Below are 57,671 nucleotides of genomic sequence, written 5' to 3' on the forward strand. Positions count from 1 at the left end.
CTTCTTTTTAGTCGCTTTGGGCAGCTCCAGCAGAACGGACGGATCATGGATCGTAATTCCCTCCCGAATAAGAAAATGAAAAAAGGAGCGAATGGAGGCGACGCTACGTGATATCGTCGCCGCAGCTTTTCCCTGTTCCTTCAAACGGCCCAAATACAGTACCAGATGTGACCGTTGGACGTTATCCGGCTGCTCAATACCACAGCTTTCTGCGAACTCGGTAAACTGCTGTACGTCCCGTTGATACGCTTCCAATGTGCTGCGCGACAAGCCCTTTTCCTCTTCCATATATTGAATGAAAGGTTGAATGTACATTTTCATGAGTTCCAAAAGTCTCCTTGTTCTGCATACAGCGGTTCAGTCTCAGCCTCTGCTTCTTCGTGTGCTGCGTTCATATCATAAGCTCATCAAGACCGATTACTTAGACTATTCACCATACCAGTAAAAGAAACGTAAACGTTCCAACACTGCTATTCGATGCTCGGACCCTTCATTTACTTTTTGCCCGCCAAATACCTTAACTGCATGTCCTTCCGGTATTCGGTAATGATCTACAGGTGTTATCCAATCTGTAAACAGCCTGAGGCTATAAAAGAACATACATGCCAGCACCCCGAACAATATTACCAAACGCAGCCATTTTAGTCCTCTCCGCAACGATAGTACCATGTGAATCAGCCGCCTTTTCCCCAGAATATAGTCCCTATTAGGACTCTCTATGGAAGGGTATGACAAGCTATTCCTTTTTATACCGCTTAATCCCGAACAACAGATTCCGAACCAAAAAAGCTCTCCCGAACGCATCTTCGTCGGTGAGAGCTTGGGTAGTCAGCTTTTAGTCCTGAGATTTGTGTTTTCTGGATTTGCCCAAAGATTTCTGAGCCGTCGTATCGTTCTTCGCCTTACAACGATAACAAATACCGTGGAAGTCCAAACGATGATCCACTACGGTAAAATTATATTCCCGTTCCAGACGCTCCTCCAATGGTCCAAGCCAATCTTCCAGTATTTCATCTACACTGCCACACTGCACACATATCAAATGGTGATGGTGATGTTTGGTTGTATCGCCGCGCAAATCATAACGCGCAACGCCATCACCAAAATTAATTTTCTCCACGACATGCAGTTCACTTAGCAGTTCTAGGGTACGGTATACGGTTGCCAGACCGATTTCGGGAGCTTTCTCTTTGACGAGCATAAATACATCTTCCGCACTCAGATGATCATCTTCGTTCTCAAGTAAAACTCTGACGGTGGCTTCCCGCTGAGGCGTTAGTTTGTAGCCCTGGGATTGCAGCTGCTGCTTAATTTTTTCGATCCGTGCTTCCATGTGTCTCCCTCCCCCTGCAAAGCTACTGCCTACTGCACTTTTTTCACTCCTATTATTATAGGGGGTCTATACAAATAAAGTCAAACATTTTGAAACGAATCAAGATGATACGGAAGCTGTCAGCATAGGAGTGACCCATTGCATCATAACCGGGGTGATCCAAGTTTCAAAGGACGCGCTACCGATAAGAAGCACCATCATCACAGCAGTCAATCCTGCATAAGACAGCAACGGACGCAGCATCCCGTCTGACGGCCGGGTAGCGAGTATTTTGGTTTTGATCATATGGATAGAAAAAGTCATCGCAGCCACGCTGCAGACGAGCAGTACCGGAATGACGAGCAGGTTATGAGGAGCAACTGAAACCAAAGAAAATAGCAGTCCTTTCCACGAATATTGCCCCACCATATAACCTACTGAAAATCCGATTAGCACACCCTTGAGGAAATTCAATACAAGAATGCCCGGCAGACCGATAACCGAAAGGCCACACACCCAAATTAGGCCGACCCATTTTAGATGTAAAGATACGCTATCCCAAAAGGTCGAAGCCGCCTGCGAATCAGCGAAGCCCTGTTCGTTTTGATTGACCGTTACAAAAAAATCCTTCAGGTAACGGGACAAATCCTGTAACTGCTCCAGCGAGAGTGCGTTAACCATAAGTGCGCCAAAGACGACTCCCACCAGAAACAGCACAGCCAAGAAAACATAATACGGCGTCTGATCTTTTAACGTATGACGAAACCATTGCATCGGCGTCCTGCCCCTTTCATCTGCTTGTTTGTCCAAAAAACAACCGTAATCCGACGGCTGATGGCTAGAAATGGGGCAGCTTTCACTGCAGATCAAGCATCACGAATGATGTGCCAAGCCAGCGGCATAGATAATTTATGGTTATGAACAAGCAGACGCTGATATGCCTTTAGAGGGACAAGACTTTACTAGGACTTAGCTATTTTGCCGTATGTTCCACCACCACCGGATACAAGCGACAGTCGCCCCTCGCGTGAAAGCACAATTTGCTCTGCTAGCACTTTTCCGACGACTGCTGCTAACTCCTCCTGCGTAACCTCATGTAAAATATTCATTTCTGTTCCAAATGCAACCAATAGCTGGTTCAGCTTGGCTTTGCCCAGACCTGGAATAAACTCCAGGGGAATCTGGTAAATGTACGGCGGACGATGGGAAGGAATCATGGACTGTTCACGGTCGGCAATGCTCCATATTCGATCCAGCACACCTCGCACCAGCTTGGTATGACCACAGTCAGGACAACGTTCATCCGCCATCTGTTGCTCGTCAATAATCGTACCGCAGCTTTGACAGTAAGAACGATGGTATTTGCCCAGTTTCGGATTTAATCCGTAGTTGGCACGCACCCGTCGTCCTTCCCGCCGCTCCAAAGCCATTCTGAATTCATCAAAACACGGCTTTGCCAGTGATAATTTGTTGTATTCTCGTCCGATTTTCCCAAGTGAATGGGCATCTGAATTCGTGAGAAAGCTGAAGCGATCCAGTTCCGAAATCAAACCGGCCATAGATGAATCTGCGCTCAGCCCCAGCTCCACCCCGCTAACGAGCTCCATATCCAGCAATTCCTCCATACGGGCCGCTGAGCTGCCGTATATGCCCTTATGAGGAGTAAACACGTGCGCAGGCACCATAATGCCTCCACGTCCGTAAATTTGCTGCTGCAACTCGCGTGGCGGCGCATAGATTCGTTGTGAGCTAAGATTAACATTTTTCATATGCCGGGCCAGCCATTGGGTAAAATCCTTCATCGCCGCCAGATCTGGAAAATAGGCCAGTACGTGCGCCTCAGGGCGACCTTCAGCACGTATTTCTAGCTCCGTGCCAAGGAGAATAACCGTATCCCGGTAAGCGATACCGCCGCCGCTGATTTCTTTCATTTCACCCGTATGTAAATAGGTACGAATATCCTCCTGTACATTAGGTGCATGGCAGTCAATGATACCGATCAGCCCAATTCCTTTACGACCGGAGGCTTCCTTAGCTATGTTGGCAAAGGTCAGATCGCGGCTGCCACTAATTTTGACCGGATTTCCCTTCTCTGTTCTGCCAATATGAATATGCAAGTCTGCAAAGTAGTCGATAAGTTCTACTATATTTTCATCCATCCGCTTAGAAGCTCCCTGTATGTTGGCGGTGTTGCCACGCATAGACGGCCAGAATCGTTTTGGCATCACTAATCCGTCCTTCACGAATGAGCGTCTGTGCTTCTTCCAGCGTCACCTCAAACAACTCCAGAAATTCATCCTCATCCGGTTCCATCTCACCTAACTCCAGTTCTTCGGCCACATACAGATGGATGATTTCATCCGCAAAGCCAGGAGAGGTATAAAAGGAGTGTAGCAGCTTCAACGACTTGGCAGTATAACCTGTCTCTTCTCTCAGCTCACGCCCCGCCGCTTCCATCGGATCTTCACCCCGCTCTAGCTTACCTGCAGGAATTTCTACCTCACAGCGCCCCATCGCCTGTCTGTACTGGTCCACGACCAGCATTTTCCCTTCATGTAGAGCCAAAACAGCCACCGCACCTGGATGCTTTACGATCTCACGCTTTCCAGTGGAGCCGTCGGGAAGCTCTACCGTGTCTACCTGTAATGTAATGACCTTTCCCTCAAAAATAGGCTGTGTGGACACGGTCTTTTCCTCCAGCGCAGGATTGGAATAAGGCTTGCAATGTGCATCGTTTGTTGGATTGTTCAATTGTCCGTTCGTTTGCTCGTTCATCGGTAAGTTTCCTCCTTCATATCTATCTTTCTTTATTAATTATCACCAAAGTTAGTCTAACTTGTCCACTTTGTACATATGCTGGTGGTAGGATAACAAACTTCCTGTCATGAGGAGATGCAGAAATGAAAAGCTACCGTACTGAAAGCACCCTCCATATCGTTGGTAAAGCCTGGCAGATTCAAGCACTCTTGCGTCAGTGGCAAAAGGAACACGGACCTACCGCCACCATCGCTTCGCTAGCTGTTCCAAAAAAGGTTCAGGTCTAAAGACGAAGGAACGCTGTTCCTGTCTTTAACCTGAACCTTTTTTCAGTATGTTGCAAGTGTATGATACAAGTTTATTTTGTGGTTTCTTGAATCAGAGCTATGACAACTTCAGCAACCTTCACCAGGTCATCGGCCTTGATTTTTTCCTCTGTTGTATGGATGTTCTGGTAGCCCACAGCCAAATTCACCGTTGGAATTCCAAGCCCGTTGAATACATTAGCATCTGAGCCACCACCGGAATGGAAGGTCGACGTTGCCAGTCCCAGTCCTTGAATTGCACGCTGCGCAACCTGTACAACTTCGTCATGCTCCGTAAAGCTGAATGCTGGATAGATGACTTCACTGCGGAACTCTCCCTGTGCACCAAATTCGCGTGTGGTGGTTTCCAGCGCTTCACGCATATGCTGGATTTGATGATTAACCTTTTCCTGCACAATACTACGTGCCTCTGCACGGATCAATACAAAATCGCATACCACATTCGTCGCGCCGCCGCCCTCGAAACTGCCGATGTTAGCGGTCGTTTCCTTATCAATCCGTCCTAGTTTCATTTTAGAAATGGCTTTAGAAGCGACCTGAATGGCACTAATGCCATCTTCGGGATTTACCCCCGCATGAGCGGACTTCCCAGTTATCTTCATTTCAATACGTGCCTGCGTTGGGGCAGCTATACAAATAGAGCCAACTTCACCATTCGAATCCAAAGCATATCCGAAATCAGAATCTAGCACTTCTGGCTTCATCGCCCGTGCACCCATCAAACCAGATTCCTCGCCAGCCGTAATCACGAACTGGATTTGACCATGGGGAATATTCTGCTCGCGCACGACACGAATCGCCTCGAACAAAGCAGCAATTCCCGCCTTGTCGTCAGAACCCAGAATCGTTGAACCGTCACTACGAATCCAGCCATCCTCACCCAACTGTGGCTTTATGCCTTTACCCGGAGTAACGGTATCCATATGGCAGGTAAAAAATAATTTGGGTGCTTGCTCCACACCTTCCGCTTTCCAGGTGACGATCAGATTGCCTGAACCATGTCCGGTTCTTTCACGAGAATCGTCTTCCATTACTTCCAGCCCGAGTGCATTAAACTTTTCTTTTAGAACACGTGATATTTCCTGCTCATTTTTCGTTTCACTATCCACCTGTACGAGTTCCATAAATTCCTGTACGATTCGGTCTTTTACTACTTTTACTGTCATTAAACTTTCCTCTCTTTCCCGATTACGCTACAATACGGATAGATGTTCTTATCTATGACTTAAACCTATCCTAAAGGAGTTACACATGTCGAACAAAAAATGGGTTCGTTTTTTCGTCTACATTATGCTCGCAGCTATGATTGGTTCTACGCTGTTCATGGTAATTGAGCCGTTTATTATGCCACTATAATAACTATACCGCTCAAGGTATCCGGCTGCTCTAAGGCACTATTGAAGCCTTGAGTGGACGAGCTGTTACGTAAAGCAAACAGGCGGGCTTTCGTGTACATACACAATAGCCCGCCTTACCTTTATTGGAAAGAATGCGTTTGCCATTGCGCAGCAAATGAAAATTGCTGTTCAAAGAACGGTACAATTTCCTTCGCAATCTGCTCCACCGACATAGGCTTCTGTATGCAGTCCTCCAATGATGTCACACCGTATTCCTGAATTCCGCACGGGACAATGCCCTCAAAGCCCTCATGCTGTATCCCTGATTTGATGTTAAAGGCAAAGCCATGGCTGGTTACGAAGCCCCGACGGTGCTTACACTTGTTGAATTTGACGCCAATGGCCGCAATTTTTAGATTCCCGATCCATACCCCCGTATATTCAGGCTTCCGGCTTCCCTCAACCCCATAAGATGCCAACAACTGGATGATCACTTCTTCCAGACTTCGAAGGTATCCGTGCAGATTCAGCGCCTCCCGGTTGCCGAGCATAAGTAGAGGATATCCGACAAGCTGCCCCGGCCCATGATATGTAATGTCTCCCCCACGGTCAATCTGAAAGACGCTGATTCCCTGCTCCTTCAGTTGCTCTGGTGTGAGGAGCAAATGTTCAGGATGCCGCTGAGATCCAATCGTATAGGTCGGCGGATGCTGGAGAAGCATAAGCGTTTCTCTTGCCTCTCCCGCATCCAGCTTTCCCACAATCTCCTTCTGGACATCCCATGCATGGGCATATTCCATCCTATTCGTATAGGTTACATCAAGCGGTCGTCTGTTCACGGCCTGTCACTTCCTCTCCGTACATTTCCCCCACTGTTCGGATGATTAGTACAGCTTCGTATCCAAAGTGTAGCCTTCTAGATTTTCTTTAACCCGTTGCAGGAATCGTCCGCAAATCACTCCGTCCAAAATGCGATGATCCAGCGACAAGCACAGATTAGCCATCGAGCGAACCGCAATCATATCATCAATAACCACTGGTCTTTTGACAATGGATTCAAAGGTAAGAATTGCAGCCTGCGGATAGTTAATCACCGGATAAGATAAAATCGAACCAAAGGAGCCTGTGTTGTTTACAGTGAACGTTCCGCCTTGCATGTCGTCCAGTTTGAGCGTGCCTTCTCGGGTTTTACGTGCCAAATCGTCAATTTCACGAGCTAATCCAGCAATATTTTTCTGGTCCGCTTTTTTAATAACAGGAGTAAGAACGGAGTCCTCTGTACCCACGGCTAGCGAAATATTGATATCTCTTTTGACGATAATTTTGTCCACAGCCCACACCGAATTCATGATCGGATATTCCTTGATTGCATTCACGACTGCTTTCATGAGGAAAGCCAGATACGTAATATTGATGCCTTCTTTTTGCTTGAACTCGTTTTTGATCTTGTTGCGGAGCATTACCAGGTTGGTCACATCCACCTCAATCGTCGTCCATGCATGTGGAATTTCGGAAACGCTTTGTCGCATATTGCGAGCAATTGCACTGCGAATGGGTGTAACATCAATAAAATACTCGGATCTGTTATTGTTGCCACCCTCAACTTCGATCACAGGAGCCTTTGGAGCCTCCGTCAAATGAATCCCACTGTTACGAACCGGAATAGCAGGGTCCATATTTTGAATCGGTGTGCTGTGCTGAGTGGCAGACTGCTGTCTTCCTGCAAAAGGAGAGCCTTGTCCTGATGTTGTCGCAGTCGGCTGTCCAGATACTCCAGTGGGAGCAGAACCGCCCTGCTGCACATAATTCAGCACGTCTTTGCGGGTAATTCTTCCCCCCATGCCCGTGCCTGGTACTTGGCTTAAGTCGACATTATGCTCAGCAGCCAGGGTTTGCACCGCTGGGGAAAAACGTCCTCTCATGGACTGGTCCGATCCAGCACTCTGCTGAGATTGTGTTTGTACGGTACTTTGAGATGCTGGTGCAACAGGTGTCGCTCCTGATGCCGCCGCAGGTGCAGCCGACTTCGTCTGGATACGGCAAATTAACTCGCCTACCGCTACTGTCTGACCTTCCTCTGCCAACAGATCACCCATAATGCCGTCCAATGTGGATGGGATTTCTGCATTCACTTTATCTGTAATAACCTCGCAAATCGGCTCGAATTGCTCTACCGTTTCACCAGGTTGTTTGAGCCATTTGGCAATTGTCGCCGATACGAGCGATTCTGCCAATTGTGGCATGGTCACGTCGTTCCATTGTGTTTGGTCTGACATTTTTTCAACTCCTTAACATCATAGGAGGGCGCGTTTTACCGCTGCCCCCGCTATACTTTTGGAATGCTTTCGTCCAATCTAGCTTTTATTAATACATTGCAAGACGGCGCATGGCTTCCTTAACTTTATCCTTGTTTAACATATAAAACTTCTCCATCGGTGGACTGATCGGCATGGCTGGTACATCAGGAGCACATAGACGCTCAATCGGCGCATCCAGCTCGAACAGACACTCCTCATTAATAATTGCCGATACCTCGGCACCGATGCCGCCCGTTTTGTTGTCCTCATGCACGATTAATACCTTACCTGTATGTCGTGCAGCCTCAATAATGGCTTCGCGGTCCAGCGGTTGGAGTGTGCGCAAATCCACAACATGTGCGGTAATGCCCTCTTCCTTCTCCAATTCCTCAGCAGCCTGCATGACAAAATGCAAAGGCTGGCTATATCCGATGACCGTAATATCGTCACCCTCACGTAATAGATTAGCCTTGCCAATCGGAACGATATAATCATCCTCAGGCACTTCACCCTTGATCAGCTTGTAGGATTTTTTATTTTCAAAAAACAGCACTGGATCAGGGTCACGAATGGCTGCTTTCAACAATCCTTTTGCGTCATAAGGTGTAAATGGAGCAACAATTTTCAAACCCGGCGTACCAAAAAAGATAGATTCTGGACACTGAGAGTGATACAAACCACCAAAGATACCACCACCGATTGGCGCGCGGATTACCACAGGACAGTTCCAATCGTTGTTAGAGCGGTAACGGATTTTAGCTGCTTCACTAATAATCTGATTCGTCGCCGGAAGCATGAAGTCCGAATATTGCATTTCGGCAATCGGCTTCATTCCGTACATGGCTGCACCAATCGCAACCCCGGCAATAGCCGACTCAGCTAATGGTGTATCCATGACACGTTGCTCACCGAATTGGTCCATAAGCCCCTTTGTCGTTGTAAAGACGCCACCCTTCACCCCGACATCCTCACCTAATACAAAAACCGTTTCATCCTGCTCCATCTCTTCTTTCATGGCAAGACGAATCGCATCAATATATTCCATAATCGCCATCGTTACCGGCCCTCCCCATCGCTATCTGCATACACATGCAGCAGCGTATCTTCGGGCTTTGGAAAAGGCGCATTATCTGCATATTCAATCGCTTCCTTGACTTCGAGCAGCAGCTCAGCCGACAGATCCGCATCCTTGGCCTCATCCCAAATGCCGCATTCAATCAAGTAGTTTTTCATACGGGCTACGCCATCCTTGGCCCAGTTCTCATCCACTTCCTCCTTGGTCCGGTAAGCCAGATCATTATCAGAGGTGGAGTGAGGAGACAGACGGTACATCATGGCTTCGATCAGCGTAGGACCTTCACCGCGGACAGCACGTTCCCGTGCTTCCTTCACCGCCGCATATACCGCCAACGCATCATTACCATCGACTCGAATCCCTGGAAAACCATATCCCAAAGCACGGTCGCTTACCTTGCCTGCCAACTGTTTATGAATCGGAACCGATATCGCATATTGATTGTTCTCGCACATAATGATGACTGGCAGCTTCTGTACACCAGCAAAGTTACAGCCTTCGTGAAAATCTCCCTGATTGCTGGAGCCTTCCCCAAACGTAACAAACGAAACAAAATCCTTTTTCTGCATTTTGGCAGCCAAAGCTACACCTACTGCATGCGGAACCTGTGTCGTTACTGGGCTGGAGCCTGTCACAATACGCAGCCGTTTACTACCAAAATGTCCTGGCATCTGGCGACCGCCGCTATTGGGATCATCTGCCTTGGCAAATGCCGACAGCATTAGTTCGCGCGGCGTCATTCCTACCGCAAGCACGAATCCATAATCCCGATAATAGGGAAGAAAATAGTCCTTTTCCCGGTCAAGGCCGAAAGCTGCACCTACTTGTGCCGCCTCCTGTCCAATGCCAGAAACGTGGAAATTAATTTTCCCTGCCCGTTGCAGGAGCATGTTGCGCTCGTCAAATCTTCTTGCGAGCAACATATATCTGTACATATCAATAACTTGTCCGTGAGTAAGTCCCAGCTGTTCATGTCTGAAGCCAGCGTCTACAGCGCCTTTAGAACTCATTGAGGCACCTCCTTAAGTGTCAAACATCCTACTTCCAGTACCTAGTACCATCTTGTCTTAAAACCTGGTACTAAACTCTGGCTAACCCCATTATAATCCTTTTCTCCCCAAAAAGAAAAGCACCGATTTATTTGAAACGTTTATATGCCAATCGCCTGTCCATCAACGGCCAACATCGCTTCTCCCAAAATCTCCGACAACGTCGGATGCGGATGAATAAGTTGTCCGACTTCCCATGGCGTAGCATCCAGCAGTTGCGCAAGAGCGGCCTCGCTGATCAGATCCGTCACATGCGTACCGATCATATGTACACCGAGAATATCATTGGTCTTCTCGTCGGCCACTACTTTGACGAAGCCGTCCCGACTGCCGTATACTAGCGATTTTCCGATAGCTTGAAAAGGGAACTTCCCTGTCTTCACCTGATGTCCACGCTCACGGGCTTCTTGCTCCGTTAAGCCGACGCTCGCGGCTTCAGGACGTGTATAAATACACCGCGGAATCAGATGGTTAGGTACACTGTGAAACTCTTCGCCCGCCATATGATGAACCGCCTGCAAACCTTCATGGCTCGCCGCATGCGCCAGTTGTAAGCCGCCGATGCAATCTCCAATGGCGTAAATATGTGGTTCATTCGTCTGCAAATGCTCATTAACCGAGATAAAGCCACCCTCTACGCGGATATCCGTATTTTCCAGCCCGATATTTTCCACATTTGCCTGACGCCCTACAGAAATGAGCAGTTTGGAAGCGCTGAGGGTTTCGGTTTCTTCCCCTTTTTGCACGTCAATCTGTACGCCTTTCTCATCTTTGCCGTATGTTTTAGCCAGCACTTGTGAACCCGTCAGCACCTTGACACCACGTTTGGTTAACAAGCGCTGCATTTCACGCGAAACGTCTTCGTCTTCCGTGGGAATAAGTCGATTCGCGGCTTCAACCATCGTAACCTCCACGCCAAAATCATTTAGCATGGAAGCCCACTCTACGCCAATAACACCACCGCCCACGATAATCAGGGATGCTGGTAGCTCCTCCATAGTTAACGCTTCGTCACTGCTCAGGATAAATTCGCCATCTGGCTCCAGTCCGGACAGCACACGCGGGCGTGATCCCGTTGCGATAATGAGATGTGTAGGAACAATCGTTTCCATCTCACCATCTTCTAGTTCCACAGCAACTGCCCCGCTTTTTGGAGAAAATATAGACGGACCAATCACACGTCCCTTACCACTCAGCACCGTAATTTTATTTTTACGCATCAAAAATTGAACGCCTTGATGCAGTTGCTCCACAACGGCTTCCTTACGCTCCTGAACCTTAGGAAATACAAGCTGTGCTCCCGATGTCTCAATACCGTATTGTGCACTTTCCTTAATCGTCGCATATACTTCCGCACTGCGCAGCAAGGCTTTACTCGGAATGCAACCACGGTGCAGACAGGTTCCGCCAAGCTTGTCCTTTTCGATGATAACCACTTCCTTGCCTAGCTGGGCGGCACGAATGGCTGCTACATATCCCCCGGTTCCTCCACCCAAAATAGCGACATCACAATGTATAGTCATGTTTCTCCTCCATTAACAATTGATTATATATAGCTTATTGTACTCTCTTTATTTCACTGTACAAAATATAGCATTTAGGCATAGGCTACAAAAAAGATAACCCTTTAATCCAGATATCTTTCCATATCATTCATACAGCGCATCTCGTAATTTAGTAGACATCCTTGGACTTTGTGCTGATTTGGCTCGCAGCGCCTTGCGAAATGATTCATTTTGCTTGCGCAGAAAGTTCAGCTCTGTCTCCAGCTCAGTGATGAGTTCTAGAGCTTGCGGGCTGATCAGCCCTTGCTCCAGTAATGCTCCTTTTTTGGCACTATAATCCGTATTTTTTTCGTCCATACCTTTCACTCTTCCCTTCATTCCACTACGCTTCACCATATCATGCCAGAGGCGGCAGAGCAATGACGACCACATTTACGTTTTAGGAATAGACATACAACAACATGTCGAAAAACAATATATTTTCTCTAGTCTGTATGCGGCTGGTTATGGTAATCTATAATGGCGTTTTCTTTCGGAGAAGAAGATTTACAGTGTTATGTACATGTTACAGAGAGGGGAATTCGCTTTGCCTACAGGACGAATTACGATTATTACAGGCCCCATGTTCAGTGAAAAATCCGGCGAATTGATTCGCCGCTGTCAAAAACTAATCCAATACGGGCATCGTAAAGTGGTCGCTTACAAACCCGCTGAAGATAACCGCTATGCCGAGGACGAAATAGTAAGCCGGATCGGATATCGGCTGCCCGCTATCTCTATCCCCAGAAAACTCACAGATGAGCTCGTTCAGCGTATTTTGCAAGAAACAAAAGATGCCGACGTGGTTGCCTTTGACGAAGTCCAGTTTTTCAGTCGTCATATTATGTCGCTCGTACAAGAGTTAGCTTATTGCGGCAAGCATGTAATTGCCGATGGGCTGAATCTGGATTATCGGGGCAAGGAGTTCGGCTATGTCGGTGGTCTGCTCGCCATGGCGGATGACATCGAGAAGCTGACTTCCTTTTGCGCTGTATGCGGTAGCTCGGAAGCAGTATTTACGCAACGTATGGTAAATGGTAAACCTTCCACTGTAGGACCTATTGTGATGATCGGTGACTCTGAGGCTTATGAGCCTCGCTGTCGAAATTGCTTTATACCTCCTCATAAAGTGAACTGCGATTAGTAGACAGATAGATCGACAAGCTGCAATATGCCTACGTGAGTACCAGTTACTTTTTTCTTGCATTTTTTTGGAACGATTCGAACCATTGCCCCGTATATCCGGTTAAGCTGTACAAGTTTTTAGTTTTCGTTTGTATATCATGACCATGAGGTTATCTGGGGGGACGGAATAATGAGTTTTTTCAACAAAATCTTAGCAAGCGCAGGAATCGGTTCAGCTAAAGTCGATACACTGGTAGATCAAGCCGTATATGTGCCTGGGGAAGAACTTAGTGGCATCATGCGCATCAAAGGCGGCAAAATTGATCAGGAAATCGGCAAAATTGACATTGAGCTCAAGACTGAATATATCGTAGAGCACGATGATAAAAAAACTACCACCACCTGCTGCATTGCACGGATCAAGGTATCTGACGGCTTTCATCTACAGCAAGGACAGGAGCTTGAAATTCCTTTTTCCTTCAGATTGCCGTTGGAAACTCCTGTTACTCACGTCAAACAGCCCGTCTGGCTGGAAACAGCATTAGATATTGGCATGGCTTTGGACCCGACCGATCGTGATTCACTAAAAATCGAGCCACATCCCTATATGAATACAGTGTTTGAGGCGGTTCACCTGTTGGGCTTCCGATTCCGCTCCTCCACCTGCGAACGTCACCCTAAGCTGGGACGCGGTGTTCCGTATGTACAGGAATTTGAATTTACGCCCGGATCAGAGTATGCACGTGATATCGAGGAGCTGGAGCTGATTATGCAGTTGGAACCCGAGGGTGTGCATGTGCTTGTAGAAGTAGACCGCAGGGGCAAAGGGTTATCTGGTTGGCTGGAGACTGCCTTTGATATGGATGAGCGTCATGCCTGGTTGAGCTTAAGCCGGGAAGAGCTATCCTATGGACCAGATCACATAGCAGATGCGCTTGAGGAATTGATTGACAGGCAAATTAGATAACAATGTAAAGCACAAACAAAAAACTCCTAACCAATTTACTTACATACGGTTGGGAGTTTTTATCAATTATAACAATTCTTTTATGATGGTCCTCAATCGTCTGTATAAACTAAAGTGGCAACATATCCTGTCTTTCCGCCTTATGCTTACACTCTTTGCATACCCCATACAGCGATCCATTGTCATCCGCATAGAAGGTTAATTTGTCTTCTTTTTTACAAAAGGAGCATTTTTGCTTGCCTGTGCCCTGGATAGAGTCAGACAGTCCAAATCCAGTTTGGGCCTGAATACCTGCTGCTTTTTCATTTGGGCGTGAACCGGAAGACACTTTAGACTTAGATTCATTTCCGGTGCGGGATTGTCGAGCGGACTTACGAGGACGAAATTCAACGACATTACTGCCCCGCTGTTCATGCACTTGTTTATTGCTGCTGCGACTACGCCTTGCTTTAACAATCCAACCCAACGCCACCAACAACACGCCGAAGAACACCCAAGTCAGACTATTCCACATGCTCTCATCCCCGCCTTTGCTTTAGAATCAATTGGGTTAATACCACTAGCCCGTTCAATGCGATGACTTAGCCTATAGCTTTATTCATTGAAATTATACCCGTTATACAGCCTCTGTGCTGTTCATCCGATTGTCTACCCATATAAAAAACGTACCCTCCAGTGCAATATCCGACTCGCCTCTAAGCAAGAAATTGAGCATATTAGGTAAATCATCTTTTCCTAAGGAGTACATTGCCCCGTTTTACAAATTGTACATCATCCTTTTGAAAAACGATAATATCCCCTCTATGAAGATCGTTCTCCTTATCATAGCCCAATGGTGAGAATAAAAATGTCCCAGATGGCTACATTACTCCCCTTGATAATAAAAATCAATGAATCTTTTCGTCAACGGATTAAACTTATCAAAGCGTTTGCGATGCGGTAAAAAGCCTGACTTATGTACTTGTTCTGCTAGTGTTTCTACATGTTCAAATCGCTTGAAAAAGGGCAACGCGAAAGTGTAGATATCTTCAATAATCTCTTGGATCACCCGCTCTCTTTCTGCTTCTGTGGACACAAGGTAATCCCTGTTTCCCGTATATTTCTTGGTGAGAGCAATCAGCTCACTGTGAAAACAAGCCCCAGTACTATACTTCTTTTTTATTCTTTTGGATTCTACGATAATATAAACTTTTAATGCACCATATTTCGTCGCACCAAAACAAATTCCAAATATAAATTCCTTGGTTTCTTTTTTCAAAACTTTTCTGCTTTTCAGATATTTAAAATCATTCAAAAACGGTGTAGCTATGATTTTTTCTATCGCTAACTGACGTAGGTCACTTGCTTTAAGTTCAGTATTATTGTCCATGATGTCACTCCAACCCAAAGAAGTTCCCACCATTATATCATATCTTTCCAATTACAGATTCCTCATATCTCCACCCTTTAATCACAATATATTAATAAAAAAAGAAAAAAGCCGCTCACAATAGAGCAGCTAGTTCCTCTGAAACATAAAAAGCAGTATACGAATTATACTTTGAATTTACCAATTTGCCCTTGCAGATCCTCTGCCATCGTAGACAGGTTTCTTGCAGATGAAGCAATTTCCTCCATGGACGCCAGCTGTTCCTGAGTTGCGGCAGATACGTGTTGTGTCCCTGCTGCGGCTTCCTCAGCAATCGCTGAAATTTGTCTGACAAAACCAACAATCTCATCTGTACTTGCAGACATTTGTTCTGATCCGGCAGAAACCTCTTCAATTTCACTGGCCACTTTATTTACGGTTTCCTGAATTAGTTCAAAGGATGCGCCTGCATTTTGTACAACTTCACGACCTGTCATGACATCCTTCCCGTTAGACGCTACCGCCTCAATAGCATGGGTAGTATCCTTTTGAATCAATCCCACTAGCTCCGTAATTTGTTGAGCTGAATGAGCCGATTGTTCAGCCAACTTGCGAACTTCGCCTGCAACTACAGCAAATCCGCGACCATGTTCTCCTGCACGGGCCGCTTCAATCGCAGCGTTCAAGGCAAGAAGGTTGGTCTGACTAGAAATATTGGTGATAACATCAATGATCTTGCCAATTTCGTCTGAGCGCTCTCCCAATCCAGCCATGAGATCTGCCAATCCATTCATCGAATCATTCACGGCATTCATCTGCGTAACTGCCTGTTGAATCATCTGGTTACCTTCAGCCGATTTATGGGCCGCATCTTGCGCAGATGCGAATACATTTTGCGCGCGGATGGCGATTTGCTCAACACCGATAGACATTTCCTCAATAGCTTGGGACGATTTCGTCACCATATCTACCTGGTCTCCTGTTCCAGTAGCTACTTCTTGCACCGTTTCGGTTATTTGTGCAGAAGCTTGGCTATTTTGCTCTGCGCTGGCCGTCAATTCTTCTGAGGAAGTGGTTACCAACTCAGTCGTCTTACTCACAGATTGAATCAGTTGACGAAGGTTCTCAACCATGACATTGAAGGAATGTGCCAACGTACTGATCTCGTCCTTGCCCTTCACAATGATAGCTTCACTTGTAAGATCACCCGATGCAATACTTTCAGCAGCACGACTGATCCGCAAGATAGGTTTAGAAATAATTTGGGCTATGATGATTGCCATGATCAATGCTAATATAACGGCTGCTATACTCAAAACGATGACCAATTGTCTCCCTGAAATAAAGTTGTCAACAGCTTCTTTCGTAGTCTGTTTAGATCCATCTGCATTCAATTTAATGAGCTTACTGATCATATCGTTTGAACTATACCATAACTTATAGGACTCTTGATGAAGGATGCTTGATTGAGCATAATCATTAGCTTTACCTGCTTCGATCACTTCAGGCAACTTATTCAGATACTCTGTATAAGTTTTGGAGAATTCTTCATACATTTCACGTTCTTTAGGGGTAGCAATTAATTTTTCGTATGTTTTGCGGCCGTCCTCAACCTTTTTTAAAACCTTATCATATTCGGCCTGGACCTTCTCCATTTCCTCTGGGTCACGTTCTACAATAATGTTTAATGAAATCCGCTCTACATCAGATACATCACCATTTAGTGTTCCCAGTATGGTCACACTTGGCATCCAATGGCTATCAATTGCCATCGAAGTGTCACCTAGGTTTTTCATTTTTGAGATAGATACTGTACTAATCACGATCAAAAGGATTATTACCGCTAAAAAACCCAATATCAATTTTGTTCGAATGTTAAATTTCATATATTCGCTCCTCAGTTCTCTTTATATTAGATACTATATCGACAAGAAACGACACTTTGTTTATATCAAAATTAAAGAGAATTTCAGAACTGTTTACAAAAGGAAAATTTCCCTTCGTGATGGTTGGTGCAACTGATTCAGGTTTATTTTATAACCTCGTGGAGAGCATTATGTTTTATAATCCCCAACAATTGTACCGCCATATAGGGAGGGAGATGCTGAAAATCTTTATTCACTTATTCCATCAAACTTATAAGTTTTAAAAAAAGGATACCCAGAAACGGGTATCCCTTTATGTTTTACTTCCTAGCAATCACCATAAATCGTTCTGAATTTGTCCTTATTCCTATTTCGGTTTGATTGTCTATAATAAATTGTTGGAGTATTTGAAAATCAATTTCTTTTTCTCCGAAGTTAGAAATAGTCGGAGTGTGTTTCAAGAGGAATATTAAGTCTGCAGGAGTCTGATAATATTCGTTTGCATTGAATTCAAATGACTGTATATCGTTAAAGCCCGCATCACTTAATTCGGTAATATATTTAGCTTTTAACGAGTCTTTCTTAGCACCCCAAGCCTGTCCTCTTCCAAACGCTTCTTTAATATTTAATTTGTCGTTTTCGCTTACTTGCTGTGTCAGGAACATACCACCCTTTACTAACACCTTTGCTATCTCTTTTGCATAAAAACATGAATGTCGAGAAGAGATTACATTAAAGAAGTTCTCAGGAAAATTTAGATTTTCAGCATCCATCTGGAGAAAACGAACATTTGCTATGTCTGATTCAGCAGAATTCTTGGTTGCTGTTTCAATCATTCCGGTGGAATGGTCAATCCCAACTAGAAGTAATGCAGAATCTGCTATTGATAAAATTGCTTCCCCGCCGCCAGTACCGATATCAAGCAATATATCCGACTTCTTGCATGTCTTCGCCACTTCATTGTAGAAGTCCCATTTTACTCCTTTGGAGATACATTTCACATTGCTGAAATCCCATCCGTTGATTTTTCCAACCTTATCATAAAACTCTTTATATTCTATTGAATTCATTTTTCTTCCACCTTCCAATTAAGGATAAAAACTACGAGTTAGCAGACCGATATCATTCAGAATTTTAGTTTTTGTAGCCAAAAGGATAGACTTCTCCCTTGACGGCTGGTACGCGTTTTTTCCAGCCCGGAAACTAAATACCTCGAACAATACGGAATGACATCCGATTCACCTCATTTGAAAGATTGTTTTAATTATATTTCTTATAGAGCTTGTCGATCAAGCAATAGTTCAATAACAATTCCAACTCTCTCCCTTGGTAGAACGACGACTGATAGCAATGAAATGACGATAATTGAAGAAAACTTTAAATTGTCCAGTTGAAATTGAAAATCGTTCATAAAAAATACCGCTCCTTTACTGGTTCTTGGAAGAACCAATAAAAAGGCGGTATTAGTTTTCTACTATTCAGAAGTTTATCGGTAATCTGGGCGGCTGTTTTGGAGATTAGAAGCCATCCCTGCAATTATCATTGATAAACGTCAAACCACAAAAATCCCTTGCTTCATCAATCATTCTGACTCTTTCAGGACACCTTATTCTCAATCCGCAGCTTATCTGCCACCATCGCTATGAATTCACTATTGGTTGGTTTGGACTTACTGATATTAATAGTGTAACCGAACAGGTGTGAAATGCTGTCGATATTTCCACGGGTCCATGCTACCTCGATAGCATGACGAATGGCGCGTTCTACGCGAGATGCCGTCGTTTTGAACTTTTCGGCGATTGCCGGATATAATGTTTTGGTGATGGCTCCCAAAATTTCGATATTATTGTACACCATCGTAATGGCTTCACGTAAATATTGATAGCCCTTGATGTGAGCTGGTACACCAATTTCATGTATGATGGCTGTGATACTGGCATCCAGGTTTTTCGTCTTACCCATAGGTACTACGTTGGACCGCATGGATGAAATGGTCACCGGACTGCTGCTAACTAACTGCGGTCCCACCAATTGGCGAACACGGTTAGCCAGCACTTCCATGTCAAACGGCTTCAAAATATAATAAGATGCCCCGAGCTGTACGGCCCTTTGTGTAATATTTTCTTGACCGAATGCAGTCAGCATAATGATTTTCGGCTGTGGAGTCAGGTTCATTTCTCTCAAACGCTCCAACACACCGAGACCATCCAGGTGAGGCATAATAATATCTAAAATAAGTACATCAGGTATGTTGCGGGATTCTGCGATGCGTTGGAGCACTTCTTCGCCGTTATAGGCGATTCCTGTAACTTCCATATCCTCCTGATCGGAAATATATTCAGCAAGCAAATTCGTAAATTCCCGGTTGTCATCAGCCAACAATACCTCAATTTTTTGCAATGTACTTCCTCCTCATTGAGTGATATTCCATTGTGATATCTGTTTACAGTATATAAATATTTCTTGTCGGAGTATATGATTTCGACATCGAATTATGAATTCCTTCTGTCGAAAATTATTTTTATTTATTTTTTTTAGAGTTTCTATTATAATTGATTCTTTATCTTGCAATTATGAGTTATTCCTCTGCTTTTCGACAAAAAAATCTTAAGGCCACTAGCTCGCCTTAAGATTAGAAGATGATTTCAAGCTTACGTTATTCTGCATGATTCCTGCATCGCGCAGCATCCATTCGATAAAACAACCGTAACCTGATTTAGGATCATTCACAAATACATGTGTCACAGCCCCGATAAGCTTACCATTTTGGATAATCGGACTACCGCTCATTCCTTGCACGATTCCCCCGGTCTTATCCAGTAGCTTTGGATCTACAATGCGTATCACAAGTCCTTTGGTTGCTGGTTTGTCCTGCTGAGAGATGTGTACAATTTCCGCCTGAAACCGCTGAATTTGTTGACCTTCCAGCACAGTTAAAATTTCTGCCGGTCCTTCTTTTACTTCATTCGCAAGAGCCACTGGAATAGGAGTCGAATACAATCCATATTGCGGCTCATCTGACATTTTCCCAAAGATTCCGAAATTCGTATTTCGTTCAATATTTCCTAATACCCGATGATCTTTGAGAAAATGAGCGCGTTTTTCTCCTGGTTCCCCACTTTGGCTTTTCGCAATTGACGTCACATTGGATTGCACAATCTCTCCGCTCCCCACGACAATAGGGGTTTGGGTATTCATATCGGTAATTACGTGACCCAAGGCCCCATATACACCCTGGTCCGGTGCGTAAAACGTTAATGTACCTACACCTGCAGCCGAGTCCCTAATATACAACCCAAGCCGCCACGCTTTATCATCTTGATCATATGCTGGTGTTAACTTGGTGGAAATGGTCTGCTCCCCTCGACAAAGCGTGATGTCGAGCGGTTTTTTGTTCTTACCTGCTTCGTCTACTGCCTCAGCAACCCTTGCCAGGCTATTGAGTGGCTTGCCGTTCATGTGTGTAATTCGATCCCCTAGGCGAATCCCTGCTGTTTCACCAGGTGACACCTTACGATCATTACTTTCCTGAATGATATGGTGACCGACGACAAGCACTCCTGAAGATTTTACTTTGACCCCAATCGTCTGCCCCCCCGGGTATACTTTTAAATCGGGGACTACACTTTCTTGGGTTGTCCTCATGCTTTTAGAGCCGAACAAATCCAAAGAAGCTTGTGGAGGCAGCGCTGCTTGCACATACTGAGCGTTACCGATAGAACACATAAGAAAAACAAGCAAAAGACCGAGCAATTTGATCCTGGAGTAAAAATTCAATGGCTGTCACGCTCCCTTTGCTTCTTTCGCTTGACGAGTAAAGGTGGTCGCCAATTGCGTACCTATAAGGTAACCTTGCCCCCAGGCTTTTATAACTGTTAAACATTACGCCAGCCGCTCTTTTCAGGCTTTCTTTCCTTCCGCCAAATTCAGCATTTCCTGTGCGTGATGCAATGTTTTTTCGGTAATTTCCACGCCGCCCAGCATCCGTGCCAATTCCTTGACACGCCCGTCCTCCGTAAGTCCCTCAATTTGAGTCATGGTCCGTCCATCATGAACATTTTTCTCAATAAGGTACTGATGGTCTGCCATACATGCCACCTGTGGCAAATGAGTAATGGAAAACACCTGACAAACGGAAGATAAACGATATAGCTTCTCGGCAATGGATTGAGCTGCACGACCACTCACCCCGGTATCCACCTCGTCAAAAATGAGTACTGGAATTTGATCATGACGCGCAAAAATACTTTTCATCGCCAACATGATACGTGATAGCTCACCGCCTGAAGCGATCTTACCAAGTGGACGTAGTGGCTCACCTGGATTGGGGGAAATAAGAAATTCCGCATTATCAATGCCTTGCTTGGTAGGTCTTACCTTCAGACCTTTATACTCATATCCGCGTGGATCTTCAATTGGATCAATGCGCACCTTGAGTGACGTTCTTTCCATCTGTAGGTCTTTTAACTCCTGCTCCACTTGCTCTGCTAGCTCTTCAGCACAAATTTCACGTGCTTCTGTAAGCTCTTCTGAAATCTCCAGCAAATCGGAAAGCAACTCATCCCGTTTTGCAATGAGCTGCTCCAGCCGCTCATCTTTATTTTCCAGCAGATCGGTTTCCTGCTCAATACGGCTATAGTATTCCAAAATCTGCTCTATACTATCACCATATTTTCGCTGTAATCCGGTAATTTGATTCAAACGTTGCTCCACTTCATGCAGCTTGCCTGGATTAAATTCAATATCCTCACGATAAGAACGTAATTGGAATGCTGCGTCCTCTAACTGGTAAAAAGCAGACTGAATCTGCTCCGCAATAGGCTGAAGGCTTTTGCTGTCATAGCTTTGGACATCGTTCAATCTGGACAATACGTTATTGATCGTATCCAGCCCACCTCTGCCGCTTAGCAGTTCGTATGCTCCTGATATCCCATCCATCATTTTCTCACTATGGGATAGCTTGACCCGTTCCTCTGCCAATAATTCATCTTCTCCCAATTTCAACTCCGCCGCAGCGATCTCTTCTAATTGAAATCGGTACATATCCAAAAGCTGATAAGCCTTTTGACTGGAGCTTTGCAGTTCTCTTACTTCTTTTTCCGCTTTGACAAAAGCATTGTAACGCTCACGGTAAAGCGTTTTGACTGGACCGATCACCGAATCACCGAACGTATCCAGCAGTGCCAGATGGCGATCTGCACGTAGCAGGCTTTGATGCTCATGTTGCCCGTGGATATTGACGAGTTGCTCACCTACCTCACGCAGCATCGTTAAATTAACCATCTGACCGTTAATTCGAGAAGAGCTTTTCCCCTGAACCGTAAGTTCGCGACGAATCAGCAAATGCTCCTCCGCATTAGCCTTAATCCCTTGTTCCTCAAGTGTATTCCAAACTGGATGTTTTACCGGCAGCTCAAACAAGGCTTCCATCTCTGCTTTATCACAACCGTAACGTACTAGATCAGCAGAGCCCCTACCGCCTGCAATCAGCCCAAGCGCATCGATAATAATGGATTTACCAGCACCTGTTTCCCCGCTCAAGACATGAAACCCTTTATAAAAATGAACATCGACGGCCTCTACGACCGCCAAATTCCGTATAGACAAAGTGACCAGCATCGTTCTTTCACCTCTATGATGTACAAATTAAAACGCCTAATATGCGTAGCCATTATAATTAGGAAATATAGCCCATAAGACGATTCACGATAGCTTCGCTGTTTTCTTCCGATCGGCAAATAATCAAAATGGTGTCATCTCCGCTAATCGTACCCATAATCTCGGACCATTCAATATTGTCCAATAAAGCAGCAATCGAGTTGGCTGTTCCCGGCAGACACTTCATCACAATCAGATTGGTTGTGTAGTCAATATGCAAAAAGTTATCGACCAACGTACGTTTCAGTTTCTGGGCCGGATTGTAGCGCTGATCTGAAGGCATTGAATATTTATATCTGCCATCGTCCATTGGAACCTTGATCAGCAGCAGCTCCTTGATATCACGCGATACGGTCGCCTGTGTGACCTGAAAACCAGCCTTACGCAATGCTTCAACCAGATCATCCTGCGTCTCAATCTCATGTTGTGAAATAATTTCCCTAATTTTAATATGTCGTTGACCCTTCATATAATCCTCCTATGGATTAACCTTCATATTCCTCTTCTTCGAGGTCTTCCACTAATGTAATAAGGCGAATACTTCGCTCGTCCGTATCAACGTACAATACACCCGCGCAACCCGGATAGAGCAACAAATACGGCATGAGCCTGTCCCGTAAACCAGGACCACTCCACTCCATTGGTTTCTTGCGGCGTGACGTTTTGACCATATATGTCGAACCGTTTCGTACAGCCACGTAGTCTATAAACAAACGGCTATACACGGTATGTCCATTCACTTTAAAAGCAAGCGGTATTTTCATTTTCCCACCCACTACTTCATAACCTGCTTCTTCGAGTATATCTATAGCAGGCCCTTCATCCAAATCCTCGTTAATCGGTATTGTCTTTAGCACAAGCGGCCCTGGCTCCTTCAACCAGGCACGCAGGCTATATAAAGCCCATATCCCTAATATCACCCCGATTACAGCGATGATAATCGTATCATATCTTGTGTCCATGGACCGATCACCTCATGGACATATTCTAGGACAAGATGTAAAATTCCTTTTCCTTTGTACATCTCATTATAGGCGAACGTGAGTTCTATAATCAATCCCTCACACCAAAAAGAGGTTCCCTTAAGTTCACAGAACTCATGGAGAACCCCTGAATGTTACTTACGCGATGGACCATTATTAAAAGTCTGCCCTGCTTCCTGAACAGTACGTTCAATTAGTGGTCTGAAATCCATCTTCTCCAGCTGCGATTCTGCAGCAGGAAGCCCATCCAAACGCCAATGCGCTAAAAATTCAATATTGCCTTCTCCACCTGTAATAGGCGAATAAGCCAAACCTTGCAGCGTAAGTCCAAGCTCATGCGCAAACATCAGAATGGTCTGCAACACTTCTTTATGCGTAGCAGGATCACGGACCACACCGGATTTTCCGACCTTTTCGCGTCCAGCTTCGAATTGCGGCTTGATTAGAGCTACAATATCAGCAGGTTGATGCAATAAGGCAAGCAACGGGGGCAAAATAATACGTAATGAAATAAACGAAACGTCAATACTTGCGAAATTCGGGACAGAACCATTCAAATCCGCAGGTGTCATATATCTGAAATTCGTTTTTTCCATTACGCATACTCGTTCATCATTACGAAGCGACCAATCCAGCTGATTATAACCCACATCAATGGCGTATACGTATTCCGCTCCATGCTGAAGTGCACAATCCGTAAAACCTCCAGTGGACGAACCAATATCCAGCATTGTCCTGCCCTTCATATCCAGCTCAAATTGACGAATGGCCTTCTCTAGCTTTAATCCTCCACGGCTTACATACGGATGCACCGAACCCTTAACTTTAAGCTCGCTGGCGCGTGGTACCTTCATACCCGCTTTCTCTATCCGTTCGCTGTCCGCCAGCACTAGACCAGCCATAATCGCAGCTTTAGCTTTTTCACGGCTTTCAAAAAAGCCTTGTTCTACAAGTAATACATCAATGCGTTCCTTCGGAACAGACATGTTAATCTCCCTTTAGGCAGCCAGGCTGCTCTTGTCATACTTTTTATAAACGTCATGTTCTTCGTTTCAAGTTAACCTATACGGATTGTCCCATGCCATAGGCTGGTTCAGCAGCCCATTTACGCAGCTTTAAGCATACATCTTCAATGGTAAGACCTACTTCAGCACGCTGCTCTTTGATGGAGCCATGCTCCACGAACAGATCGGGAATCCCCATTAAGCGCACCTGCGCCTCTTGGATTTCGGCTTTGGCGTAAAATTCCAGTACAGCGCTACCCAAGCTTCCTGCTTCAGAAGCTTCTTCCAATACGATCAGCTTCGTATGCTGACGAGCCAGCTCACGCAACATATCCTCATCCAAAGGCTTCAGGAAACGGGCATTTACGACGCCCACTTGCAACCCTTCACGTTTCATCGCCTCCGCAGCTTCTGTCGCCACCTGGAGCATCGGTCCTGATGCAATTACAGCAAAGCCCTCACCCTTACGCAGGAGCTCCCAACTGCCGATGGAAATAGCCTGTAATTCTTTATCCAACGGCACGCCAACCACATTAACACGTGGGTAACGATAAGCAATTGGACCGTCTTCATAATCGAGCGCTGTTTTCATCATATGGCGTAGCTCGTTCTCATCCTTTGGCATCATAAGCACAAGATTCGGGATATGACGTAAGAATGCCACATCAAACACGCCATGATGAGTTTCTCCGTCAGCCCCAACAAAACCTGCACGGTCAATCGCGAACATTACGTTCGCATTATGACGACAGATATCATGCACAATCTGGTCATAAGCACGCTGCATAAAAGTGGAATACACCGCAAACACCGGCTTCAGCCCTTCCATTGCCAACGCAGCACACATGGTAGCTGCATGCTGTTCAGCAATGCCGACGTCAATCATACGGCTAGGAAACTCTTTACTAAACGGTACCAGTCCTGATCCACCAGGCATAGCAGGCGTGACCGCAACGATGCGCTCATCCTGCTCAGCCAGCTCAATCAGCGTTCGGCCGAAAATTTCCGTATACATCGGATTACCTACAGCTTTGAGTACCTGACCCGATTCAATCTTGTAAGGGCTGATTCCGTGCCATTTGTGTGAATCTGCCTCTGCAGGTTTATAGCCCTTGCCCTTTGTGGTTACGACATGCACCAATACAGGGCCAGTGACATTATCAGCCTGCTGGAAGGTTTCGATTAGCTTCGGCAAATCATGCCCGTCCACTGGACCGAGATACGTAAGTCCCAGTTCCTCAAACAGTACACCAGGCACCATCATATATTTAAGACTGTCCTTGACACGGCCAGCCGATTTGGCAAGTTTACCGCCGATCGCGGGTATTTTTTTCAGCAAGACTTCCAGCTCATCTTTTGCTCGCAAATAATGACGGTCCGAGCGGATTTTACTCAAATAATTATGCATGGCCCCCACATTAGGTGCTATGGACATTTCGTTGTCATTCAGAATGACCATTAAATTTTTGCGCTCATGTCCGATATGATTCAACGCTTCGAAGGCCATCCCCCCAGTCAACGCGCCGTCTCCGATCATTGCAATGACTTTATTGTCCTCGCCCTTCAAATCTCGAGCCAAAGCCATTCCCATTGCGGCCGACAGAGAAGTGCTGCTATGACCGGCTTCCCAAACATCATGCTCACTCTCGCTTCTTTTTACAAAACCACAAAGTCCATCACGCTGACGAAGTGTATCAAAACGATCCATTCGCCCTGTCAATATTTTGTGTACGTAGGCTTGGTGCCCAACGTCATAAATCATCTTGTCCTTCGGACTGTTATAGCAATAATGCAGGGCGATCGTGAGCTCAACCACTCCCAGATTCGATGCCAGATGCCCCCCAGTCACGGACAGCTTCTCAATCAAAAAGCTCCTGATTTCCTCGGCCAGAGAAGCCAACTCCTCAACCGACAGTGATTTCAGATCGCCTGGTTGCTTTATGTGTGGAAGCAGCACGCATATCTCCCCGCTTTCCTTCAAGTTTGTGTGTAAAGTTAACAAGTATTATATCACACTTTTTGACTGTGCTTAAACGCAGACAAGTCAAAACAGCTCTAAGGCAACTAATGATCACGCTTCATCAGGTAATCGGCTATCTCCAGCAAACGAGAAGAATCGGGAATACCGCTCTCTGTTATCACTTTTTTAGCAGATGCGGTGAGTTTCTCCACCTGCTGCAAAGATGCGTCCATACCAATGAAATACGGATAGGTAACCTTCTCCTGTTCAACATCACTTTGCGTTTTCTTACCCATTTTGCTCTCATCGCCTATGAGGTCCAGTATATCGTCCTGTATCTGAAAAGCCAGCCCCAAGTCTCGTCCAAAACGGCGAAGCGCCTCTAATTGACTCTTGTCCGCCCCACCAATCCGTCCACCTGCCAAGAGCGAGAAAATAATCAAATCAGCAGTTTTATGAAGATGGATATATTCCAGTTCCTCGATCCCCGTCATTCCTTGCTCGCCTGACATATCGGCAACCTGTCCGCCTACCATGCCCCGCGCGCCACTCATTTCGGACAAATCCTCGACAATGGACAATAGCGCATCGGATGAAACACCGTGACGCCGTCCTGCTTGCACAATGCTGTAAAAGGCATGGGTCAACAAAGCATCACCCGCAAGGACAGCAACCGCCTCGCCGTATACCTTATGATTCGTCAGCTTACCTCGCCGATAATCATCATCATCCATGGCTGGCAAGTCGTCATGAATGAGGGAGTACGTATGTACCATTTCTACCGCACATGCCACTGGCAGCGCAGCTTCCCTACTTCCACCGAATGCTTCAGCAGCAGCGATCACAAGCAGAGGCCGCAGCCGTTTTCCGCCTGCGGTAAGTGAGTAATTCATGGATTCTCGAAGAACAGCGGGAATGTTCCAATCGACCGGGAACTGCTCGATCAGTGCGGATGAAACTACATCCGTCGTCCCGGTCAAATATTCCTTGAACGACGGTCTATTCAAGCCCTTCACCGCCGTTTTCATCCAATCCACCGCCAAAAGGCTTCTTGCGCAAATCTCCATCCTCTTCCACGATCATTTCAATTTTACGTTCAACCTGCTCCAGCTTCTGACTGCAAAGCTGAGACAACTTCATCCCCCGCTGGAACAAATCAATGGCTTGCTCCAGAGGAACGTCTCCATGCTCCAGTTGTCCGACAATTTCTTCAAGAGCGGCCATAGCCGCTTCAAAATTCAATTCCGTTTCATTCGCCACCGTGCTTCGCGTCCTCCTTCATTCCCCATACTTGGCAGTCCAACTGCCCATCACTTACTTTAATCTTGATGGAATCTCCCGGCTGTACGTCTTTGAGCGACTTAATCAGCCGTTTCTCCTGCTCATCGTATACCAAGCTATAGCCTCGGGCCATGACTTTGAGTGGGCTCAGCGCATCCAGCTGACGAATTCCCGTGTGCAACTGCTGCCGTCCCGTTTTCGTAATAGCACGCATCGCAGACTCCAGCTGACGTTGCGCCATATCCGTCTGCTTGCGTGCCGAACGAATTTGTTCACGCGGATTAAACCGCTCTAGTACCTGACGCATACGTGCGTTCTTTTCTGCGTTCAAACGCGAACGGTTACCCGCTGCGCGAATCAGCCGCTGATGCAGCATGTCCATTCGCTCTGCATGCTGTAGCATATAACGGCGTGGGTGCAGCAGAACTGGTGAACGCTGAAGCCTCGCCAAGCGTTCACGGCTGGTTTCCAGCCGCTGCCGGAGGGCGTTGCGCAACCGTTGCTCACGTTGGAGCAGCTGATCCCGTAGCTCTGCCTGATTAGGCACAGCCAACTCGGCTGCTGCGGTTGGCGTTGCCGCACGCAAGTCAGCCACAAAATCGGCAATAGTAAAATCCGTTTCGTGTCCAACTGCCGAAATAACCGGAATGACCGATGCGTAAATGGCGCGCGCAACCGCTTCCTCATTAAAAGCCCACAGTTCTTCCAACGAGCCACCTCCCCGTCCGACGATCATCACCTGAACCTCTTGCATACGATTCATAGCTTCAATTGCCTTGATTATCGAGGGTGCGGCACCTTTTCCTTGTACGAGCACAGGATACAACACAATTCCAGCCTGCGGGTATCGCCGTTGAAGTGTCGTAATAATATCACGCACAGCCGCTCCGGTCGGTGACGTAATCACGCCAATGGTTGCCGGATGGGCAGGGAGATTACGCTTACGAGCAGTATCAAACAGTCCCTCTGCATCCAGCTTTTGCTTGAGCTGTTCGTAAGCCAGATAAAGGCTTCCTATGCCGTCAGGCTGCATTTGAGTTGCATAAAACTGATATTGTCCATCTCGTTCGTACACGGATACGTTTCCCCGGGCAATAACACGCGTACCTTCTTTCGGTACGAAAGGGAGCCGCTGATTATGGGTTGCAAACATAATCGAACGTATGCGACTCCCCTCATCCTTGAGCGTAAAGTACATGTGACCACTCGAATGATGCGTAAAATTAGAAATTTCCCCGCGTATCCATACATCAGACAGCACCTGATCCGATTCCAGCTTCATCCGGATATAACGATTCAGGTCCTTTATAGAGTAAATACGTTGTTCAGCCACAGGCAGCTGCCCTTATGCCAAACCGTGCGACCGCTTGGCCGCTACAAGCGTATTTTGCATCAGCATCGTAATTGTCATCGGGCCTACTCCGCCGGGAACAGGCGTAATCGGACCAGACACTTGCTTCACGCTCTCAAAATCAACGTCCCCCGCCAACTTTCCGTTCTCCAGACGGTTCATCCCCACATCTATCACTACCGCTCCGGGCTTCACGAACGAAGCATCAATAAAGTTGGCTTTGCCGATCGCAACGACTAAGATATCCGCTTGTCGACTTAGATCCGCGATATTCGCTGTACGGGAGTGGCACATCGTAACCGTAGCATTTTCACGCTGCAACAATAAAGACACTGGCTTGCCTACGATATTACTGCGACCAATAACTACCGCATGTTTACCAGCTATCTCCACTCCAGCACGCTTGATTAACTCAATGACTCCAGCAGGAGTACAAGGCAATAGACTATCGTCACCGATGACCAAATTTCCTACGTTCACCGGATGAAATCCATCCACATCCTTCTCCACTGCAATCGCGTCAATGACAGCTTTTTCATGAATATGCTTTGGCAACGGCAGTTGTACCAAAATTCCATGGATAGTACTTTGATGGTTCAGCTTGTCCACTAGTTCCAGTAATGCTTCCTGCGAAGTATCTGCTGCCAACCGGTGAACCTCTGAGTAATAGCCGAGATCATGGCACGCCTTTTCCTTGTTTTTAACATATACCTGCGAAGCGGGATCTTCGCCTACCAATACAACAGCCAGTCCCGGCTGAAACCGGTGCTCTTTCAGACGAATGACCTCTTGCTGAATGCTTGCGCGAATATCCTGAGAGATTTGTTTACCATCAATGATCGGTGCTGACATGTTTATCCACTCTCCAACCTGATTCAGTAGTCTCTACTTAAAAACGTGCTTTCAATTGCTCCAGTTCTTGAATCACTCGTCCCAGTACACCATTAACAAATTTACCGGATTCCTCGGTACCAAAGTGCTTCGACAACTCAATCGCTTCATTAACAGCTACCTTAGCTGGAACATCCTCACGGAAAATCATCTCATATGCCGCAAGTCTCAAAATTTGACGATCTACACGTGAAAGTCTGCTGATCTGCCAGCCTTTAAGATAATCCACCAACAGCCCATCAATGGCTTCCTTGTGCTCCCACGTACCCCGCACATGCTCCAAAACATACGCTCTTAACACTGCCGCGTTTTTAACGACAACTTCCGCTTCGTTTTCCTCAGCGGCTTCCTGAAGCAACATGTCTACGGCTGCTGCCGCATCCACTTCATTCATTTCCATATGGTACATACTCTGTACCGCTAATTCCCTCGCCAGACGTCTTTTCATGCCCTGCCTCCTACGCTTGCCTATATCTATTTTTCATTCTAACCAATTTCCACAAAAAAACCTGTGAACGCATCCTCCAAAACGTTGGGCGCAAAGAAGCTACAGCTCTATTTTGGAGAACACGTATCACAGGGTTCATTTAAAAGGACGCCAACGCTGCGACAACCAATCGCCCCATTCCTTCCAAGGGAGGAATGAACCAAGCGCTGAATCGCTACGTCTTCCTAGCGTATATCCGATGAACACCATCAATGCAAAGAACAACATATTCCAAAAGCCTGCCCACAAATAAATAAAACCGAAAAAAATACCAGCCGTGATCCCCATGATCCGGCCCTTGTAACTTCCCCATATTTCTTTCCAGGGCATCAGGGAAAATCACCTCTATTCCACACGACTCTTAAAGCTGGGTGACTGAGAAACATTGGCGATGTACACCGACACATTGGACACAGGAATTCCTGTAATTTCTTCCACATGATCGTGTACCCCCTTTTGTACCTCGGAGGTTAACACCGGAATGGAGCTTTCCCCGTCTACAACCGCCCGAATCGTAATATCAAGTCCCGATTCCAACACGCGAACGCGTGCTTTCAAATCCTGCATCCCGCGAAATCGGGAAGCTGCTTTGAGGCACAAATTTTCAATGGTGTCCACTGAAATCTGAATGTCACCATATTCCGTTCGTTGATCAATAGAATGCTGTACGGTTTGGTTCCGTCGAATAGAGATATAAAAAAAACGAAGACTCAATAACAACAGAACCCCTGCAATAATCAGGCTGGTAAACCACACCACTCGCTCATCCTCAATACTTAAAACATACGGAATGGCCCCGCTCAGGAGGAGGATGGCGAGAATGGAAATAATTCCGATACTTAAGCTGTACAAGAACAGCAGAAGTCTGTCCATAACTTTAGCCACGAAACGCACAGCCTCCTTAAATTAGAGTAAACCCTCGACCCATAAGGGTCGGGGGTTTGTACAAAGTATCGCTCTATTTAACCCGTCCGGCGCCCAGCACTTCCGGCTCTTCTACTTTTTCGGCACTTTTGAATTGAACATCATGAATTTGCACGTTCACTTCAACAACGTTAAGACCTGTCATGTTCTCAATCGAACGCTTAACATTATGCTGAATAGCAGCAGCCACCTCAGGCAGACGGTTACCGTACTCAATAATGACGGAGACGTCTACAGCAGCTTCACGCTGTCCGACTTCCACTTTTACACCTTTAGATAAATTTTTGCGGCCTAGCAATTCGGCAAACCCACCAGCAAATCCGCCACTCATTCCCGCAACGCCCGGTACCTCAACGGTAGCCAGTCCGGCAATGACTTCAATAACTTCTGGGGCAATTTGAATCTCCCCAATTTCTGTACGTTCGAATTCGGTTGGCACTGTGCTCATACCTTCAACACCTTTCGGTCAAAATAAGTTTCATTCCAGCTTTGGATTTCAAAGCAGACATGCTCACTTATTATCCATACTATATCATTTGGCGTTCATTATGACAAACTGAGGAAATATACCGATTAAACTTCGTTTTCCTCCAAAAATTTAATATCAAAATCGCCTTTAATAAAGGTAGGATGCTCTAGCAAGCGCTGATGAAAAGAAATCGTTGTGGGTATGCCCTCAATAGCAAACTCAGACAAAGCCCGCTTCATTTTGGCAATTGCATCTTGCCGTGTAGGTGCCCACACAATCAGCTTGGCGATCATAGAGTCATAATAAGGAGGAATGCTATAACCTGGATATGCTGCGCTGTCTACCCGTACTCCAGGACCGCCTGGAGGCAGATAAAATCCGATTTTACCCGGTGCAGGCATAAAATTACGATCTGGATCCTCAGCATTAATACGACACTCTATCGCCCAGCCATTGATGGTGACTTCTTCCTGCGTAAAGGAAAGCGGATGTCCTTCAGCGACAGAAATCATTTCCTTAATCAGGTCTACACCAGTAATCATTTCTGTTACTGGATGTTCTACCTGAATACGTGTATTCATTTCCATGAAATAGAAATTATTGTCCGGGCCAAGCAAAAATTCGAGAGTACCTGCACCAGAGTATTGAACGGCCAAAGCTGCACGAACAGCTGCCTGACCCATTTCTTCACGAACATCCTGCGATAGTACAGGACATGGTGCTTCCTCCAATAACTTCTGACGACGACGCTGCACAGAGCAGTCCCGTTCGCCCAAATGGGCAACATTACCATGCTTGTCCGCTATGATCTGTATTTCCACGTGTTTCATACCGGTCAAGTATTTTTCCAGGTAGACACCCGCATTGCCAAATGCTTTTTGCGCCTCCTGCTGAGCGGTAGTGATTTGCTGAATGAGGTTATCCTCATCTTCGGCGATACGAATACCTTTACCTCCGCCACCTGCTGTGGCCTTGATAATTATCGGATATCCGATATCACGTGCGATGCTGATCGCATCCTGCAAATCCTCAACCAGCCCGTCTGAACCCGGAATAACCGGAACTCCGGCATCCTTCATGGTCTGCTTGGCTACGGCCTTATCTCCCATTTTGTTAATGGCTTCAGGAGAAGGACCAATAAACGTAATATTACACGATTCGCAAATTTCAGCGAAGTCTGCGTTTTCCGCCAAAAATCCGTAACCTGGATGAATGGCATCACATTCAGTCAATGTAGCAACGCTCATCAGATTCGTAAAATTAAGGTAGCTGTCCTTAGATAGCGTCGGTCCGATACAGTAAGCCTCATCTGCGAGACGCACATGTAACGAATCCTTGTCAGCTTCCGAATATACGGCAACTGTCGAAATATTCATTTCGCGGCAAGCGCGAATGATACGAACCGCAATTTCTCCACGATTCGCAATCAATACTTTTTGAAATGTCATGACTTTATCCTCCCTGGGAGTAGTCTTGCCGAACCCTCAAAAGAGGGTTCAAACAAGCTTTTTACTCCGGTTTCACAAGGAACAATGGCTGGCCATACTCGACCAACTGTCCGTTTTCGGCCAAAATTTCCACAATTTCGCCCTTCACTTCAGCTTCCAGCTCGTTCATCAGCTTCATCGCTTCAATGATACATACCGTTGTTTTTTCGCCCACTTTGCTGCCGATACTCACATACGGAGCCGTATCCGGAGATGAAGAACTATAGAAAGTGCCTACCATCGGAGATACGATTTTATGTAGATTGCTTGCATATTCCCTCGATTCCCCAGCAGTTGCAAGTCCAACATCGGACTGTACTTGTGGATTTGGAATAACAGCTTGTGGTGCCACTGCATAAGCAGGTGTTGCCACAGGAGCCTGTACCGTAACGATCTCGCTTTTGCCCGGTTTCCGGATCAACAGGCGAGTTCCTTCATTTTCAATTTCAAGCTCATGCACAGACGTTTCATCCACCAGCTTGATCAATTCCTTAATCTCGCTTAATTTAAACATCTCTATTAATCACTCCTTCAGCATTTTGCCGGTTGCTGATAACATTGTTGAAACAGCTTTATGTATTATATCACAATCATTAAAAATAGAAAGAGCCCGGAATAATGCAGAAATCCGGGCTTTTTCGCGTTTTTTGTCTTATTGTGTAACATACTGGACACTGATCTTATCCTGCGTTACATTCAGTTCCTTCATGACTTTATCGACAATTGTTACCGCTTGCTTAGCATCCAATTTTTCACTTAGAACCACTACTTTGTATTTATCAGCATCTTCCTCACGGACGACCGCATTGGCGAACTGCTGCTGAAGCTCTTCTTCAATTCCAGTAATTTTAGCCTGCTTATCTTCAAGTACATGTAATTCCTTTTGAGCCTCAGCAGCTTTCTTTGGTGTGCTGTCGTTCATTGCGGTAGTCAGTTCATCATTTTTCTTCTGATTTTGCACATCCCGTTCCAGCAAATAGTTGTCAATCACAGCTGCTGCTGTAGGTTGGGCAGCTTGATCGGTTGCCACTTGATCCAGTACCTGCTGGTCGGTTTTGGCTGTAGAGGTTGCTTTGTCGTCACTTTGTGCTGTCGCGTCCGTCTTCGTCGCAGTTGTGTTTTGATCGGATGTCGCCGGTTCAGTAGTAGGGGCAGCTGCCGTATCTTTATCGCCTTTTGAGTTTTCCGTTGCTGGGTCAATTGTGGAAGCCGTATCCGACTTTGTAGAAGTTGCCGATGCTCCATCAGTTACTTCTCCATTCGTCACTACTTCATTTACCTTCAGTTCGTTCAATTGTTCCTCTGCCTTCGTCGTTGCTTCCTGTGCGGCATCCTGTTTAACCTTGTTCACTTGCTCACTATCGGCTACTGGTGGATTTGCAGGGCTCGAGTCCTCCGTAAACAAATAATACGCAGACAGCACGACCATTAAACTCAGCATGGACACCAGCCAAACGGTTTGTCTTTTATTATTCATGTTCCGTCCTCCATATTCATTAATGGTTTAAAATATAAACTTCTTTGTTCCTCAATTCCATATTATCCCTGCTTGCGCGGTACGACTGAAATTTTGTAGGAAGGTACATTTAGTCCCTTCTGTACAGCATCGACAATTAGCTGCTTCACTGTAGGGTTTTCTGCCCCCATAGCCACAACAAGCACTCCCCTCACCTGCGGTTTTACTTTTTTTGTCACAATCGGGGTGTGCTGACCACCTGATGACTCATAGGTGACAATCTCGCCATCACGTGTATATTGAGTAGTGTGCCGTTGTCCACCATTGGCGTCCGTCTCGTTGTTCTCTTCCTGCATATCTTTTACATTGCGTTGAACGATAACTTCTTCGGTGGAATCTACCGTAACCATGACATCGACGGTTCCTACGCCAACAATCTGCTCCAGCATCTGTTTCATATTGTCCTCAAAAACCTTCTCGATCCCGGCAAAGGAACTTTCTTCACCTGTTGTTGTCTCTAACGTAGGCTCATTTTTCATCACGCCAGGCGGCTCACGCCCTACGTTTTCTGGATCGACCTTTTTCACATTAACGAATGAATTAAAAAGCATGATCGCTACACCGATAAGGCCAAGTATAAGCAGCCAACGAAATGAGTTGAATCTTTTCGCCCCATCCGCCCCTCCACCCAGCCATCGCTCGAGCTTTTTCAGCCATTTGCTCATTTCTGCTCACCTCCTGTTACCATTCATGTGTTCCATCCTGCGAAGAAACCACCTGAACATTTTTGCTGTCTATCCCCCATTTTTCACGTAGAAGTCCTGTAATTAAGTCAAAAGCTTTCGTATCCGTTGGCTTTCCGTCCTCAGCAGTTTTATCAGGATTACGATCATCTTCTCGCGTTCCTTCATTAAAATCTGAAGTTTTTGTATGTGTCGGCTCCACACGAATATTCACTGTCTTTTCGGCCACAGGCTCCACCATAATCGGCTTAGCATCTGCACCAGGCGAGACGTCTGTGTTTTTCTTTTCTTTTTCTGGCTGCTGCTCCGCCAATTTGACCACTACCGACTGGACACCCGTTCCTGCCTCCAGCCCCGATTCCTTCTGTTGAATCTTTGCAAGGGTAACCTGGACCGACTGAATTGCTAACCCAGTATACTGTTCCAATTGTCCTTTCATTTCCTTAGCTACCTCTTTGCCAGCCCATTGCATGGAGCTTTGTTCTTGCTGTTGCTTTAACTGGCTGCCTTTTGCCAAAATCTCCTCCAATGTCGGTTCCCTCTTGCCTGTCTCAGCCTGACGTTGAAGATCCAATGCTCGCCCTAAAACCTCGGAGGGGCTGCTGCTCAGTAAGCGCACGACCGGAGACAGCAACGTCAGCAGAATAAGCAGGCTGAGAACGAGTTTGACATACCTTTCCATAGATCGGCTCGGTAAGATCATATCGACAAAAGAAGCCAGCAACACGATTAGCACCAGTTCCTTAAGCCAACCTCCCAGCCAGGTCACGTCACTCCCCTCCCCCCTTGTTGGTTTACGTACATTGGTTCACCTCATCATGACCGTCATATTTCCTGCTGCGAGCATGATTGTAATCGCAAGGAAGGACATTAACCCCACTGCCGCCAGTGCCGCGAAAACATAAATCATGCTCTTGCCGATCGCATCGAGACATTCCACGATAGGCGTATCACCCAAAGGCTGCATGATCGCTGCTGTCACTTTATAAATGAGAGCCAGTGTCAGAATCTTGAGAGCAGGAAATGCGCACAGGAACAAAATAATAATGACTCCTACCAGACCAATGGCATTTTTAACGAGCAGCGAAGCCGAAATGACTGTATCTGTCGCATCTGCCAACGCCTTGCCGACCACCGGAACAAAGCTACCTGTAATATATTTGGCTGTGCGGATCGTTAATCCGTCAGTAACTGACGATGTCAAGCCTTGTACCGAAATGACTCCTAGAAATATGGTCAGCAACACTCCCAGCACTGCTACTCCAGCGTTCCGCAACAGATCGGCTAGCTGGGTCAGTTTGTATTTGCCTGTCAGCGAGTTGACCAAGTACAGCACAGCCGAGAAAAACAGTAGCGGGAAAACCAGCGTATGAATGACTGTTCCGACTGTGTTGATCATAAATACAATCAGCGGGTGGGTCACCGAAACTGTTACGACGTTACCCATCGAGGCTAACATGGTAAACAACAAAGGCAACATTGCCATCATGAAGTGAATCATGCTATCAATCGCTTCTTTGGCATAACCAATCGCTACACTAAAGCTATTAATCGCCAGAATGATAATGACCATGTATACGATAGCGTAGGCCACTTTGCTGACCTGTTTGCTTTCAAAAGCACTTTGCAGCGTTTCCAGCACCATACTCATAATGCTGAGCATAACGATGGTGACGAGCAACTTGGCGTTTACTCGGATTTCATGGATGAAAAAATCAGCTATAGCGCTCAATACACCCTTTATGCTGAACCCTTCACCGCCTGGAAGCAGCATGTCCATGAAGGAAGGCGTTTTCTGATCAGGGAAAAATCCGCCGTATTGCTGCATGAGCCCGTCCCAATAATGTTCTACTTCATCTTTGGGCATTTGCTCTGCCTGCTGTCTGATCCATTCGTTTGTCGGTGTATCTGCAAAGAGGACCGCAGCTGAGGCACACCAGAGACATAGCAGCAACATTGCAATTACTTTGAGATTCGGCATGCCCCCTAGCCTTTTCATGGCATCACCCCCTCAGGCGGGCATCAGCTTCAGAATGGTATCAATAATAATGCTGATAATCGGGATTGCGAGCACCATAATGAGTACCTTTCCGGTAAGCTCAATTTTGGAAGCAATCCCGTCTTGTCCTGCATCCCGAACGATTTGCGCTCCAAATTCAGCAATATAAGCGATACCGATTATTTTCAATACGGTTTTAAAATAGATCATATCCATGCCTGAAGATCGGGCCAGTCGCTCCAGTACAGCAACCACAGATCCGATCTTGCCAATCAGCAGCAAAAAAATGACGATTCCCGCAGCTGTTGCAATCAAAAAGGCAAACATCGGCTTCTGTTCCTTAATGACTAAAATGAGGACTGTGGCAATGAGGGCGAAGCCCACCACCTGAATGATTTCCATGTGTCCACCTACTGAAAAAGAAAGATAGATTTGATCTCTTGCAGAAGGTTATCCAGCATTCGCACCACCATGAACAGGACCACGACGAAACCAATGACCGTTACCCAGTGGGCCATGTCTTCTTTGCCCATTTGCTTTAATACGGTATGAATCATAGCGATAATAATGCCAATTCCGGCAATCTGGAAAATTGCGTTCACTTCTAAATTCATTCGAGCACCCCGCTAATAGATCAAAATGACGATCAATGCTCCGATCAGCAGTCCCAGGCTCCTGCTCATACGCTCGTACCTCACCTGATCTGCCTGCGCCTGCGCTTCCTCATGGGATAACTGTTGGATGGTCAGCGCAATGTGCTTGATCTGGTCTTCACGGTCGCTGGTTCCAAGACTGTAAGCAAGCTGCCGCATCGCTTCCTTCTCGGCTTGCTTCATAGAGGAACGGCTCCACGAGTCTTCAATAGCTTTATGCAAGCTTTCTCTGGCAGTCAGGCCAAAAGAGGGGTGCATCCAGCGTGAGGCTTGCTGAAACAGAGTGCGCAGCGGCTCTCGCAAGGGCTCTCCTGTCTTGGCGAAAGCATCTGGTAGCGGAGACACCCCGTAGGAAACCTCGGTGGTCAATCTTTGCAGCGCAAGAATCAACTCCCTGATTTGCCGCGGCCTCATCGCAAACTGCCTTGCCCGCTGCCAGCCTGCCAGCGTAGCGGCCAGTATAACCAAGGCTGCACCCAGCAGCTTAAGCATAGGAGATGCCCCCATTCTGCCCTTCTCCAGGCAGTGTAAGCCTGCGCTGCTTGGCATCTGCCAGCCGAAATGAGACGCCCCGGCTCGTCCGCTCCAGCATGACGTAGAGTTGAAACAGCTCTTGTCCTGTAGTTAATCCAGCAAACGCAGACCGGGTCGCCATTTCAGCCACATCGCGACCATGTGCGGAAGCAATGACTGCAATGCCTGCATGAAGCGCTTCGCGCACCGCCTCCGCATCTTCCGGTCGTCCGATTTCATCAACAATGAGGACATCCGGTGACATCGAGCGGATCATCATCATCATGCCTTCTGCTTTCGGACATCCGTCCAATACATCGGTGCGAGGCCCGACATCAAAACCGGGGATACCTTTGTGACTACCAGCGATCTCAGAGCGTTCGTCTATAATGCCTACCTTGAGTCCATTCCGTCGCCCCCCGTTGCTTTCCATCCCTCCGTAACTGAGTTGCCGAGCCAAGTCCCTAAGCAGTGTCGTTTTGCCATGCTGAGGAGGGGACAAAATGAGGGTGTGCCGGATTTTCCCGGACATTCGATCTGCTACATAAGGCAATATCCGATCAGCTATGCCGGGAATTGCACGAGCAATTCTTACATTAAAGCTGCTTATATCCCTCAAATGCTCCACTCGTCCTCGGTTGAGCACGGTTCTCCCTGCCAAGCCAATACGATGACCGCCAGGGATCGTAATAAACCCTTTACGAAGCTCCTCTTCCATGGTATACAGGGAATGATTGCTGATAAAATCCAGCAGTCGGTGGGCATCCTCACGGTCAGGCTTATAGGCTTCCACATGGTTCAAAGTCAGCCGACCAGCAGACGTTACAAAATGATGATCACCATTTGCATTAATTTCCAACGGCCTTCCTTCCCTGACCCGGATTTCTTCCAGTTGCTTAAATACCGTTTCTGGAAGCCTTCCGAGTATACTGTGCAACGGTTCGGGAAATAACTCCAGCCATTCCATACCGATGCCGCCCCCTCACAGTTGTCCTTTTTCTTTAAGACAAGTCTATGGTTGACTCTCGCTTTTTATGCCGAAAATATATTGAAAACCTAGGCAAACTTTTGCTAACTCCTATCAACACTCAACAGACCTTTCTCCCGCTTGTTTAAGCACCATTCTCTAATTCGCACAAATAAAAAAGGGCCTCTCAAAGCCTTGTCAGCTAAGGGATACCCTTGGGTAGAAAAGATAGATTCAGCAAAAAAAGAGGCTGCCCCTCAGTCTAACTCTCACTGATGGAACAACCTCTTAACCTACTGCTATATTCTATGATTTATCAAACTATAAATAGAGGGCCTGTATCAACCTTTACCTATCATAAGCATCGTTCACATTAGACATATTCAGTGTCTAGATCTCACGTTGCAGTTATTAACGACGGTCCTGCGGTCCACCCACAAACGCTTGCTCCTCGGTGTCCAGGTTATAAGCTGTATGCAACGCCTGAATAACCTCATGAAGTTTACCCGCTTCAATTACACACGATACTTTGATCTCAGATGTGCTTACCATTTTAATGCTAACGCCTTGCTCTGCCAGTACGGCAAACATTTGCGCAGCAACACCCGGATGGCTAACCATTCCTGCACCTACAATGGACACCTTCACCAGGTTTTCCTCAGACGTTACTTCACGGTACGGAAGCTCTCCACGAATACCTTCCAGCGTCTTCAGTGCTGCTTCACGATCCGTCAGAGCTACTGTAAAGGAGAAATCCGCTTTACCAGCTTCAACCCCGCTCTGTACAATAATGTCTACATCAATTTTGGCTGCCGCCAGTGTTCCAAATACTTTCGCCAGTACACCGGGGATATCGGCGACGCCTAAAATACTGATTCTTGCTACATTTTTATCATATGCAATCCCACTGACTACAACACCTTGTTCCATTACTGCATCCTCCTTTACGACCGTTCCTTCATTATGGTTAAAACTGGACCGCACAATCAGCGGTACCCGGTTATGTTTGGCATATTCTACCGCACGAGGATGCAATACAGCTGCACCCAGATTAGCTAATTCCAGCATTTCATCATAAGAAATTTCTTTTAGCTTACGAGCAACCTTCACGATCCGTGGATCTGTTGAATATATGCCGTCCACATCCGTGTAAATTTCACAGGCGTCCGCTTGAATCGCCGCCGCCAGCGCAACCGCCGTCGTATCAGATCCACCACGTCCCAGCGTCGTAATGTCTCCCTCTGCAGACATCCCTTGGAAACCAGCTACAACAACGATCTTGTTGCTGCTCAGTGCATCCAGCACACGCTGAGGTTGAATATCCGTAATCCGTGCTCGACCAAAGTCAGATTCAGTACGGAAACCAGCCTGCCATCCCGTAAACGATACCGCTTCATGACCCAACTGCTGAATAGCCATCGACAACAAGGCGATTGAAATTTGTTCACCTGTCGTCATCAACATATCCAGCTCACGTGCAGGCAACTGCTCATTCAACAATTTGGCCTGGTCAATCAGTTCGTCTGTCGTGTCTCCCATTGCGGAAACGACCACTACACATTGATGCCCTTCACTCTGTTTCTCCACAACGCGTTTTGCCACGCGTTTCATGCGCTCCGTGTCACCGACGGAACTGCCTCCGAATTTCATGACATACAAAGACAACGATATTCACTCCCTCAGACTCAACAGTATGTAACCTTGAGATGGCACCAAACGACTTGAACGTGACATCCTGCGGCATAACTTTAGTACAGTATAATACGAAAGTGCTGTACGGAGCCATTGTTTTTTAATATTAGTGCTTATAAAAATATCCCCTGCCCTTAACAAGGACAGAGGAAATCTAAAAGCTGCAAAATTTATGCGCGGGAAATGTATTTACCATCGCGTGTATCAATCAGCAATACATCGTCCTGGTTGATAAACAATGGAACCTGAACGTTCAGTCCTGTTTCAACTTTTGCATTTTTAGTAGCACCCGTAGCGGTGTTACCTTTAATACCCGGCTCAGTGTCAATAACCTTCAGCTCTACGCTGTTAGGCAGGTTAATCCCGAGAATTTCACCATTATAGCTAATGATGTTTACATTCATGTTTTCTTGCAGGAAGTTAAGTTCCCATTTCAGTTGGTCACTTGAAAGTGTGAATTGATCATATGTTTCATTATCCATGAATGTATGCTCGTCTGCGCTCGCATAGAGGTAAGACACACCACGGTTTTCAATTTGCGCGCGGCCGATCGTTTCACCCGCACGGAATGTACGTTCAACAGTGTTGCCGTTACGCAGGTTTTTAAGCTTGGAGCGCACGAATGCCGCACCTTTACCCGGTTTTACGTGTTGGAAATCCAGCACCGTAAAAATATCTCCGTCTACCTCGACGGTCAATCCTGTTTTAAAATCATTAACGTTAATCACTAAAATACCCCTCCTACAGGACTGTTATCGTTATTAAACGACTGTAAATTCTTTGCTCGAATGTGTTAATACCTTGATGCCGCTATCTGTAATAACGATATCATCCTCGATCCGTACACCGCCCAATCCAGGCACATAAATACCTGGCTCGACCGTTACCACCATGCCCGGCTCCAGAATATCATCGCTTGCCTTAGACAGGCGTGTAGATTCATGTACTTCCAGACCCAGACCATGACCTGTACTGTGCCCGAAATTGTCTCCATAGCCATGGCCAGCAATAATATCCCGGGTCAGTGCATCCGCTTCACGGCCTGTCATGCCCGGCTTAATATGTTCGAGTGCGTGAAGCTGCGCCTTAAGCACAATATCGTAGATTTCACGCAACTGGGGCGCCAAATCCCCTTGTGTAGCCACTGTACGTGTCAAATCGGAGCAGTAGCCATCCAGCAACGCACCAAAATCAAACGTAATTAGCTCGCCTGCTTGTACTAACTTAGCACTGGCTACGCCATGTGGCAATGCCGAACGAACCCCGGAAGCCACAATTGTGTCAAATGAAGAGGATGTAGCTCCCTGCTTGCGCATGAAGAATTCCATTTCCAGATCCAGCTCACGCTCGCTGACACCCGGCTTGATGTAAGGTAAAATGTGTGCAAATGTAGCATCTGCCAAATCCGCTGCCCGCTGCATCACTTCCAGCTCTTCTGCATCCTTGTACACCCGTAGCTTCTCCACAATGCCCGACACCGGAACCAGTGAAATAGGTGACAAATCTTCGCTATAAGCTTTATGCGTCGCAACAGTTACAGCGTCTTGCTCGAAGCCTGTTTCGCTGATCTGATGGGAAGACAGCAATTCTTTCACCGTTTCCATGACCTGTGCAGCGTGCTGCACCACCGTGAAGCCTTCGGCTTGTTCGGTCGCTTGTGTCATATAGCGAAAGTCAGTCAGCAAATAGCTATGGGATTCCGTAATCAGCACATAACCCGCCGAACCTGTGAAGCCTGTCAAATATCGACGATTGACAGGGCTAGTAATCAGCATAGCCCGCAGATTATGCTCGCCCAGCGCCTGCCGCAGCTTTAACACCCGGTCATTCTTCATCTTTCATTCCGCTCCCCTCTGTCAAATAACCAAATGCTATTTTAACACAGGGGATAGGCGCTTGAGAAGTTTTTGTTACGTTCAGCCCTCAGCTTTCTCAGGCTCGCGCTTTCTTTCATCCGTATACTCGACAGCAACGGTATATCCGATAAATAGTCCCCACAGTATAAACACACAAATTTCCGTATATAAGGAATTCCATGTTAACCGATCAGGAGCATTCATCATTCCTAGCTTAGGACCTGTTAATACAAATAAAACAACCCACCAAATCAGACCATACACAATTCCGGGTATAGGACCCTTAAATCTGCGCAGCAACAGAGTGTACACCAGTGAAGCTACGACGGATAATCCAATAAAAAAAAGTAGCCCTACCAGATGTCCCGCCATGGTGTTCATAAACGAATGCTTGAAAAAAGGCTCCGCGAGAAAGCCAGGCGCTACTACCGTAAAATGCAACTTATAAAACAGCCAGCGCAGCAATCCCCAGAGTAAACCCGCAAAAAAACCCAACTCAAGTGCAAAAGGAATGAGAGGCGTATGTATTTTGCCTGACTGCTGCCTGCCTCTACCACTGTCGTTATGATGACGTTGATCCTGAGATCCGCGAGACTGCTCCTGTTCATGTCCTATCTTGGGTATAGAGTAGGTTTCACTCATGTTGTTTAATCCCCTTTCAATATGCAAACTTTTCCCATCGTAAAGACAATTGCAATCGGAAATGCATGTACGTCCATCGGATTCTGCATTCCATTTTGCTAGGTAGTATGCTCCAAGGGGGAATAGTTTAACAATGAACAGGAAGGCTGAATAATGGCAGCTTTCCAATTGAGGGTACGGACCCGTTTTTTACATTGACAAAATTTCAATCCTCTATCATAATATAATGATGAAAATGATAATCATTATCATTTCCTAAAAACATATATACGGGAGAACGCTTCTATGAAAAAGGGATTAATCGGGATTTTATTGTTAATGGTTTTTACGCTCACTCTGGCAGGTTGCGGAGCAGCCGACAAAGCATCGGATAAAGATCAGACAGCCACGTCGGGTAGCAAACCGACTGACACAGCGACTGGTCCTGTGACGGTAAAGCATAATCGTGGTGAGGTCACGCTCAACAAGCCCGCACAGCGTGTCGTAGTGCTGGAATGGACATTTACAGAGGATTTGATTGCGCTGGGCGTTCAGCCGGTTGGTAATGCAGACAATGCCAACTACAAGGTGTACGTGACACCGGAGGCGGCTCTCGATAGTAGCGTGGTCGATGTCGGCACGCGTAACGAGCCGAATCTGGAAGCGATTGCTGCATTGAAGCCGGATCTGATCATTTCAAATGTTGATGGAAATGAGGCTATCTATGAGCAACTCAAGGCCATCGCTCCAACGATCGAATATAATCTGAACGATGGTAACGGCTACGATCATGATAAAATGGTAGAAATTTTTAATAGCATCGCAGGTGCTCTTGGAAAAGAAGACAAAGCTAAGCAGGTGCTTGCCGAACTGGATCAGCATTATGCTGAAGCCAAAGAAAAGCTCACCGCTGCTGGCAAGTCGGATTATCATTATATACTGACACAGGCTTTCACTTCGCAAAATGCGGCCAGCCTTCGTATGTTTTCAGATAACTCAGTCGTCGTGGCAACACTGGCGAAGATCGGCATGATTAACGATTGGAAACCGAGCAAAGTTGAACAGTATGGCTTTTCAACCGTAGGCATTGAAGCTCTGTCTGCCGTTCAGGACAGCAACTTTATCTATATTGTTCAGCCGGACGATAATGTTTTCGGCGCACCCATGAAAAAAAATTCGGTCTGGAATGGTCTAAATTTCGTTAAAGAAAAACGTACCTATTCACTGAGCGGTACGACATGGACATTTGGCGGCCCCCTCTCTTCAAAAGGGCTGGTTGACCAGGTTGTCGGGGCAATTACGCAATAAGTTGTCTCCAAATATTCATTCGGTTTTATAATGAGTAGCATTTATGTGAGCAGTCTGAGCTCCATAAATGCTTTTTTTATAAGCCTGTGGCATGAGCTTTCTCCACGATAAGAATTTCTACCTTCTCCTTTAAAAGCAGAATCTTAGCTTGGAGTGGCCTAATTACTACACTCAGTTTCATCTAACTAGATATTCCCTTCCAAATTCGATACAATATACAAAAAAGCATGTATTAAGAGAGGTGAGACGGTTGTCACAAGCATCCAAGCCTGTGAGCTACGGCGGTCAGGCAGTCATTGAAGGTGTCATGTTCGGCGGCAAGCGTGTCAATGTCACGGCAGTTCGCCGCAAAACTGGCGAAATCACATATTTGGAAGTACCACGCAAGGAGCAATCCTGGGTATCCAAATTCCGCAGAATTCCTTTATTGCGGGGGATTGTAAGCATCATCGACTCCAGCGCCAAGGGTACCAAGCATTTAAACTATTCAGCCGATGCGTATGCTGATGATGAAGTAGATCCGGAAGAACGCGCTGAGCAAAAGAAAAAAGAAGAATCTCGCTGGAGTCTGAGTATGATGATCGGTGTGGCGGCAGTCGGTATTTTGTCATTCCTGTTTGGCAAAATTGTATTGACTCTCGTTCCGGTTATTGTAGAGAATTTCCTATTCGGTAGCTTGTTTCACAGCCAAATTTTGCATAACCTCGCAGAAGGAGCTATTAAGCTGATTCTGCTACTGGCTTATTTGTGGGGTATTTCCCAAACTCCGTTAATTAAGCGACTGTTTCAATATCACGGCGCAGAGCATAAAGTAATTACAGCATTCGAAGCCGGGGAAGAACTAACCCCGGCCAATGTACAAAAATACAGCCGTCTGCATTACCGCTGCGGTAGTAGCTTTATTATGCTGACCGTGATCATCGGAGTACTTGTCTATTCCCTATTTACCTACGATAATCTGTGGGAGCGCATGGGGCAACGGCTTCTACTGCTTCCGATCGTACTGGGGCTTTCTTTTGAATTTCTCAAGCTGACCAATGCTCTTCGTGAAATTCCGGTACTTCGTTATTTAGGTTACCCCGGTCTGTGGCTGCAACTACTTACCACCAAAGAACCGACTGATGATCAAGTGGAGGTATCCATTGCCTCATTTAAGCGTATGCTTGAATTGGATGCTGAGTTGGAAAACGTACCTGTAAAGGAGACCTTCAACAGTCCGGTCCTTGATCCTGTGAAAGGATGAGTGAATAATGAACAGACATGCCGTTATTTTCTGGCTTACCCTTGCTTTGGGTGCATATGGGATTGTGGATATGCTATGGAGAGGAAGCTGGGGCTTTCTCATGAGTTTACTAATTCCCGTCCTTGTTTTTGCAGTTATATTTCTGCTATACAAATACCTGCCAGGGCAACGCAATCGTACTCCCAAAATCAAACCCTCTGTGCGCACCATGGCCAAAACAGCCAACGCACGTAAGCAGCAGACTACAGGCAAGCGCAAAGCGTATCCTTTTCATGTAATTGAAGGTTCCAAGGGCAAAAATGAAGAAGAACAACCTAAATATCATTAATGATAATCATCCTTTAAAATGTAGCACAAAGGAGCCATCACCCGCGTATTCAAATATGACCGGGAAGAGGCTCCTTTTTTACACCCTTTTAAATTAACTTTAACTGCGAGTTAGTGTTTATTTCATAGCGTACATGGTATCCTTCATCAATTGGTACTTGCTATACTGCTGCTGGTAAGAAGTGATGCTCCATTTGTGGAAAAAAGCATCCCCTGCCTGCACACCGGAAGCATACAACAAATCACTTTGCTCTGTAGAAATGTTAAATTGTGCAGTGCGGATACCCAATGTTGGAATTTTAATCGTCCGATACCGATTCTCCTGCTCAATATATCGTTCATCGTGTGCTGATAGCATGGTATCAAAAATAGCCTGCAGCATGGTCAATGGACCCCGTATATAAGAAACTTTGGTCTCCGTCCCCGTTTTGCCCACCATTTGAAACCCTACCGTTGGAATCGTTTTGGCCTCACGTTCATTTACAGGCTCATCAAAAAGCCACAACGGCAAATTGCTTAGTAAAGCCCCATCAACTACAAATACAAATTGCTGAGAAAAAGTCTTTCCCTTGGCAAGTGCAGAATCAAGCCTTAACATAACGGGATCAAAAAAATAAGGGATACTTGTGCTCATCCGAATGGCTTTAGCTACCTCCAGTGAAGAGGGATTGATACCAAAACGTTTGATATCCTCAGGAAGTACCAGAATGCGTCCATTCGTGATATCTGATGCAATAATGCGCAGTTTGCCAGGAGGTAAATCCGCGAACGTACGCACTCCCTTAGCTCGTAACAGCTCACGTACCCAGTGCTCCAGTGCCTCCCCTGAGTAGAGCCCTTTTTTAAGAAAGATACGAGCTGCTGGTCCAACCCACTTAATATTGAACACTGGAGAACGTCGTAACAACTTGACCAAGGGGGTTTTCTCAATTACGGCTTTCATTTCATCCGCAGAGTATCCCGCAGCCAATAAAGCAGCTACAATAGCACCTGATGATGTACCTGCCAAACGATTGAATACAATTCCATGCTCCTCCGCAGCCTTAACTGCACCCGCCAGCGAAATTCCCTTAACCCCTCCACCCTGGAACACAGCATTGATCAGCATAGATCAAAAAACCTCCGTTCTCTTGGGAGTAAGCAGTTCTACTGCTTATGTATGAGAACGGAGGCCCAAATAGAACCTATATGATCCAATTTATATCACATTTGATAATAATTTTGAAGAAGCTGAATGAGTCCGTATGGATTTTTACGCAAATGCTGTGCACTAAAGTAAATATCCCCTTTGACCTGTTTATAATCTTCGTTCAGTTCAAGCTGCTTAATTAGCTCTTGAGCCGTTTGCCAGCCCTTTTCAGGGGTGCCGATCTTATAAGGAGAATGACCGATATACAGCTTAACATCTGAGTTTTTGACCTCATTGGACCACCATGCGACAAGCTTGTCATATCCCGCCGCCGGGAAACCGATACTCCAGTAAATTTGTGGAGCTACATAATCAATCCATTCTTTGTTAATCCAGGTTCTTACATCCGCAAACGTCGTATCATACGCTGTAACGCCTGCCTTCGTGTCTGAACCCGTTAAGTCCTGAGATTTGTTACGCCATACCCCAAATGGACTAATCCCGAATTGAACTTTTGACTTGCTGGCATGAATGCTTTTGCCCAAATCTCGAACAAAACTGTTCACATTATCTCTCCGCCAGTCGCCCTTGCTAGAGATTTTGTTGGCATTATATGCTTTGAAGGTCGCATCATCATCAAAAGTCCCGCTGTAAGGATAAAAATAATCGTCCAAATGGACGCCGTCAATGTCATATCCGTTCACGACCTCCATAATCGCCGTAATGACATGCTGACGTGCAGCCGGAATTCCTGGATTGATGTACAATTGGCTACCATTCTTAACAATCCAGTCTGGATGTTGATTAGCCACATGATTTGCAGCCAAGCCGCTGGTTGTTCCTGTAGAATTCGCACGGAATGGATTAAACCAGGCATGGAACTCCATCCCTCGCTTGTGCGATTCGCTAATCATAAATTTCAAGGGATCATAGCCTGGATTTTTACCTTGGGTGTTGGTCAAATACTTGCTCCATGGTACGAGACTCGACGGATAGAGCGCGTCGCCGCTGGCACGAACCTGAACAAATACCGCATTGATGCCCATCCCCTGCAAATCATCGAGCATTTTAGTAAACTCCTGCTTTTGCTTCTCGGAGCTGCTTCGGGCAGCAGAAGAAGGCCAATCACCATTAATGGTAGAAATCCATGCCCCACGCATGGAGGTTGAAGCCTTTACCTGAACAACATTTGCCTGTGAAGAACTTGAACCGTCCTCACTAGTAGACGTTGACGGTGAAGTGACAACCGCCTGCTCATCATCGATGGCTCCCTGATCTGTACTTACACTCTCCTGATTACCAGATGCAGACGTATCTGATATGGAGCCGCTGCTTCCCGCAGAAGTGTTCCCGCCAGTAGAGACACCTTCCTTACCACTGCTTAACGTAATGACTCGCTCTGAAGCTTGCCAATCCACTTTTAATCCCAACTCTTCCCCAACAAAACGCAGAGGCACCATGACTCTCCCGCTTGTCATACGGGCAGATGCATCCAGTCGAACTGACTTGCCATCCACCGTAGCGCTTTGTGCACCGTTCTCCATAGTTATATTTTTGTTCTGTGCTGTAATCGTTACCGTACCGGACGATTCCGACCAGTTGACCTGAGCGCCCAATCCCTCACTAATCACTCGCAAAGGAACCATCGTAACATTGGCTCCCTGTACAATATACGGTGACGCGTCACTTTGCAGGGACTGTCCGTCCAATATAATTTCAATATTACCAGTTGGAGCTGCTTGAACTCCAGGAACGATGGCAGTCTGCACTGCTAAGAGTAGGCCAGCAGCCAATGCCACTATTTTCTTTCGATTCATATTATTACAATCCTCCGCTAACCCTGTTAATTTTAACCCCTATCTTGTCCTGCTATATAATGGATAGACGCTAATAACCGGATATTTGTTGCGGTCGGGACAAATAAAAAAGCATCGTCCGTAAGGACAGATGCTTTTAGGAATCTCCACTCAATTCCTTGTGTATGTCATGAAGCTGGCGCAAGCGATCTTCATCCCGACGAAAATACTCAACCAATGTTTCGATACGGGTGATGGAATCCCAGCTCAAATGATGCTCAATACCTTCCACATCTTTATATATTAGGTCCTTGTCAACCCCAATCATATCCAGAAATTGCTCTAATAACTGATGGCGATCAACCAACCGTTTGCCGACCTTTTTCCCTTTCGGTGTCAAAATCAGTCCCCGATACTTCTCATATACAAGATAATCGTCCTTATCCAACTTCTGAATCATTTTGGTGACGGACGAAGGATGCACCTCTAACCCCTCTGCGATATCCGAGACACGAGCATAACCCTTCTCATCAATCAGTTGGTAAATGCGTTCCAAATAATCTTCCATGCTTGGCGTTGGCACTTGTTTCCCTCTTTTCTGTTATTGAACGGGCGCTTACCGCCTTCATTTCCTGCGTTAAACCTACTATGTAATGATACATGTTATCATTGCCCATTGGCAAGTCTCATCCCTCCACTCACAGCTATTGCCACGATTTGTTCAATTTAAGCGGGGCACACTAATATCGTCGTCCCTGTATCGTTTATTTCTGCGGCAATATGTTAAAGTTGGACACCAGAGCACTGTGGATTTATTTCGAAAGGAGCGTTAGTCATGTCTACGCTTGAGCGTACTCCTGTCCAAACCAGAGGAACCAAGCCATTTTTGCCTGATCTGGTGTTTTTTGAGCCAGACGCACTGAATTATCCTAAGGGCCAGCGTATTATGGATTGGGTTAAAGCCAAGGATATTCCGTATCGGATGACTACCTCTCACAACCGAATTACCAATTTACCAGGTGAAACTGAAGTTGAAAAGTACCGAATGGCAAAAAAAACTTTGGTTGTCGGTATCCGTAAAACGTTAACTTTTGACCAATCCAAGCCCTCTGCCGAATATGCCATCCCCATTTCGACTGGTTGTATGGGGCACTGTCACTACTGTTATTTACAAACAACCTTGGGAGCAAAGCCGTATATTCGTGTATATGTCAACACTGACGATATCTTATCAGCAGCTAAAGCTTATATCGAGGAGCGTGCGCCTGAAATTACCCGTTTTGAAGCAGCTTGCACCTCCGATCCAGTTGGTTTGGAGCATATCACCGGAACGCTTGGAGACTTGATTCGTTTCATGGCAGATGAAGAATTTGGTCGTCTGCGTTTTGTTACTAAATATCATCATGTTGATCCATTACTGGATATTAAACATAATGGTCATACTCGCATCCGCTTTAGCATTAATTCCGATTATGTTATTAAACAGTTTGAACCTGCAACTTCACGCTTCGAGGAACGTATTGAAGCCGCTGGCAAAATCGCACGAGCCGGTTATCCACTGGGGTTCATCATCGCACCCATCATCTGGTATGACGGCTGGGAAGAAGGTTACGGCGAGTTGCTGCGAAAATTGGGAGAAACCTTGCCACAGCATGCTACAAAAGATTTGACGTTCGAATTAATTCAGCATCGCTTCACCAAAACATCCAAAGCTGTCATCGAGAAACGTTATCCGAAAACCAAGCTGGAGATGGACATAGAGAAACGCAAGAAAAAATGGGGCCGCTGGGGACAAAACAAATATGTTTATCCCGATGAACAGCAAAATGCACTGCGAGAGTTTATCACAGAGCGCATTTTTGAACATTTCCCTTTAAGTCGTATTGAATATTTCACATAACTAGCATCCAATCTGGGGTAATCCGTTGTAAAAATAGCGTTACATCGGTCATATGATCCGTTACCAGTAAAATGCCCGTAATAACTAGTAGTATGCCACCTGTCTTGATGAGGATGGAGGTATAGCGAGAGGATAGTCGTACAGAGCCTACCAGCAAAGCTAATACAAAAAATGGAATCGCAAAGCCAAGCGCATAGCCTGTAATCAGTTTGAACCAAATGTGATGCTCTACTGCCGCCAAAGCGATAATAGCTGTTAGCATGGGACCGATACAGGGCGACCAGCCTGCCGCAAATCCAATTCCGATTACAAAGGAACCGGCGTACCCGGCAGGCTTCCATGTCCAGCGAAGCTTATGCTCCCTCATTAGAATCAAAGGACGCACCACACCAAGAGATACCAGCCCCATTAGTAAAATAAGTGATCCCGCTACCACTCTTAGCGTATCCCCATAATTGGCAAACCATTCTCCAAGCAACCCGACACTTGCACCCAGTGAATAGAAAACCACCGAAAAGCCCAATACAAAAGCAAGCGTATGTCCCATCGTACGATAACGAACCTCAGCCTTGTGCCGTCCTTCAGCCAGTTCACGCGCAGACATCCCTGTCATATACGATAAATAAGATGGATACAGCGGTAAACAACACGGTGAAAAAAAAGAAACCAGTCCGGCTATGATCGCCAACCCAGCGTTGATATTTGTCATCATCATTTCCTCCCACCTGTCTTAAGTGAACACAAGCAAACAAGCCCTGCCTACTAAAACATACGTATAGCGGGAGCAAAATATGATGCAAGCCAAAAAGCGCATGCCCAGGAAGAATAATTCCCGGACATACGCTCATTACGCTCTTTTATTTTTACATAGCGTTCTACTTTACAACCGCACCATTCGGCATACCTTCCGGTACGGTGGCCAGCGTAAGCTGATCTCCATGTGATGCTGCCAAAATCATACCTTGCGACAACTCTCCCCGAAGTTTTACTGGCTTCAGATTGGTCACACAGATCACCTTGCGCCCAATGATATCTTCAGGTGTATAAAACTTCGCAATCCCTGATACTACTTGCCGCTGCTCATAACCAAGGTCAAGCTGAAGCTTCAATAGTTTATCGGCCTTCTTCACAGGCTCGCAGGCGACGACCTGAGCAACGCGCAGTTCCACCTTGGCAAAATCCTCAATGCCAATCTCTTCCTTTGCCTCCGGTGCTTCCTGGCTCGTCTCAGATGCATTCTGCGGTTGAGCTTGTGTCGTAGCTTCCTCCGGCTTCTTACCTCCAGTCATCGCTTCCACGATAAAAGCAACCTCTTGCTCTGAATCCAGACGCGGGAAGATCGGATTACCTTTGACCAGCTGCGTTCCTTCCGGAATACGACCGAACTGTTTGCCGCTATCCCATGTAGTCAACTCACCTTGGCTAATACCGAGCTGCTCCCAAATTTTATGAGGAGCACGGGTTAAGAATGGCTGGAGTAAGATGGAAGCGATGCGCAAGCTTTCTACCAAATGCAACATAACAGATGACAATTCGCGACGTTTTGCCTCATCCTTAGCCAAATTCCATGGTTGCGTCTCGTCAATATACTTGTTGCTACGGCTAATAAATTGGCTAATCGCCGTTAATGCCACGGAAAACTCCATGTTTTCCATGGCTTCTTCTACTTTACTATAAGTCGATGTTGCCATGTCTTCCAAAGCTCCGTCGAATGCTGTTACATTCGCTTCATAAGCTGGAACCTTACCATCAAAATATTTATCTACCATCGCCACGGTACGATTCAACAAGTTGCCCAGATCATTTGCCAAATCCGAATTAACTCGATCTACAAAACTTTCTGGTGTAAATGTTCCGTCTGCCCCAAAAGGCACCTCGCGCAGTAAGTAGTATCGTAGTTGGTCCAGACCATAACGGTCAATCAACGTCATTGGGTCTACAACATTGCCTTTAGATTTCGACATTTTACCGTCTTTCATGAGCAGCCAACCATGTGCAAATACTTTTTTAGGCAACGGAAGATCCAGCGCCATCAGCATAATCGGCCAATATATCGTGTGGAACCGTACAATCTCTTTACCTACGATATGCACATTTGCAGGCCAGAATTTATCATACAGCTCGGTATTGGAAGAGCCATAACCCAAGGCTGTGATGTAGTTGGAAAGTGCATCAATCCACACATACACGACATGCTTCGGATCCCCCTTCACCTTAATGCCCCAATCGAAGGTAGTACGGGATACAGCCAAATCCTCCAGACCCGGCTTGATGAAGTTATTGATCATCTCTTTTTTACGTGATTCCGGCTGGATAAACTGCGGATTCTCTTCATAAAATTGCAGCAACCGATCAGCATACTTGCTCATACGGAAAAAGTAACACTCTTCCTTGACCAGTTCTACAGGGTGTCCACTATCCGGGCTTTTTCCTCCAGCCACATTGCCTTCGGCGTCCTTCACCACGTCAACCAGCTGAGTTTCTGTGTAGTACGTCTCGTCAGGGATGCTGTACCAGCCTTCGTATTCTCCCTTGTAAATATCGCCTTGCTTCAGCAAACGATCAAAAATTTCTTGTACAACAGCCTTATGACGTTCCTCCGTAGTACGGATAAAATCGTCATTGGAAATGTCGAGCTTCCGCCACAGTTCTTGAATACCTGCCACAATATCATCTACGAAACGTTGCGGCGTTTTGCCTGCTGCACTTGCTTTCTGCTCAATCTTCTGACCATGCTCATCCGTTCCTGTCAAATAGCGCACTTCATAACCGCGTAGCCGCTTGTAACGGGCCATTGCATCTCCCGCAACCGTCGTGTAAGCATGACCTATATGTAGCTTGTCGCTCGGATAATAGATCGGTGTCGTAATGTAAAATGTGTTCTCATTGGACATGTGTGTTGCCTCCTGTTTTGTTCACGGCAGCTATAAGACCTGCTGACATGATGGTACTCCAATTCATGTATTTGGCACAAATTGGGCACAAAAAAGACCCCCGCCCCTATGGGACGAGAGTCACCTCACGCGTTACCACCCAATTTTCCTGTATCCTCGCAGACTACAGGCTTCACCGGTCACATCTGACCGCCCATTAACGCTGGAACACGCCTCCCCCTTACGATTGCCTCCCAAGCACTAATAATTATGGCAAATACGCTCGAAAAAGGTTCCTCCAGGACCATATTCAGGCTTCGCTCCAGACCGGTTTGCAGCTAACCCCGGCTCTCTGTACTGGGCGTTTTACCCTACTCATCCCTTCGCAGGAAAACAATATTAACCAAAATATAACCAAATCCGCATAGCGCTGTCAAGTCAGACCCTTTTCAGAGTGGGTAGCCAAACGATCTTCGCTAGACCTATCTGTTCCCTTTTTTGCAGGAGGGACCAAATCTACGCCGCCCGGATGAAAGGGATGACACTTGGCTATACGCTTAGCAGCAAGCCATGAACCTTTGAGCGCACCATGCATCTCTACCGCCTCCAACGCGTACGCCGAACACGTTGGATAGAATCGGCAGGTAGCCGGCTTTAACGGTGAAATATAGGAACGATAAAACTTAATCGGAGCCTGTACCACTCTGCGTGTGGTGATTTTCATTTCAGTAGCCCCCGTGGCTGTGAGTGTGACTGCTCGTCTGTCTGAATCCCCCATCCGAATTACTGTCAGTATGCCCATTCTTCTGTTGACAATCTTTGCAATAACCAAAAATTTCAAACTTGTGCTCGACGATTTGGAATTGATCCGTTGTATCCGTCATTTGCATTGGGCAAAAAGAAATCGGTAATGTTTTCTGACAGCTCAAGCAAATCATATGGTGATGGTGATGATGCTCATTACAGCTCACCTTGAACTTCATTCCATCCTCAAAAGATACCTGTTCCAGTACACCCAATTCCTGCATTACACGCAGATTACGATAAACCGTATCAAAACTAAGTCCACTGTACTTCTTACCCATATATTCATAAACGTCTTTGGGGGACAGATACCCTTCATTCTCGGAAAATAACGTGGCCAACGTCTTGCGCTGATCTGTAATACGCAGCCCCTGAGCGGACATTGTTGCAATAATTTCATCCTTTGTCAGCATGCGTTTCACCCTCCCCTGTCTGTAGTTTCAGGTTTTCTGATGCAGGCTTAGGCTTGCATCTATTTATTATACCACGATTAAAGTCAATATTATAAGAGATATTCGTATCTATACATAAGAAAAAGACGCTCTCCGGCGCTACGATTAAATTCGCAGCAGGAGAACGCCTATATTCTGCAAGTGACATCGACTTTTAAACGGTGAATGACGAGACCCAAGGTCTAAGCCGGTAAACAGCACCGGTTAATTCATATTAATTTTTAATAGCTGGTAAAGGCATGACTACTACGGAAACTGGCAAGTTACTTCCTGCAGCAGCAGTGAAATACATCTCTACACTTTCCTCGATATGCCCTGTGCGATACAGCACACTCATCTCATTTGGAGCCCATACCGCGCCGTTCGTCGGGATACCCACAACCTGATTGTTTACCATCGCATAGCCGGAATATTCGCCCCCACGCGGGTTGAAGGTAATCAGTGAATACGGCGCTACATGATCCAATTTAACTTTATATACAACACCAAAATTACCGGCATTGGAAGCAGAAGAGCCGTCCAGACCGTCCGTACCAATCAGGTTCGGGTCTACCTTATTATCACCAAGAACGATACGTTGAGCTGTTTTACCAACCTCTTCGGTATAATTGAGCGAGATATCAGCATTAGCGTACGTTCCACGGTTGTGAATTCCGTCTTTCGGAAGTTTTGCCAGCGTGGGCAGTACGGTCATAGGATCTGCATTCGCATCCACCATAATGACCGTATATTGGATTGGTTGATCCGTGTATAGATCGGACAATAGAGAAATGACCTGCTTTTGCTTCATTTTTTTCTCGTTCAAATCCTGCAAAATAATACGGCTTTCACCCGGATTCAGAACTGTACTAGAACGCTTGCTTCCATCTATCATAGATTGAAAATATTTTTGAATTGAAACTTTACCCGCAGCCGTGGCAAAATCAGATGGACCGGCAAAACCGGAATTTTCGACATTTATATTGGCAGGAGTGATATTGTTGTTGGTCGCAATCACGTACATCTTCACATCTCTACCCGTTTCATTGACATGATGGACGAGTATGCGCGTGCTGCCTGATCCGGTTTCCTGATACACAATTCCGTCCTGAAATACACGTTCCGGGCTGTTAGCACGGATCAAAAGACGCGGTGAAGATGTACTAGTCAAAGGAATGGTAGCCATGGTAGGCACCTGACTGCCGTCTACTGTATATTTATCACCATATGGTGTGAAGATTTTATTGAAATCATCTTCGTTGTACAGCAATTCATTCGTAATTTTAATTGTTTCACTTTTGGTACCTGTTGCGCCGTGCTTATCAGTCACGGTGAGTGTGATTGTTACATCACCTGGTTGGAAGAAGGCAAGTTTCTTATTCTCCCAATCACGCTTAGTGATAGCATTCTCATCATCTGTACTCAGGTCGGTAATGGTGATTTTCTCACCCATTTTGTACTCTTTTTTATCAGTTGTAAACAGAGCCACTGGCGGCTGATTTGGTGGTCTTACTGTAAGTGTAACTGAGTAAGGATCACTCCAGTTCCCAGCAGAGTCAAGAACAGAATAGGTAACTACATATGTACCTGGCTCCTGAAATACGTCCTGCTTCCCTTCCCAACGTTGGTTCACAATCGGAAGACCTGTAGGAGAAGATTCCTTCGTCAAATACGTAACTTGGGTTTCGCCCGCATAGATATCTTTTTGTTGAACCGTGAAGGAAGCTTTAGGCTTCTGATTCAAATCCATGATAACTTGTTTAGTCGTATTATTCACAGTATAAGGAATATTTAAGGCCTGTGTAATCGAGGTCAATGGCACCATAAATACGTTCTTTTGCTGAAAAGCCGGTCCCTTCATTT

Annotated in this window: 62 protein-coding genes (2 of these 62 running past the window's edge); 8 read left to right on the top strand and 54 right to left on the bottom strand. The window is 46.1% G+C overall.

What is annotated here, in order from left to right:
* The 6 genes from xerD to JOE49_RS20975 all read right to left on the bottom strand — a co-directional run.
* Positions 1-321: the 5' end (the start) of a site-specific tyrosine recombinase XerD gene (xerD, locus tag JOE49_RS20950; RefSeq protein ID WP_209942723.1), read on the bottom strand. The gene continues 624 nt to the left of window position 1, outside the view; 321 of the gene's 945 nt are visible here — the first part of the coding sequence; its start codon is at positions 319-321; its stop codon lies beyond the left edge, outside the window.
* A gap of 105 nt (positions 322-426) precedes the next feature.
* On the bottom strand, positions 427-669 hold the full coding sequence (locus tag JOE49_RS20955; protein ID WP_023989220.1) for a YqzK family protein: 243 nt from the start codon (positions 667-669) through the stop codon (positions 427-429).
* A 166-nt stretch (positions 670-835) separates the two neighbouring features.
* On the bottom strand, positions 836-1,333 hold the full coding sequence (fur, locus tag JOE49_RS20960; RefSeq protein WP_023989221.1) for a ferric iron uptake transcriptional regulator: 498 nt from the start codon (positions 1,331-1,333) through the stop codon (positions 836-838).
* Between the two features lie 99 nt (positions 1,334-1,432).
* Complete coding sequence (spoIIM, locus tag JOE49_RS20965) at positions 1,433-2,086, bottom strand: stage II sporulation protein M (protein WP_023989222.1); 654 nt, start codon at positions 2,084-2,086, stop codon at positions 1,433-1,435.
* Positions 2,087-2,274: 188 nt separating this feature from the next.
* Positions 2,275-3,471 (bottom strand): endonuclease Q family protein, encoded by a 1,197-nt coding sequence (locus tag JOE49_RS20970; RefSeq protein ID WP_209943680.1) that lies wholly within the window; start codon positions 3,469-3,471, stop codon positions 2,275-2,277.
* Positions 3,472-3,475: 4 nt separating this feature from the next.
* The gene (locus JOE49_RS20975; protein WP_076264831.1) at positions 3,476-4,087 is read right to left on the bottom strand and encodes an NUDIX domain-containing protein; all 612 of its coding nucleotides are present in this window, start codon (positions 4,085-4,087) and stop codon (positions 3,476-3,478) included.
* A gap of 125 nt (positions 4,088-4,212) precedes the next feature.
* Here JOE49_RS20975 and mciZ point away from each other — a divergent pair, with 125 nt between their 5' ends.
* A complete protein-coding gene (gene mciZ, locus JOE49_RS20980; RefSeq protein ID WP_076159536.1) occupies positions 4,213-4,356 on the top strand; it encodes a Z-ring formation inhibitor MciZ in 144 nt (47 codons plus the stop codon).
* Positions 4,357-4,427: 71 nt separating this feature from the next.
* Here the strand turns inward: mciZ and JOE49_RS20985 are convergent, their stop codons facing one another.
* A complete protein-coding gene (locus tag JOE49_RS20985) occupies positions 4,428-5,561 on the bottom strand; it encodes a tripeptidase T (protein ID WP_025723037.1) in 1,134 nt (377 codons plus the stop codon).
* Between the two features lie 85 nt (positions 5,562-5,646).
* Here JOE49_RS20985 and prli42 point away from each other — a divergent pair, with 85 nt between their 5' ends.
* Positions 5,647-5,751, top strand: a complete 105-nt coding sequence (prli42, locus tag JOE49_RS20990) for a stressosome-associated protein Prli42 (RefSeq protein WP_023989226.1) — start codon at positions 5,647-5,649, stop codon at positions 5,749-5,751.
* 121 nt (positions 5,752-5,872) lie between these two features.
* Here prli42 and lipB read toward each other — a convergent pair whose 3' ends face one another.
* The 6 genes from lipB to JOE49_RS21020 all read right to left on the bottom strand — a co-directional run bounded on the left by lipB (position 5,873) and on the right by JOE49_RS21020 (position 12,036).
* A complete protein-coding gene (gene lipB, locus JOE49_RS20995) occupies positions 5,873-6,571 on the bottom strand; it encodes a lipoyl(octanoyl) transferase LipB (RefSeq protein WP_068941567.1) in 699 nt (232 codons plus the stop codon).
* Between the two features lie 45 nt (positions 6,572-6,616).
* Positions 6,617-8,008, bottom strand: a complete 1,392-nt coding sequence (locus JOE49_RS21000) for a dihydrolipoamide acetyltransferase family protein (protein WP_069079986.1) — start codon at positions 8,006-8,008, stop codon at positions 6,617-6,619.
* Positions 8,009-8,096: 88 nt separating this feature from the next.
* Positions 8,097-9,083, bottom strand: coding sequence for an alpha-ketoacid dehydrogenase subunit beta (locus tag JOE49_RS21005; protein ID WP_013310796.1), 987 nt, complete (start codon positions 9,081-9,083; stop codon positions 8,097-8,099).
* A gap of 2 nt (positions 9,084-9,085) precedes the next feature.
* Complete coding sequence (locus JOE49_RS21010; RefSeq protein ID WP_068941562.1) at positions 9,086-10,114, bottom strand: thiamine pyrophosphate-dependent dehydrogenase E1 component subunit alpha; 1,029 nt, start codon at positions 10,112-10,114, stop codon at positions 9,086-9,088.
* A 140-nt stretch (positions 10,115-10,254) separates the two neighbouring features.
* A complete protein-coding gene (gene lpdA / locus JOE49_RS21015; RefSeq protein WP_209942725.1) occupies positions 10,255-11,676 on the bottom strand; it encodes a dihydrolipoyl dehydrogenase in 1,422 nt (473 codons plus the stop codon).
* A gap of 126 nt (positions 11,677-11,802) precedes the next feature.
* Positions 11,803-12,036, bottom strand: a complete 234-nt coding sequence (locus JOE49_RS21020) for a hypothetical protein (protein WP_013310799.1) — start codon at positions 12,034-12,036, stop codon at positions 11,803-11,805.
* Positions 12,037-12,244: 208 nt separating this feature from the next.
* Between JOE49_RS21020 and JOE49_RS21025 the strand changes: the two genes are divergently transcribed.
* Both JOE49_RS21025 and JOE49_RS21030 read left to right on the top strand, forming a co-directional pair.
* Entirely contained in the window at positions 12,245-12,841 is a 597-nt protein-coding gene (locus tag JOE49_RS21025) for a thymidine kinase (protein WP_023989232.1), read from the top strand.
* A gap of 171 nt (positions 12,842-13,012) precedes the next feature.
* On the top strand, positions 13,013-13,789 hold the full coding sequence (locus tag JOE49_RS21030) for a sporulation protein (protein WP_068941560.1): 777 nt from the start codon (positions 13,013-13,015) through the stop codon (positions 13,787-13,789).
* A 109-nt stretch (positions 13,790-13,898) separates the two neighbouring features.
* Here JOE49_RS21030 and JOE49_RS21035 read toward each other — a convergent pair whose 3' ends face one another.
* From JOE49_RS21035 to JOE49_RS21195, 33 genes are all read right to left on the bottom strand, one after another.
* The gene (locus tag JOE49_RS21035) at positions 13,899-14,303 is read right to left on the bottom strand and encodes a hypothetical protein (RefSeq protein WP_028540603.1); all 405 of its coding nucleotides are present in this window, start codon (positions 14,301-14,303) and stop codon (positions 13,899-13,901) included.
* Between the two features lie 351 nt (positions 14,304-14,654).
* A complete protein-coding gene (locus JOE49_RS21040) occupies positions 14,655-15,209 on the bottom strand; it encodes a hypothetical protein (RefSeq protein ID WP_245248454.1) in 555 nt (184 codons plus the stop codon).
* 113 nt (positions 15,210-15,322) lie between these two features.
* Positions 15,323-17,023 carry a methyl-accepting chemotaxis protein gene (locus JOE49_RS21045; RefSeq protein WP_209942726.1) on the bottom strand — a complete coding sequence of 567 codons (1,701 nt, stop codon included), beginning with the start codon at positions 17,021-17,023 and terminating at the stop codon, positions 15,323-15,325.
* A gap of 299 nt (positions 17,024-17,322) precedes the next feature.
* A complete protein-coding gene (locus JOE49_RS21050; RefSeq protein ID WP_028540600.1) occupies positions 17,323-18,072 on the bottom strand; it encodes a class I SAM-dependent methyltransferase in 750 nt (249 codons plus the stop codon).
* A gap of 526 nt (positions 18,073-18,598) precedes the next feature.
* The gene (gene spo0A / locus JOE49_RS21055; protein ID WP_023989239.1) at positions 18,599-19,402 is read right to left on the bottom strand and encodes a sporulation transcription factor Spo0A; all 804 of its coding nucleotides are present in this window, start codon (positions 19,400-19,402) and stop codon (positions 18,599-18,601) included.
* A 216-nt stretch (positions 19,403-19,618) separates the two neighbouring features.
* A complete protein-coding gene (gene spoIVB, locus JOE49_RS21060; protein WP_023989240.1) occupies positions 19,619-20,779 on the bottom strand; it encodes a SpoIVB peptidase in 1,161 nt (386 codons plus the stop codon).
* Between the two features lie 123 nt (positions 20,780-20,902).
* A complete protein-coding gene (gene recN / locus JOE49_RS21065; protein ID WP_028540598.1) occupies positions 20,903-22,621 on the bottom strand; it encodes a DNA repair protein RecN in 1,719 nt (572 codons plus the stop codon).
* Positions 22,622-22,679: 58 nt separating this feature from the next.
* On the bottom strand, positions 22,680-23,129 hold the full coding sequence (ahrC, locus tag JOE49_RS21070) for a transcriptional regulator AhrC/ArgR (protein ID WP_013310809.1): 450 nt from the start codon (positions 23,127-23,129) through the stop codon (positions 22,680-22,682).
* A 16-nt stretch (positions 23,130-23,145) separates the two neighbouring features.
* On the bottom strand, positions 23,146-23,622 hold the full coding sequence (locus JOE49_RS21075; RefSeq protein WP_209942728.1) for a hypothetical protein: 477 nt from the start codon (positions 23,620-23,622) through the stop codon (positions 23,146-23,148).
* Between the two features lie 155 nt (positions 23,623-23,777).
* On the bottom strand, positions 23,778-24,629 hold the full coding sequence (locus tag JOE49_RS21080) for a TlyA family RNA methyltransferase (protein ID WP_023989243.1): 852 nt from the start codon (positions 24,627-24,629) through the stop codon (positions 23,778-23,780).
* A 76-nt stretch (positions 24,630-24,705) separates the two neighbouring features.
* The gene (gene dxs / locus JOE49_RS21085; RefSeq protein WP_023989244.1) at positions 24,706-26,604 is read right to left on the bottom strand and encodes a 1-deoxy-D-xylulose-5-phosphate synthase; all 1,899 of its coding nucleotides are present in this window, start codon (positions 26,602-26,604) and stop codon (positions 24,706-24,708) included.
* Positions 26,605-26,711: 107 nt separating this feature from the next.
* Entirely contained in the window at positions 26,712-27,635 is a 924-nt protein-coding gene (locus JOE49_RS21090) for a polyprenyl synthetase family protein (RefSeq protein WP_068941553.1), read from the bottom strand.
* Complete coding sequence (gene xseB / locus JOE49_RS21095) at positions 27,607-27,867, bottom strand: exodeoxyribonuclease VII small subunit (RefSeq protein ID WP_013310814.1); 261 nt, start codon at positions 27,865-27,867, stop codon at positions 27,607-27,609. Before xseB ends, JOE49_RS21090 begins: the two co-directional genes overlap by 29 nt.
* Positions 27,857-29,221, bottom strand: coding sequence for an exodeoxyribonuclease VII large subunit (gene xseA, locus JOE49_RS21100; protein ID WP_023989246.1), 1,365 nt, complete (start codon positions 29,219-29,221; stop codon positions 27,857-27,859). Before xseA ends, xseB begins: the two co-directional genes overlap by 11 nt.
* Positions 29,222-29,233: 12 nt before the next feature.
* Positions 29,234-30,091 carry a bifunctional methylenetetrahydrofolate dehydrogenase/methenyltetrahydrofolate cyclohydrolase FolD gene (folD, locus tag JOE49_RS21105; RefSeq protein WP_068941551.1) on the bottom strand — a complete coding sequence of 286 codons (858 nt, stop codon included), beginning with the start codon at positions 30,089-30,091 and terminating at the stop codon, positions 29,234-29,236.
* Between the two features lie 37 nt (positions 30,092-30,128).
* A complete protein-coding gene (gene nusB, locus JOE49_RS21110) occupies positions 30,129-30,578 on the bottom strand; it encodes a transcription antitermination factor NusB (RefSeq protein ID WP_013310817.1) in 450 nt (149 codons plus the stop codon).
* Positions 30,579-30,713: 135 nt separating this feature from the next.
* Positions 30,714-30,947, bottom strand: a complete 234-nt coding sequence (locus tag JOE49_RS21115; RefSeq protein WP_023989248.1) for a DUF2273 domain-containing protein — start codon at positions 30,945-30,947, stop codon at positions 30,714-30,716.
* Positions 30,948-30,962: 15 nt separating this feature from the next.
* Positions 30,963-31,502, bottom strand: coding sequence for an alkaline shock response membrane anchor protein AmaP (gene amaP, locus JOE49_RS21120; RefSeq protein ID WP_013310819.1), 540 nt, complete (start codon positions 31,500-31,502; stop codon positions 30,963-30,965).
* A 73-nt stretch (positions 31,503-31,575) separates the two neighbouring features.
* Positions 31,576-31,989 (bottom strand): Asp23/Gls24 family envelope stress response protein, encoded by a 414-nt coding sequence (locus JOE49_RS21125; RefSeq protein WP_028540595.1) that lies wholly within the window; start codon positions 31,987-31,989, stop codon positions 31,576-31,578.
* Between the two features lie 125 nt (positions 31,990-32,114).
* Positions 32,115-33,458, bottom strand: coding sequence for an acetyl-CoA carboxylase biotin carboxylase subunit (gene accC, locus JOE49_RS21130; RefSeq protein ID WP_209942730.1), 1,344 nt, complete (start codon positions 33,456-33,458; stop codon positions 32,115-32,117).
* Between the two features lie 61 nt (positions 33,459-33,519).
* Positions 33,520-34,011, bottom strand: coding sequence for an acetyl-CoA carboxylase biotin carboxyl carrier protein (accB, locus tag JOE49_RS21135; RefSeq protein WP_023989251.1), 492 nt, complete (start codon positions 34,009-34,011; stop codon positions 33,520-33,522).
* Positions 34,012-34,149: 138 nt separating this feature from the next.
* Complete coding sequence (locus tag JOE49_RS21140; RefSeq protein ID WP_209942732.1) at positions 34,150-34,974, bottom strand: SpoIIIAH-like family protein; 825 nt, start codon at positions 34,972-34,974, stop codon at positions 34,150-34,152.
* Between the two features lie 62 nt (positions 34,975-35,036).
* Complete coding sequence (gene spoIIIAG / locus JOE49_RS21145; RefSeq protein WP_023989253.1) at positions 35,037-35,678, bottom strand: stage III sporulation protein AG; 642 nt, start codon at positions 35,676-35,678, stop codon at positions 35,037-35,039.
* A 16-nt stretch (positions 35,679-35,694) separates the two neighbouring features.
* Positions 35,695-36,465: a stage III sporulation protein AF gene (spoIIIAF, locus tag JOE49_RS21150; RefSeq protein WP_023989254.1), complete on the bottom strand. Its 771-nt coding sequence runs from the start codon at positions 36,463-36,465 to the stop codon at positions 35,695-35,697.
* Positions 36,466-36,504: 39 nt separating this feature from the next.
* A complete protein-coding gene (gene spoIIIAE, locus JOE49_RS21155; protein WP_023989255.1) occupies positions 36,505-37,695 on the bottom strand; it encodes a stage III sporulation protein AE in 1,191 nt (396 codons plus the stop codon).
* A gap of 12 nt (positions 37,696-37,707) precedes the next feature.
* Positions 37,708-38,097 carry a stage III sporulation protein AD gene (gene spoIIIAD / locus JOE49_RS21160; protein ID WP_013310826.1) on the bottom strand — a complete coding sequence of 130 codons (390 nt, stop codon included), beginning with the start codon at positions 38,095-38,097 and terminating at the stop codon, positions 37,708-37,710.
* An 8-nt stretch (positions 38,098-38,105) separates the two neighbouring features.
* Positions 38,106-38,309 carry a stage III sporulation protein AC gene (gene spoIIIAC, locus JOE49_RS21165; protein WP_010345636.1) on the bottom strand — a complete coding sequence of 68 codons (204 nt, stop codon included), beginning with the start codon at positions 38,307-38,309 and terminating at the stop codon, positions 38,106-38,108.
* Positions 38,310-38,321: 12 nt separating this feature from the next.
* A complete protein-coding gene (spoIIIAB, locus tag JOE49_RS21170) occupies positions 38,322-38,840 on the bottom strand; it encodes a stage III sporulation protein SpoIIIAB (protein ID WP_029517252.1) in 519 nt (172 codons plus the stop codon).
* Entirely contained in the window at positions 38,833-39,828 is a 996-nt protein-coding gene (gene spoIIIAA, locus JOE49_RS21175; RefSeq protein ID WP_209942734.1) for a stage III sporulation protein AA, read from the bottom strand. The genes spoIIIAB and spoIIIAA overlap by 8 nt, the downstream gene beginning before the upstream one ends.
* Positions 39,829-40,239: 411 nt before the next feature.
* Positions 40,240-41,493 carry an aspartate kinase gene (locus tag JOE49_RS21180; RefSeq protein ID WP_028540593.1) on the bottom strand — a complete coding sequence of 418 codons (1,254 nt, stop codon included), beginning with the start codon at positions 41,491-41,493 and terminating at the stop codon, positions 40,240-40,242.
* A 197-nt stretch (positions 41,494-41,690) separates the two neighbouring features.
* On the bottom strand, positions 41,691-42,248 hold the full coding sequence (efp, locus tag JOE49_RS21185; RefSeq protein ID WP_023989259.1) for an elongation factor P: 558 nt from the start codon (positions 42,246-42,248) through the stop codon (positions 41,691-41,693).
* 33 nt (positions 42,249-42,281) lie between these two features.
* Complete coding sequence (locus JOE49_RS21190) at positions 42,282-43,355, bottom strand: M24 family metallopeptidase (RefSeq protein WP_053325698.1); 1,074 nt, start codon at positions 43,353-43,355, stop codon at positions 42,282-42,284.
* 81 nt (positions 43,356-43,436) lie between these two features.
* Complete coding sequence (locus JOE49_RS21195) at positions 43,437-44,018, bottom strand: YqhR family membrane protein (protein ID WP_023989261.1); 582 nt, start codon at positions 44,016-44,018, stop codon at positions 43,437-43,439.
* A 285-nt stretch (positions 44,019-44,303) separates the two neighbouring features.
* Here JOE49_RS21195 and JOE49_RS21200 point away from each other — a divergent pair, with 285 nt between their 5' ends.
* From JOE49_RS21200 to JOE49_RS21210, 3 genes are all read left to right on the top strand, one after another.
* Positions 44,304-45,305, top strand: coding sequence for an ABC transporter substrate-binding protein (locus JOE49_RS21200; RefSeq protein ID WP_209942737.1), 1,002 nt, complete (start codon positions 44,304-44,306; stop codon positions 45,303-45,305).
* A gap of 250 nt (positions 45,306-45,555) precedes the next feature.
* A complete protein-coding gene (locus JOE49_RS21205) occupies positions 45,556-46,548 on the top strand; it encodes a DUF1385 domain-containing protein (protein WP_071641501.1) in 993 nt (330 codons plus the stop codon).
* 7 nt (positions 46,549-46,555) lie between these two features.
* Positions 46,556-46,876 carry a hypothetical protein gene (locus tag JOE49_RS21210; protein WP_023989265.1) on the top strand — a complete coding sequence of 107 codons (321 nt, stop codon included), beginning with the start codon at positions 46,556-46,558 and terminating at the stop codon, positions 46,874-46,876.
* 117 nt (positions 46,877-46,993) lie between these two features.
* Here JOE49_RS21210 and JOE49_RS21215 read toward each other — a convergent pair whose 3' ends face one another.
* From JOE49_RS21215 to mntR, 3 genes are all read right to left on the bottom strand, one after another.
* Positions 46,994-47,983, bottom strand: coding sequence for a patatin-like phospholipase family protein (locus JOE49_RS21215; protein ID WP_023989266.1), 990 nt, complete (start codon positions 47,981-47,983; stop codon positions 46,994-46,996).
* Between the two features lie 95 nt (positions 47,984-48,078).
* Positions 48,079-49,821 (bottom strand): family 10 glycosylhydrolase, encoded by a 1,743-nt coding sequence (locus JOE49_RS21220; protein ID WP_209942739.1) that lies wholly within the window; start codon positions 49,819-49,821, stop codon positions 48,079-48,081.
* Between the two features lie 136 nt (positions 49,822-49,957).
* On the bottom strand, positions 49,958-50,383 hold the full coding sequence (gene mntR / locus JOE49_RS21225) for a transcriptional regulator MntR (protein WP_007430946.1): 426 nt from the start codon (positions 50,381-50,383) through the stop codon (positions 49,958-49,960).
* A 252-nt stretch (positions 50,384-50,635) separates the two neighbouring features.
* On the opposite strand from mntR, the gene splB reads away from it, so the two are divergent.
* Positions 50,636-51,700: a spore photoproduct lyase gene (gene splB, locus JOE49_RS21230; protein WP_023989268.1), complete on the top strand. Its 1,065-nt coding sequence runs from the start codon at positions 50,636-50,638 to the stop codon at positions 51,698-51,700.
* Here the strand turns inward: splB and JOE49_RS21235 are convergent.
* From JOE49_RS21235 to JOE49_RS21255, 5 genes are all read right to left on the bottom strand, one after another.
* The gene (locus JOE49_RS21235) at positions 51,693-52,409 is read right to left on the bottom strand and encodes a cytochrome c biogenesis CcdA family protein (RefSeq protein ID WP_202404309.1); all 717 of its coding nucleotides are present in this window, start codon (positions 52,407-52,409) and stop codon (positions 51,693-51,695) included. The two genes, splB and JOE49_RS21235, sit on opposite strands and share 8 nt — an antisense overlap.
* A gap of 166 nt (positions 52,410-52,575) precedes the next feature.
* Complete coding sequence (gene metG / locus JOE49_RS21240) at positions 52,576-54,594, bottom strand: methionine--tRNA ligase (RefSeq protein ID WP_209942741.1); 2,019 nt, start codon at positions 54,592-54,594, stop codon at positions 52,576-52,578.
* Between the two features lie 412 nt (positions 54,595-55,006).
* Positions 55,007-55,297 (bottom strand): membrane protein insertion efficiency factor YidD, encoded by a 291-nt coding sequence (gene yidD / locus JOE49_RS21245; protein WP_023989271.1) that lies wholly within the window; start codon positions 55,295-55,297, stop codon positions 55,007-55,009.
* Position 55,298: 1 nt separating this feature from the next.
* Complete coding sequence (locus JOE49_RS21250) at positions 55,299-55,790, bottom strand: Fur family transcriptional regulator (RefSeq protein ID WP_013310843.1); 492 nt, start codon at positions 55,788-55,790, stop codon at positions 55,299-55,301.
* A 253-nt stretch (positions 55,791-56,043) separates the two neighbouring features.
* Positions 56,044-57,671, bottom strand: partial view of a copper amine oxidase N-terminal domain-containing protein gene (locus tag JOE49_RS21255; protein ID WP_068941536.1) — the 3' portion only. The gene runs 595 nt beyond the window's last position; only the last 1,628 of its 2,223 coding nucleotides appear in the window; the start codon falls outside the window, past its right edge; it ends in the stop codon at positions 56,044-56,046.

This window comes from Paenibacillus sp. PvR133 (assembly GCF_017833155.1).
Taxonomy (GTDB): domain Bacteria; phylum Bacillota; class Bacilli; order Paenibacillales; family Paenibacillaceae; genus Paenibacillus; species Paenibacillus polymyxa_B.

Coding starts and splice junctions, on each gene's coding strand:
- JOE49_RS21010 (WP_068941562.1), bottom strand. CDS start 10,114: ATGAGTTCTAAAGGCGCTGTAGACGCTGGCTTCAGACATGAACAGCTG.
- JOE49_RS21045 (WP_209942726.1), bottom strand. CDS start 17,023: ATGAAATTTAACATTCGAACAAAATTGATATTGGGTTTTTTAGCGGTA.
- JOE49_RS21020 (WP_013310799.1), bottom strand. CDS start 12,036: ATGAAGGGAAGAGTGAAAGGTATGGACGAAAAAAATACGGATTATAGT.
- spoIIIAB (WP_029517252.1), bottom strand. CDS start 38,840: ATGCTTAAGCTGCTGGGTGCAGCCTTGGTTATACTGGCCGCTACGCTG.
- nusB (WP_013310817.1), bottom strand. CDS start 30,578: ATGAAAAGACGTCTGGCGAGGGAATTAGCGGTACAGAGTATGTACCAT.
- spoIIIAA (WP_209942734.1), bottom strand. CDS start 39,828: ATGGAATGGCTGGAGTTATTTCCCGAACCGTTGCACAGTATACTCGGA.
- JOE49_RS21035 (WP_028540603.1), bottom strand. CDS start 14,303: ATGTGGAATAGTCTGACTTGGGTGTTCTTCGGCGTGTTGTTGGTGGCG.
- JOE49_RS21050 (WP_028540600.1), bottom strand. CDS start 18,072: ATGAATTCAATAGAATATAAAGAGTTTTATGATAAGGTTGGAAAAATC.
- JOE49_RS21075 (WP_209942728.1), bottom strand. CDS start 23,622: ATGGACACAAGATATGATACGATTATCATCGCTGTAATCGGGGTGATA.
- JOE49_RS20975 (WP_076264831.1), bottom strand. CDS start 4,087: ATGAACGAGCAAACGAACGGACAATTGAACAATCCAACAAACGATGCA.
- recN (WP_028540598.1), bottom strand. CDS start 22,621: ATGCTGGTCACTTTGTCTATACGGAATTTGGCGGTCGTAGAGGCCGTC.
- JOE49_RS21080 (WP_023989243.1), bottom strand. CDS start 24,629: ATGTCTGTTCCGAAGGAACGCATTGATGTATTACTTGTAGAACAAGGC.
- JOE49_RS21005 (WP_013310796.1), bottom strand. CDS start 9,083: ATGGCGATTATGGAATATATTGATGCGATTCGTCTTGCCATGAAAGAA.
- JOE49_RS21250 (WP_013310843.1), bottom strand. CDS start 55,790: ATGCTGACAAAGGATGAAATTATTGCAACAATGTCCGCTCAGGGGCTG.
- JOE49_RS21190 (WP_053325698.1), bottom strand. CDS start 43,355: ATGAAGAATGACCGGGTGTTAAAGCTGCGGCAGGCGCTGGGCGAGCAT.
- JOE49_RS21195 (WP_023989261.1), bottom strand. CDS start 44,018: ATGAGTGAAACCTACTCTATACCCAAGATAGGACATGAACAGGAGCAG.
- metG (WP_209942741.1), bottom strand. CDS start 54,594: ATGTCCAATGAGAACACATTTTACATTACGACACCGATCTATTATCCG.
- JOE49_RS21000 (WP_069079986.1), bottom strand. CDS start 8,008: ATGTCAGACCAAACACAATGGAACGACGTGACCATGCCACAATTGGCA.
- JOE49_RS20955 (WP_023989220.1), bottom strand. CDS start 669: ATGGTACTATCGTTGCGGAGAGGACTAAAATGGCTGCGTTTGGTAATA.
- JOE49_RS21235 (WP_202404309.1), bottom strand. CDS start 52,409: ATGACAAATATCAACGCTGGGTTGGCGATCATAGCCGGACTGGTTTCT.
- accC (WP_209942730.1), bottom strand. CDS start 33,458: ATGACATTTCAAAAAGTATTGATTGCGAATCGTGGAGAAATTGCGGTT.
- spoIIM (WP_023989222.1), bottom strand. CDS start 2,086: ATGCAATGGTTTCGTCATACGTTAAAAGATCAGACGCCGTATTATGTT.
- JOE49_RS21090 (WP_068941553.1), bottom strand. CDS start 27,635: ATGAAAACGGCGGTGAAGGGCTTGAATAGACCGTCGTTCAAGGAATAT.
- JOE49_RS21030 (WP_068941560.1), top strand. CDS start 13,013: ATGAGTTTTTTCAACAAAATCTTAGCAAGCGCAGGAATCGGTTCAGCT.
- JOE49_RS21140 (WP_209942732.1), bottom strand. CDS start 34,974: ATGAATAATAAAAGACAAACCGTTTGGCTGGTGTCCATGCTGAGTTTA.
- JOE49_RS21215 (WP_023989266.1), bottom strand. CDS start 47,983: ATGCTGATCAATGCTGTGTTCCAGGGTGGAGGGGTTAAGGGAATTTCG.
- lpdA (WP_209942725.1), bottom strand. CDS start 11,676: ATGACTATACATTGTGATGTCGCTATTTTGGGTGGAGGAACCGGGGGA.
- JOE49_RS21115 (WP_023989248.1), bottom strand. CDS start 30,947: ATGCCCTGGAAAGAAATATGGGGAAGTTACAAGGGCCGGATCATGGGG.
- JOE49_RS21220 (WP_209942739.1), bottom strand. CDS start 49,821: ATGAATCGAAAGAAAATAGTGGCATTGGCTGCTGGCCTACTCTTAGCA.
- fur (WP_023989221.1), bottom strand. CDS start 1,333: ATGGAAGCACGGATCGAAAAAATTAAGCAGCAGCTGCAATCCCAGGGC.
- yidD (WP_023989271.1), bottom strand. CDS start 55,297: ATGAAAATCACCACACGCAGAGTGGTACAGGCTCCGATTAAGTTTTAT.
- spoIIIAG (WP_023989253.1), bottom strand. CDS start 35,678: ATGAGCAAATGGCTGAAAAAGCTCGAGCGATGGCTGGGTGGAGGGGCG.
- prli42 (WP_023989226.1), top strand. CDS start 5,647: ATGTCGAACAAAAAATGGGTTCGTTTTTTCGTCTACATTATGCTCGCA.
- JOE49_RS21200 (WP_209942737.1), top strand. CDS start 44,304: ATGAAAAAGGGATTAATCGGGATTTTATTGTTAATGGTTTTTACGCTC.
- ahrC (WP_013310809.1), bottom strand. CDS start 23,129: ATGAAGGGTCAACGACATATTAAAATTAGGGAAATTATTTCACAACAT.
- mciZ (WP_076159536.1), top strand. CDS start 4,213: ATGAAAAGCTACCGTACTGAAAGCACCCTCCATATCGTTGGTAAAGCC.
- folD (WP_068941551.1), bottom strand. CDS start 30,091: ATGTCAGCACCGATCATTGATGGTAAACAAATCTCTCAGGATATTCGC.
- spoIIIAC (WP_010345636.1), bottom strand. CDS start 38,309: ATGAATTTAGAAGTGAACGCAATTTTCCAGATTGCCGGAATTGGCATT.
- JOE49_RS20970 (WP_209943680.1), bottom strand. CDS start 3,471: ATGGATGAAAATATAGTAGAACTTATCGACTACTTTGCAGACTTGCAT.
- JOE49_RS21210 (WP_023989265.1), top strand. CDS start 46,556: ATGAACAGACATGCCGTTATTTTCTGGCTTACCCTTGCTTTGGGTGCA.
- spoIIIAE (WP_023989255.1), bottom strand. CDS start 37,695: ATGAAAAGGCTAGGGGGCATGCCGAATCTCAAAGTAATTGCAATGTTG.
- JOE49_RS20985 (WP_025723037.1), bottom strand. CDS start 5,561: ATGACAGTAAAAGTAGTAAAAGACCGAATCGTACAGGAATTTATGGAA.
- splB (WP_023989268.1), top strand. CDS start 50,636: ATGTCTACGCTTGAGCGTACTCCTGTCCAAACCAGAGGAACCAAGCCA.
- accB (WP_023989251.1), bottom strand. CDS start 34,011: ATGTTTAAATTAAGCGAGATTAAGGAATTGATCAAGCTGGTGGATGAA.
- spoIIIAD (WP_013310826.1), bottom strand. CDS start 38,097: ATGGAAATCATTCAGGTGGTGGGCTTCGCCCTCATTGCCACAGTCCTC.
- JOE49_RS21125 (WP_028540595.1), bottom strand. CDS start 31,989: ATGAGCACAGTGCCAACCGAATTCGAACGTACAGAAATTGGGGAGATT.